This is a genomic window from Corynebacterium sp. CCUG 71335 (assembly GCF_024454075.1).
GTDB classification, from domain to species: Bacteria; Actinomycetota; Actinomycetes; order Mycobacteriales; family Mycobacteriaceae; genus Corynebacterium; species Corynebacterium genitalium.
Genome location: NZ_JAGPYY010000007.1, coordinates 56,574 through 112,737, shown reverse-complemented (window position 1 = coordinate 112,737; position 56,164 = coordinate 56,574). Strand labels below are relative to the sequence as shown.

The 56,164-nt window shown below is 62.4% G+C and carries 56 protein-coding genes and 1 pseudogene (2 of these 57 only partly in view); 36 read left to right on the top strand and 21 right to left on the bottom strand.

Features of this window, described 5'->3' with window-relative positions; genetic code table 11:
* Window positions 1-607, top strand: the end of a protein-coding gene (locus KBX19_RS06940) for a GTPase (RefSeq protein ID WP_255998035.1). The gene continues 704 nt to the left of window position 1, outside the view; 607 of the gene's 1,311 nt are visible here — the last part of the coding sequence; its start codon lies off the left edge, out of view; its stop codon occupies window positions 605-607.
* Window positions 608-643: 36 nt separating this feature from the next.
* Here KBX19_RS06940 and KBX19_RS06935 read toward each other — a convergent pair whose 3' ends face one another.
* From KBX19_RS06935 to KBX19_RS06915, 5 genes are all read right to left on the bottom strand, one after another.
* Window positions 644-1,594: a DUF3800 domain-containing protein gene (locus tag KBX19_RS06935; RefSeq protein ID WP_255998034.1), complete on the bottom strand. Its 951-nt coding sequence runs from the start codon at window positions 1,592-1,594 to the stop codon at window positions 644-646.
* Between the two features lie 452 nt (window positions 1,595-2,046).
* Entirely contained in the window at window positions 2,047-4,893 is a 2,847-nt protein-coding gene (locus KBX19_RS06930; RefSeq protein WP_255998033.1) for an exonuclease domain-containing protein, read from the bottom strand.
* 181 nt (window positions 4,894-5,074) lie between these two features.
* Window positions 5,075-5,341, bottom strand: a complete 267-nt coding sequence (locus KBX19_RS06925; protein WP_255998032.1) for a hypothetical protein — start codon at window positions 5,339-5,341, stop codon at window positions 5,075-5,077.
* 106 nt (window positions 5,342-5,447) lie between these two features.
* On the bottom strand, window positions 5,448-7,568 hold the full coding sequence (locus KBX19_RS06920) for a DUF262 domain-containing protein (RefSeq protein ID WP_255998030.1): 2,121 nt from the start codon (window positions 7,566-7,568) through the stop codon (window positions 5,448-5,450).
* A 446-nt stretch (window positions 7,569-8,014) separates the two neighbouring features.
* On the bottom strand, window positions 8,015-10,090 hold the full coding sequence (locus KBX19_RS06915; RefSeq protein ID WP_255998029.1) for an exonuclease domain-containing protein: 2,076 nt from the start codon (window positions 10,088-10,090) through the stop codon (window positions 8,015-8,017).
* Between the two features lie 515 nt (window positions 10,091-10,605).
* Here KBX19_RS06915 and KBX19_RS06910 point away from each other — a divergent pair.
* Window positions 10,606-12,432 carry a DNA/RNA helicase domain-containing protein gene (locus KBX19_RS06910; RefSeq protein ID WP_370687008.1) on the top strand — a complete coding sequence of 609 codons (1,827 nt, stop codon included), beginning with the start codon at window positions 10,606-10,608 and terminating at the stop codon, window positions 12,430-12,432.
* A gap of 86 nt (window positions 12,433-12,518) precedes the next feature.
* On the top strand, window positions 12,519-14,396 hold the full coding sequence (locus tag KBX19_RS06905) for a DUF2075 domain-containing protein (protein ID WP_255998028.1): 1,878 nt from the start codon (window positions 12,519-12,521) through the stop codon (window positions 14,394-14,396).
* 353 nt (window positions 14,397-14,749) lie between these two features.
* On the opposite strand, the gene KBX19_RS06900 is transcribed toward KBX19_RS06905, so the two are convergent.
* Window positions 14,750-15,091: a helix-turn-helix transcriptional regulator gene (locus tag KBX19_RS06900; RefSeq protein ID WP_255998027.1), complete on the bottom strand. Its 342-nt coding sequence runs from the start codon at window positions 15,089-15,091 to the stop codon at window positions 14,750-14,752.
* A gap of 82 nt (window positions 15,092-15,173) precedes the next feature.
* Here KBX19_RS06900 and arsB point away from each other — a divergent pair, with 82 nt between their 5' ends.
* Window positions 15,174-16,295 (top strand): ACR3 family arsenite efflux transporter, encoded by a 1,122-nt coding sequence (gene arsB / locus KBX19_RS06895; RefSeq protein WP_005286170.1) that lies wholly within the window; start codon window positions 15,174-15,176, stop codon window positions 16,293-16,295.
* Window positions 16,296-16,307: 12 nt separating this feature from the next.
* The gene (locus KBX19_RS06890; RefSeq protein ID WP_040423403.1) at window positions 16,308-16,727 is read left to right on the top strand and encodes a low molecular weight phosphatase family protein; all 420 of its coding nucleotides are present in this window, start codon (window positions 16,308-16,310) and stop codon (window positions 16,725-16,727) included.
* Between the two features lie 23 nt (window positions 16,728-16,750).
* On the opposite strand, the gene KBX19_RS06885 is transcribed toward KBX19_RS06890, so the two are convergent.
* Entirely contained in the window at window positions 16,751-17,185 is a 435-nt protein-coding gene (locus tag KBX19_RS06885; RefSeq protein WP_255998025.1) for a DUF488 family protein, read from the bottom strand.
* Window positions 17,186-17,343: 158 nt separating this feature from the next.
* On the opposite strand from KBX19_RS06885, the gene KBX19_RS06880 reads away from it, so the two are divergent.
* Window positions 17,344-18,075, top strand: coding sequence for a biotin--[acetyl-CoA-carboxylase] ligase (locus KBX19_RS06880; protein ID WP_255998024.1), 732 nt, complete (start codon window positions 17,344-17,346; stop codon window positions 18,073-18,075).
* A gap of 10 nt (window positions 18,076-18,085) precedes the next feature.
* A complete protein-coding gene (locus KBX19_RS06875) occupies window positions 18,086-18,523 on the top strand; it encodes a hypothetical protein (RefSeq protein WP_255998022.1) in 438 nt (145 codons plus the stop codon).
* Here KBX19_RS06875 and KBX19_RS06870 read toward each other — a convergent pair.
* Window positions 18,520-19,326: a hypothetical protein gene (locus KBX19_RS06870; protein ID WP_005286156.1), complete on the bottom strand. Its 807-nt coding sequence runs from the start codon at window positions 19,324-19,326 to the stop codon at window positions 18,520-18,522. The genes KBX19_RS06875 and KBX19_RS06870 overlap by 4 nt on opposite strands.
* Window positions 19,327-19,523: 197 nt before the next feature.
* The gene (gene budA, locus KBX19_RS06865) at window positions 19,524-20,249 is read right to left on the bottom strand and encodes an acetolactate decarboxylase (RefSeq protein ID WP_255994545.1); all 726 of its coding nucleotides are present in this window, start codon (window positions 20,247-20,249) and stop codon (window positions 19,524-19,526) included.
* Window positions 20,250-20,496: 247 nt separating this feature from the next.
* Here budA and KBX19_RS06860 point away from each other — a divergent pair, with 247 nt between their 5' ends.
* The 3 genes from KBX19_RS06860 to KBX19_RS06850 are packed head-to-tail and all read left to right on the top strand — an operon-like array spanning window position 20,497 to window position 22,660.
* Window positions 20,497-21,678, top strand: coding sequence for a 5-(carboxyamino)imidazole ribonucleotide synthase (locus KBX19_RS06860; RefSeq protein WP_255998020.1), 1,182 nt, complete (start codon window positions 20,497-20,499; stop codon window positions 21,676-21,678).
* Window positions 21,679-22,182, top strand: a complete 504-nt coding sequence (gene purE, locus KBX19_RS06855; protein WP_005286147.1) for a 5-(carboxyamino)imidazole ribonucleotide mutase — start codon at window positions 21,679-21,681, stop codon at window positions 22,180-22,182. It begins immediately after the preceding gene.
* Complete coding sequence (locus KBX19_RS06850; RefSeq protein WP_005286144.1) at window positions 22,175-22,660, top strand: YdcF family protein; 486 nt, start codon at window positions 22,175-22,177, stop codon at window positions 22,658-22,660. Before purE ends, KBX19_RS06850 begins: the two co-directional genes overlap by 8 nt.
* A gap of 10 nt (window positions 22,661-22,670) precedes the next feature.
* On the opposite strand, the gene KBX19_RS06845 is transcribed toward KBX19_RS06850, so the two are convergent.
* A complete protein-coding gene (locus tag KBX19_RS06845; protein WP_040423846.1) occupies window positions 22,671-23,363 on the bottom strand; it encodes a TIGR03089 family protein in 693 nt (230 codons plus the stop codon).
* A 179-nt stretch (window positions 23,364-23,542) separates the two neighbouring features.
* A complete protein-coding gene (locus KBX19_RS06840) occupies window positions 23,543-25,165 on the bottom strand; it encodes an LCP family protein (protein ID WP_255998018.1) in 1,623 nt (540 codons plus the stop codon).
* Between the two features lie 90 nt (window positions 25,166-25,255).
* Between KBX19_RS06840 and KBX19_RS06835 the strand changes: the two genes are divergently transcribed.
* The 3 genes from KBX19_RS06835 to KBX19_RS06825 all read left to right on the top strand — a co-directional run bounded on the left by KBX19_RS06835 (window position 25,256) and on the right by KBX19_RS06825 (window position 27,933).
* Window positions 25,256-26,134 carry a glycosyltransferase family 2 protein gene (locus KBX19_RS06835; RefSeq protein WP_255998017.1) on the top strand — a complete coding sequence of 293 codons (879 nt, stop codon included), beginning with the start codon at window positions 25,256-25,258 and terminating at the stop codon, window positions 26,132-26,134.
* Window positions 26,135-26,219: 85 nt separating this feature from the next.
* Window positions 26,220-27,308 carry a sugar phosphate nucleotidyltransferase gene (locus KBX19_RS06830; RefSeq protein WP_005286134.1) on the top strand — a complete coding sequence of 363 codons (1,089 nt, stop codon included), beginning with the start codon at window positions 26,220-26,222 and terminating at the stop codon, window positions 27,306-27,308.
* A 334-nt stretch (window positions 27,309-27,642) separates the two neighbouring features.
* Window positions 27,643-27,933, top strand: a complete 291-nt coding sequence (locus KBX19_RS06825; protein WP_370687010.1) for a WhiB family transcriptional regulator — start codon at window positions 27,643-27,645, stop codon at window positions 27,931-27,933.
* On the opposite strand, the gene KBX19_RS06820 is transcribed toward KBX19_RS06825, so the two are convergent.
* On the bottom strand, window positions 27,934-28,356 hold the full coding sequence (locus tag KBX19_RS06820; protein ID WP_083770338.1) for a metallopeptidase family protein: 423 nt from the start codon (window positions 28,354-28,356) through the stop codon (window positions 27,934-27,936).
* A 233-nt stretch (window positions 28,357-28,589) separates the two neighbouring features.
* Here KBX19_RS06820 and KBX19_RS06815 point away from each other — a divergent pair, with 233 nt between their 5' ends.
* From KBX19_RS06815 to manA, 6 genes are all read left to right on the top strand, one after another.
* Window positions 28,590-29,054 (top strand): DUF3499 domain-containing protein, encoded by a 465-nt coding sequence (locus KBX19_RS06815; RefSeq protein ID WP_083770202.1) that lies wholly within the window; start codon window positions 28,590-28,592, stop codon window positions 29,052-29,054.
* Between the two features lie 66 nt (window positions 29,055-29,120).
* Complete coding sequence (locus tag KBX19_RS06810; RefSeq protein ID WP_005286123.1) at window positions 29,121-29,360, top strand: type II toxin-antitoxin system Phd/YefM family antitoxin; 240 nt, start codon at window positions 29,121-29,123, stop codon at window positions 29,358-29,360.
* Entirely contained in the window at window positions 29,360-29,779 is a 420-nt protein-coding gene (locus tag KBX19_RS06805) for a type II toxin-antitoxin system VapC family toxin (RefSeq protein WP_255998015.1), read from the top strand. Before KBX19_RS06810 ends, KBX19_RS06805 begins: the two co-directional genes overlap by 1 nt.
* 22 nt (window positions 29,780-29,801) lie before the next feature.
* The gene (locus tag KBX19_RS06800; protein ID WP_255998013.1) at window positions 29,802-31,190 is read left to right on the top strand and encodes a phosphomannomutase/phosphoglucomutase; all 1,389 of its coding nucleotides are present in this window, start codon (window positions 29,802-29,804) and stop codon (window positions 31,188-31,190) included.
* Complete coding sequence (locus KBX19_RS06795) at window positions 31,187-32,188, top strand: hypothetical protein (RefSeq protein WP_005286114.1); 1,002 nt, start codon at window positions 31,187-31,189, stop codon at window positions 32,186-32,188. The genes KBX19_RS06800 and KBX19_RS06795 overlap by 4 nt, the downstream gene beginning before the upstream one ends.
* A gap of 67 nt (window positions 32,189-32,255) precedes the next feature.
* Window positions 32,256-33,515: a mannose-6-phosphate isomerase, class I gene (manA, locus tag KBX19_RS06790; RefSeq protein ID WP_255998011.1), complete on the top strand. Its 1,260-nt coding sequence runs from the start codon at window positions 32,256-32,258 to the stop codon at window positions 33,513-33,515.
* Window positions 33,516-33,769: 254 nt separating this feature from the next.
* On the opposite strand, the gene KBX19_RS06785 is transcribed toward manA, so the two are convergent.
* Window positions 33,770-34,705: a hypothetical protein gene (locus KBX19_RS06785; RefSeq protein WP_255998010.1), complete on the bottom strand. Its 936-nt coding sequence runs from the start codon at window positions 34,703-34,705 to the stop codon at window positions 33,770-33,772.
* A gap of 223 nt (window positions 34,706-34,928) precedes the next feature.
* On the opposite strand from KBX19_RS06785, the gene KBX19_RS06780 reads away from it, so the two are divergent.
* The 9 genes from KBX19_RS06780 (at window position 34,929) to secA (ending at window position 45,822) form a co-directional block, all read left to right on the top strand.
* On the top strand, window positions 34,929-35,291 hold the full coding sequence (locus tag KBX19_RS06780; protein ID WP_040423400.1) for a DUF4259 domain-containing protein: 363 nt from the start codon (window positions 34,929-34,931) through the stop codon (window positions 35,289-35,291).
* A gap of 96 nt (window positions 35,292-35,387) precedes the next feature.
* Window positions 35,388-36,836 carry an adenosylhomocysteinase gene (ahcY, locus tag KBX19_RS06775; protein WP_255998009.1) on the top strand — a complete coding sequence of 483 codons (1,449 nt, stop codon included), beginning with the start codon at window positions 35,388-35,390 and terminating at the stop codon, window positions 36,834-36,836.
* Window positions 36,836-37,462 (top strand): dTMP kinase, encoded by a 627-nt coding sequence (locus KBX19_RS06770; RefSeq protein WP_255998007.1) that lies wholly within the window; start codon window positions 36,836-36,838, stop codon window positions 37,460-37,462. Before ahcY ends, KBX19_RS06770 begins: the two co-directional genes overlap by 1 nt.
* 9 nt (window positions 37,463-37,471) lie before the next feature.
* On the top strand, window positions 37,472-38,146 hold the full coding sequence (gene mtrA, locus KBX19_RS06765) for an MtrAB system response regulator MtrA (protein WP_005286095.1): 675 nt from the start codon (window positions 37,472-37,474) through the stop codon (window positions 38,144-38,146).
* 63 nt (window positions 38,147-38,209) lie between these two features.
* Window positions 38,210-39,832 carry an MtrAB system histidine kinase MtrB gene (gene mtrB, locus KBX19_RS06760; RefSeq protein ID WP_370687009.1) on the top strand — a complete coding sequence of 541 codons (1,623 nt, stop codon included), beginning with the start codon at window positions 38,210-38,212 and terminating at the stop codon, window positions 39,830-39,832.
* A gap of 8 nt (window positions 39,833-39,840) precedes the next feature.
* On the top strand, window positions 39,841-41,631 hold the full coding sequence (locus tag KBX19_RS06755) for an LpqB family beta-propeller domain-containing protein (protein ID WP_255998006.1): 1,791 nt from the start codon (window positions 39,841-39,843) through the stop codon (window positions 41,629-41,631).
* Window positions 41,632-41,785: 154 nt separating this feature from the next.
* Window positions 41,786-42,277, top strand: a complete 492-nt coding sequence (locus KBX19_RS06750; protein WP_255998005.1) for a ComF family protein — start codon at window positions 41,786-41,788, stop codon at window positions 42,275-42,277.
* A 135-nt stretch (window positions 42,278-42,412) separates the two neighbouring features.
* On the top strand, window positions 42,413-43,087 hold the full coding sequence (gene hpf, locus KBX19_RS06745) for a ribosome hibernation-promoting factor, HPF/YfiA family (protein ID WP_255998003.1): 675 nt from the start codon (window positions 42,413-42,415) through the stop codon (window positions 43,085-43,087).
* Between the two features lie 164 nt (window positions 43,088-43,251).
* Complete coding sequence (gene secA, locus KBX19_RS06740; protein ID WP_255998001.1) at window positions 43,252-45,822, top strand: preprotein translocase subunit SecA; 2,571 nt, start codon at window positions 43,252-43,254, stop codon at window positions 45,820-45,822.
* Window positions 45,823-45,825: 3 nt separating this feature from the next.
* On the opposite strand, the gene KBX19_RS06735 is transcribed toward secA, so the two are convergent.
* Window positions 45,826-46,200: a hypothetical protein gene (locus KBX19_RS06735; RefSeq protein ID WP_255997999.1), complete on the bottom strand. Its 375-nt coding sequence runs from the start codon at window positions 46,198-46,200 to the stop codon at window positions 45,826-45,828.
* Window positions 46,201-46,330: 130 nt separating this feature from the next.
* Between KBX19_RS06735 and KBX19_RS06730 the strand changes: the two genes are divergently transcribed.
* Both KBX19_RS06730 and KBX19_RS06725 read left to right on the top strand, forming a co-directional pair.
* The gene (locus KBX19_RS06730) at window positions 46,331-46,741 is read left to right on the top strand and encodes an HAD-IA family hydrolase (protein WP_255994577.1); all 411 of its coding nucleotides are present in this window, start codon (window positions 46,331-46,333) and stop codon (window positions 46,739-46,741) included.
* Window position 46,742: 1 nt separating this feature from the next.
* Window positions 46,743-47,237, top strand: coding sequence for a hypothetical protein (locus KBX19_RS06725; protein ID WP_255997998.1), 495 nt, complete (start codon window positions 46,743-46,745; stop codon window positions 47,235-47,237).
* A gap of 181 nt (window positions 47,238-47,418) precedes the next feature.
* Here KBX19_RS06725 and KBX19_RS06720 read toward each other — a convergent pair whose 3' ends face one another.
* Together KBX19_RS06720 and aroA are read right to left on the bottom strand one after the other, a co-directional pair.
* Window positions 47,419-48,567 carry a ribosome small subunit-dependent GTPase A gene (locus KBX19_RS06720; protein ID WP_005286068.1) on the bottom strand — a complete coding sequence of 383 codons (1,149 nt, stop codon included), beginning with the start codon at window positions 48,565-48,567 and terminating at the stop codon, window positions 47,419-47,421.
* The gene (gene aroA, locus KBX19_RS06715; protein WP_255997996.1) at window positions 48,560-49,840 is read right to left on the bottom strand and encodes a 3-phosphoshikimate 1-carboxyvinyltransferase; all 1,281 of its coding nucleotides are present in this window, start codon (window positions 49,838-49,840) and stop codon (window positions 48,560-48,562) included. The genes KBX19_RS06720 and aroA overlap by 8 nt, the downstream gene beginning before the upstream one ends.
* Before the next feature lie 19 nt (window positions 49,841-49,859).
* Between aroA and KBX19_RS06710 the strand changes: the two are divergent.
* Window positions 49,860-50,165: pseudogene (locus tag KBX19_RS06710) on the top strand (SOS response-associated peptidase family protein); the annotation flags it as partial.
* A 2-nt stretch (window positions 50,166-50,167) separates the two neighbouring features.
* Here KBX19_RS06710 and ybaK read toward each other — a convergent pair.
* Window positions 50,168-50,638 (bottom strand): Cys-tRNA(Pro) deacylase, encoded by a 471-nt coding sequence (gene ybaK / locus KBX19_RS06705; protein ID WP_255997995.1) that lies wholly within the window; start codon window positions 50,636-50,638, stop codon window positions 50,168-50,170.
* A 28-nt stretch (window positions 50,639-50,666) separates the two neighbouring features.
* Here ybaK and KBX19_RS06700 point away from each other — a divergent pair, with 28 nt between their 5' ends.
* Together KBX19_RS06700 and KBX19_RS06695 are read left to right on the top strand one after the other, a co-directional pair.
* Window positions 50,667-51,242, top strand: coding sequence for a sigma-70 family RNA polymerase sigma factor (locus tag KBX19_RS06700; protein WP_005286057.1), 576 nt, complete (start codon window positions 50,667-50,669; stop codon window positions 51,240-51,242).
* Entirely contained in the window at window positions 51,242-51,517 is a 276-nt protein-coding gene (locus KBX19_RS06695; RefSeq protein WP_005286055.1) for a hypothetical protein, read from the top strand. The genes KBX19_RS06700 and KBX19_RS06695 overlap by 1 nt, the downstream gene beginning before the upstream one ends.
* 76 nt (window positions 51,518-51,593) lie before the next feature.
* Here KBX19_RS06695 and KBX19_RS11375 read toward each other — a convergent pair whose 3' ends face one another.
* A complete protein-coding gene (locus KBX19_RS11375; protein WP_095066802.1) occupies window positions 51,594-51,668 on the bottom strand; it encodes a 50S ribosomal protein bL37 in 75 nt (24 codons plus the stop codon).
* A gap of 108 nt (window positions 51,669-51,776) precedes the next feature.
* Window positions 51,777-52,034, bottom strand: a complete 258-nt coding sequence (locus tag KBX19_RS06690; protein WP_005286053.1) for a WhiB family transcriptional regulator — start codon at window positions 52,032-52,034, stop codon at window positions 51,777-51,779.
* Between the two features lie 527 nt (window positions 52,035-52,561).
* Here KBX19_RS06690 and KBX19_RS06685 point away from each other — a divergent pair.
* Entirely contained in the window at window positions 52,562-53,044 is a 483-nt protein-coding gene (locus tag KBX19_RS06685) for a hypothetical protein (RefSeq protein ID WP_255997994.1), read from the top strand.
* Here KBX19_RS06685 and KBX19_RS06680 read toward each other — a convergent pair.
* Both KBX19_RS06680 and KBX19_RS06675 read right to left on the bottom strand, forming a co-directional pair.
* Window positions 53,041-54,267, bottom strand: a complete 1,227-nt coding sequence (locus KBX19_RS06680; RefSeq protein ID WP_255997993.1) for a hypothetical protein — start codon at window positions 54,265-54,267, stop codon at window positions 53,041-53,043. The genes KBX19_RS06685 and KBX19_RS06680 overlap by 4 nt on opposite strands.
* Window positions 54,264-55,586, bottom strand: a complete 1,323-nt coding sequence (locus KBX19_RS06675; RefSeq protein ID WP_255997992.1) for a DEAD/DEAH box helicase — start codon at window positions 55,584-55,586, stop codon at window positions 54,264-54,266. Before KBX19_RS06675 ends, KBX19_RS06680 begins: the two co-directional genes overlap by 4 nt.
* A gap of 77 nt (window positions 55,587-55,663) precedes the next feature.
* Here KBX19_RS06675 and KBX19_RS06670 point away from each other — a divergent pair, with 77 nt between their 5' ends.
* Both KBX19_RS06670 and KBX19_RS06665 read left to right on the top strand, forming a co-directional pair.
* Window positions 55,664-55,888 (top strand): DUF3107 domain-containing protein, encoded by a 225-nt coding sequence (locus KBX19_RS06670; protein ID WP_005286043.1) that lies wholly within the window; start codon window positions 55,664-55,666, stop codon window positions 55,886-55,888.
* A 21-nt stretch (window positions 55,889-55,909) separates the two neighbouring features.
* Window positions 55,910-56,164 carry the start of a DUF3152 domain-containing protein gene (locus tag KBX19_RS06665; protein ID WP_255996080.1) on the top strand. The gene runs 642 nt beyond the window's last position, so the window shows 255 of its 897 coding nt (coding positions 1-255); the start codon lies at window positions 55,910-55,912; its stop codon lies beyond the right edge, outside the window.

The window sequence follows — 56,164 nt, the reverse complement described above, 5'->3', positions numbered from 1 at the left end:
CCACTCCCTTCAAGCGGCCCCGGACCCGAACCGGCACGCAGCCCACCGCATCGAGAACGTCGTCGACCTGATTGGTGAGTACGGCCTGTTCCGCGGCCACGAGGAAGCCGTCAAGGGCGGCGCGGCGTTCAACGACTGGCTGATCCGCGCCTCTGGCATCGGTGCGATCCGCGAGGCGCTGGAGCGCGACCTGTCCTGGTACGCCTACCTGCACCGCGCTGGTGAGATCCTCACTGACCTTGAGGGGCTGGTCTACCGCCACCCGGCCTTCACCGAGCCGATCCGCCACACGCTGCACACGCTGCGCAACCACCCCGTTGCCATCCCGGCGAAGTTGTTGATCACGCTGAAGTCGCTGCTGGCAGCGCATGCTTCCGAGGAGTTCATCCACGAAGCCGCGCGGCTCGCCCATGCTGGTCCGCCGCCGTCGCGCTTGGATCTGCCGCCGAATGCGAACCCGTGGACGGTTCTGGACCGCATCCGCGAGCGCCGTTCCCAAATGCAGATGCTCTCCTTCGGGCTGCTCGACCCTTCGGAGGAAGAAGCGTTGGTCGTGTTCAACCAGGCCTACGACCAGATGGAGCGCGACACCCAGGCGCTGACCTAAGCGGAGCCTAGCGCTGCTTTTGTTGCATCGAAGCACTTAGCAAGGTTCGCCGCTACGGATTTTGTAGAGTTTCTCCTGAAGGTCTGGTGAACCCGCATCGATCAAGCGTTGGAACATTCCATCATTTCGTAAGCGCTTCCTTTCCTGCTCCGCTTCACGTCGCTGCTCTACCTCCCAGAACCTAGTAGCCTTGGTGAGCTGATTTGGAAAACAAGTAGAATCCTTCGTCGGAGAATTGGACCATACAACAGAATTATCGGTCGGATGCGAGAGCTTAAAAATCTCTCGTCCTAGATCTACTGACCAAGCGAACTGGGACTCCTCCGCGAAGTGGTAGTCCGTCAACCTCCCCAAAAGAGCGCAAGTCCAGTCAGCGAGCTGAACGGTGTTGTAAAGATGGCTCTCGGTCTGTAATGGAGTTTCGACGATGCTGCGATTCGACTTGTTACTGCGCGAGTAAATCGTGGCGCTCAGAGTGGCCACTGCGCGTTCACGGTTGTCAGTTTCCGTAGCATCCATAACTACGAGTATTAGCTCTTCCTCGTCTGAGGCAAGGGATCCGAGCCTGTTGATGGCTTGAATAAGACAATGGTTCTCCCTGTCCTGGGATTTCTCTCTTGTTTTACTCACTGGACCAACGGGTTTCTGCTGTCCGTAGAAGAAGAGATGTCCGCCCAACTTTCCCAGCTTCCGGTAGATACGGGAGAGCGCCGGGGCTAGTTCGTCCCCGTAGCGCTTAATGTTTCGCGTCGTGAGTAATGCAGAACCTTTCTTTTCCCACTGGTCTGACGGCACTCCGGATAGTTCGATCTCCACAGCGAGTAGCTGCTCTTTAACGTACTTGAAATAGCCACTCATCTCGCGAACGTTCTCAGCAGGCAAGATGTAACCTGCGTAACCGAAACACGGATGCGTGTTGTATTTCGCGTGGTCGTGAGAGATGTACGGACCTTGGTGTCCAAACTCGTCAATATAAGCGATAAGCATTCGTGAAGCCCCCAGCAGATAGCTCAGTGGCCGAGTCGCTCAAAGCGACCCGGCCACCGGAAATAGCGCGGTACGTGTGTTTCAACGCCGCCACTGTGGTCCCAACTTTAGATGGTGCTTTGCGCGATCGCAAGCGGGATAAGACGATGCTTCACATTTCAAACCATGTTCTCAAGTCCAGCTGACACACCAAAACCCAGGAAAGCAAGGTCCATGTGGTGCGTCACTCTGTGCTAGTCGTTTCTGGCAGCGCATGCTTCCGAGGAGTTCATCCACGAAGCGGCACGGCTCGCCCATGCTGGGTTACCGCCGAACGCGAATCCCTGGCCGGTTCTGGACCGTATTCGCGAGCGCCGGTCCCTGATGCAGATGCTCTCCTTCGGCTTGCTCGAGCCGTTAAGTGATCACATGGTTCACCGATTGATAAATTGATAAAACCGGAGCGCTGAGCCTCACAGCCCTTGGATCAGGTCGCCGTATTCGTCCTGGCCGCGGTGACGGAACACGGCGACGGTGCGGCGACGCGGGGTAGTTGGTTCAAGGTGAAGAGCTTCATTGATGGCGGCAAGCGCTGATTCAGAGTTGCCGGCGAGAGCCGGATCGAGGCCCATCGAGTCCAGTAGGTGAGCCAGGTCTACCACTGCGTCATCTGCGGGAAATGCACGAGCGGGAGCGGGGAAAACCGCGAATTCCTCCGGAGCGAAGCGGAGCCACACCCGGTCGCCCACGGATACCTCGGCCTCGAGAAGGAAGCGGCGGATCGTGGATGTGTCGGACTGCTCCGCTGCGTTCACGCCCACGAACTGGTCACCCAGGCGGCTCGGCACAGCGACTTCACCGCCCGCCGGTACACCGTAGATACTGGCCACACCGAGCGGCAGGCTGAAGCCGGATCCTCCCAAGTGATCGTGGTTGACAGTGAGCAGCATGCACCACGCATCGTCGCGCCAGTAGAGGTCCGGGTCATCCTGCGGGGCAACCTCGGTCGTCTCACCCCGGCTGGTATCAGAATCGCTGGTGGCATCGGAGTGGTCGTGGAGCACGGAATCCGCCCCACCGGCATAGGCCTCCAGACCCCACTCGCGTAGCCCGTAGAGGTCAGATGCCACACGAATAATGCGCTCATCGACGTTCACGGCGTTGGTGATAAAGCGCTCATTGATGTCCATCGGCGTTGCCTGGGCGATCTCCGCGGTGCTCATCGGCTCTCCATTGAGCGACAGCACGCCCGCGGCGAAGTCTTGGTGGCTGGACGCGATGAGGACGTGCGCGTCGTCGGAAAGCACGACCAGCCCGTTGCGCTGCGACATCCATTCCGCGAGAAGATCGCGGTCGGTCCCTAAAGACTCGGCGGCTGCGCTGATAAGCGCCGCGTTATGCTCGTCGACAAGCTCTGCCAGCGCCGCGTCGACAGCGTTTGCGAAACCCGGCGCGGCGATCCACGTTTCGTCGGTGTCCCACAAGCCCCACATGCGGAAGTAGTGCTCGTACGTGCCAGTGAACGGCTCTGCATCCATTGCCAGAGCTGGAAGCTGCGCGTTCACCGAGGCGGTTGCTGACAGCGGCAGGAACCTCGCCGCGAGATGGTGTGCAACGTCAGTTGATAGGGCGGTGGTCCCCACGACGTCGTGTCTGATCTCCGCGTCGAGCTGCTGGATGCGCTTTTGCGAGATGTTGTAGAGTTCGCCCAGCTCTTCCAGTGTCGTGTCACCCATGTAGTGCATGGATATCATGGTCATCTTCATCGGATCGTCCGCGCACGCTGCGGCTAGTTCTTCGACGCACCGCGCGAACAGTCCCGCAATCGTGTCTCCCGCCATGCGCTTTTCGACGCCCAGTGCCAAGCCCCTCACCCCACGCGGCAATTCCGTCCCCGTTAGCGCGAGCCAGCCGGCGAGAATGTCCAGCTCTCTGTTGGTATCGGACTCTGTGTCCGACTCGGTTGCAGGCTCGGTGGCGGGGGAGGAGGCGGTGGACGTCGGCTGCTCTTCGGGAGCGTCTGTGGGCGCTGCCAGTCGGTCCTGCGGCTGTTCCGTCTCCATGCTGGCCAGTAACCGGGCAAAGTGCAGCTCACTGACAATCGGGATGTCCAGTTCGCGGGCGCGGCGGGCCTTCCCGCTCATGGTGTCCAGGTTCGCGGCAACCAGGAGCGCGGTATTCTTAGCTACCCCGCCGACCTCGAGGCCGTGGCTGAGTGCCCGGGTTTCCCACTCTGTGCGCGGCACGTCCATGGAACCGGTGAATGCAATGCGGTCGTGTGGGGAAAGCTCGACCCATTCCTCATCGTCAGCGCTGCGAATCTGGGGCGTGGCGATGAGATCATGGACCAAGGCGGGGTCAACGGCGAGCTGTTCGGCCAGTGTGCACAGTTCGGTTTTCTCGCGTTCGGTGATGACACCATCGACCCAGGCTCTGACGGCGATCTGGCGGATGAACTCCTCGTGGATCCTAGTGACATCATCGTCGGTAAGCCCTGTGTCGTGGGCGAAACGGGCTAGCCCGTAAAACTCTGCCGGGGTGAGGTGACGGTCGCCGAGGCAGACCCGCAACAACTCGCGGTACTGGTCCGTGTCGGTGTCGCCGCCCGCGGGAAGCGTTTGGATGAGACGCGCGAGCCAGTTCTCCTCACTGCCGGGCTCATGGGATTCCGCGGTCTCGGTGTGCTCGGTGTGCTCGGTGTGCGTGGCGGGTTCTGCGGTTTCTGCGGTCTCTGCGTTCTCCGCGGCGAGATCTTTCCGGGTGATCAAGGTGGCGTTGGTGGGGGTCGTGTTGCCGGTGAAAAGCAGAGGAACGCCAATGAGCGTGCCGGAGAGGGTGCGCAAGAGTTCCGCTGTCGCTGCCGCGTTAGGTAGTGCGGCGTGTGGCTCGCTATTGGTCAGACCTGCGGCCTCGAGTGCGTCGGCGAGGCTACCGCAGCCCAGCTGCGCCGTGGCCAAGTCCTTGGTATCTACCCAGTGGGCCTCACCGACGTTCGTGGGAATGCCCACGCGGCGGAACTCCTTCGAAAGGAACCGCTTCTCAAACGACGCGTTGTGCGCCACCCCGATCCTTCCCCTGATCACTTGAGCGAGTTCGGGCGCGACTTCTTCCCACGTCGGCGCGTTCTTCAAATGCGTTGCGGTGAGCTTGTGCACGTGGCAGGTGGCAATGTCCCGGTTCGGCTGCACCAATGTCTCCCACGTTCCCTGCTCCCGCAGCTGCTGGTCCAGCAGCACGACACCGACTTCGACGATGCGATCAGAACCACCAAAACCGGTTGTCACAACGTCGATGACAGCGAAGCCGGGGTGCGGGCTCATGGCAGAAAATTCTCCAGCAGGAAGGGGCTAGGACTCCCCCACGGTAGTTCACCCTCCAGTGGGGCGCACGGCGAAAGATCGGGCTGGAAGGGCTACTGCGGATATTCAACGGTGGTGTTCAGGAAGCATCAGTTATCTTCACCGGCGGCGTCCAGTGCCCGGTCCGTTTTACGCCCTTCAGTCAGTCTCTCCTGCCGGCCCATCTGAAGAAGGCGATGACACCGGAGACCACTGCCACGAACGTGGAGACCATCCATCCGAGCGCCAACGTGATGGACAGTCCCGACTCTGGGTCTAGGCCCATGTATCCACCGCCGATACCCAAGGCTAGGAACGTGGCCACTGAAACGGCTGCCGACCACTTGAACCAGGTGGCGGCACCATCGCCATCATCTGAGAGGATTGAGTCGACGCCGCCGGCAGGCGCGATCCAGCGCGCGGCAGCCACGTGCTCGGCGGGGGATCGTTCGGCCCGGGTTCTGGCTCGAACTGATTCCAGTGGGAACTGGCGGCGACATTTCTGGAGGAGGAATCGACCAGATGTTCTGGGATAGCTAACCCTCCTCGAGTAGCTCAGGTTCGCGCGGTCCGTCAGAAACCAGTTCAGCCATCGTCGCCAAGCCACCGTCTTTCTCGAGCACCCAGAACTCGAAACCGCTGAGGTTATCCACGCCGACGTGCTGGGCGGCTTCATCGAGGCTATCGAATTCAACCATGCCGTCAATGCGGATGGTTCGGTCCTCAGTGATCACGGCCTCAATCTCCCAGTCCGGGTCGATGGGGTCGAGCAGATCGCCTGGCAAGAGGTAATTGCCGTCGATAAGCGCTTCCAAGCTCAGCTCCTCCTCCGCGATTGAGTGGAACTGTGTGGCTAGCTGTGGCACGGACGCGGCGGTCCCCAGCTTTTCAAAGCCATCTCGGGTGACCCGGGCGATGAGGTGGCGGCGCTGCTCCAGAAAATCGTCGTAGGGGAGCTGGTGCCAGTGCTCGGGGAGAGCGTGCCAGTACATTTGCTGCTCGAGCCATTTATCCCCGTGCGAGCGTTTCGACACCAAGTCTGGCCAATACTCCGCAGGGTTGCGGTCGGAGATGATTCCGTTCGTCTGCCAGTCGGTGGGGGCGAAGTTCGCTGCCTGGTTAATCCGTTTGGTGTCAGTGATACCGAGTTCCTCCTGCTGGAAAGCCCGCGGGAAGAGGTGGTGGCCCTCGGTTCCTTTTTCCGCTGGGATGGACGGATCCATCCAGTGGCTCACCTTCATGGGAAGCATGAACATGTCGGCATCGAGTATGTTCAGCGCAGCAAGGTAGCAAAGGTAGGACGGCGACATCTTGTACTGGGACGAGACCAACTGCTGCGGGAGGTTCACCTCCCAGAAATCGTTTGTCAGAGCGAGGCGGATGGCGTTTTCGACGATGCCGCGGAACGAATCGGCATTCTTCACCTCCGGTGTCGCAAACAAATCCAGGTCGCGCTGCAGCTGAGATTCGGAGGAACCCGTATACCGGCCGGTGAGCTGAGCCATGAAGAACCAGCGAGCGATCAGCGTACGAAGTTCGGTCAACTCCACCTTGAATCGCTCGCGCCCGATGAGGAAGAGCGTGTAGCTCGCCAACTTGTTGAAGTCAGAGGTGATGTCAGATTCCGACCTAAAACCAGCTAACTGGATTGAGTGGATGAACTCGGTCCAGTTGACGTGGTTCGTCACCACAGGAAGCGCGTCTTTAAGCAATTGCAGCTCATGCTCCTGCTTTTCTGAATCGACTTGGCCGGTGCTTCGGTCCTTGGCCTGGAGGTTCGAGTAGGCGTCGAGAAGCTTCGCGCGATTCTGCCCGTAGGCGACCATGATGCGGACGATGTGGCCAGTCTCGACCTTCCAGAAAGGGTTCCACGGCGTCCACGACACCCGTTCGCCAGTGATTTCCGTAGCACCCTGCGGTGTGATTCGAGAAAACTGTGCGAATCGCTCGATTTCATCGCGACCCTCAGGCCAAAAGACACTGAGCCACGTGAGGATGTAGTCGTAAGCTTTCAGGCTGACACCTTCAGAGTTGATGCGCACGAAAATGTCCGCGACCAGGCGCTTTTCTACGTCTGCTTGAATGTGCACGACGTCGAACGTGTAGTTCTCGATGCCCTCGAGACGCTGGATGGTTTTCTTGAGCTTCTTTCGCTGGTCTTTCTGCAACTCGCGCCCAGCGGCTTCGAGCGGCTCGAAATAACCCTCATCTTCGTCGAAGTCTGCGGACCAGATTTTGGAAATATCGTCGATCCACTCCGGCGACTTAGCTATCGCGGCGGTACGCACCTCGAACCGCTCGGTAAACGGGTTGAAAGAGATCCTAATGCGGCGGTTTCTATAATTCTCGTCCCGGACATTGACACCCTTCATCGCAGCGAAGAGACTCGTCAGACGCTGCTGCCCATCGATGATCTGGTGTTGCGCGTTGACCCCGACGCCCGATGAGATCTTTCTGGTCGCACCGTCCTCGGGCACATCCCAGAACATCAGTGCGCCGACGGGGTATCCTTTGTACATCGAGTCGAAGAGGTCACGCACCTTCGTTGCCGGCCACACGAACGGCCTCTGCAAATCCGGCAGGCTAATGCTTCCCTGCTTCACGCCAGAAACGAGCTGATCGACTTGCCACGGAACGGTTTTGAAGATGGCGGGCATAAGTGTCCTTCGTTCGAACTTCGGCGAGCTGCCTACGGAATCCCAGTTCTAAAATAGTGATCATAACCCCACGGCATTTCGCTGCGCCCGCGACTCCGGCCACCTTCATACGGTAGACGCTCATTGTTCGGGACCCCTCAAGCGGAACGAAAGCCGAAAACCGAGATTCGGCAGACTATTGCGACGGTAAAGCTCAACAAGAAGGAACGTTCGCGCCGAATCGGGCGTGATGGGTGCGATAGGGCATCAAGCAAATATTACGGAACCGCTTCCTGCGCGAGCTGGAGCACGGCAAACCATCCTCTGAGTTTGGTAAAGTCATCGATGTGCTCGCGGTGCTTGGGTACGATCTCGAGTCTGTGGTGCACAGGGGTAGCGCATTGTGATCGCTGCGGACGTCTAGGCCCGTCCGATTAGGTGCGCGACACCACGGAGGGAGGGCCAATTTATTTCCTCGTTACCTTGGTGAACAGCGCTACGGGCCCTGAAACGAGTACGGACAAGGATGAGATCATCCAAATCAGTGCCATGAACATTGACAACCAAGACTCCCCGTCCGGATCGATGGAGAGAATTAGAAGGGTGAAGATCAAAAACGCGACGGCGCTGGACACCGCCGACCATTTGAACACCTTGGCCGCCCTGTTCGGCCGGGTTTTCAAGTCACTCGCGTGAGGATTCTCCAGCTCTTTCGGAGTCGGCTTTCCTGGAACTGGTGCCGTCCTGTGTGGTTCCGGAAGCCAGGTGCTGGGTTCCGGTTCGGACTTCTCCGTCACCGGTTTGGTGGGGGATGTCTTTCTGGGGATGATCGGCTCGCCCAGGTGGGAGCGGTCCGGCTCCGGCGGTACTGGACGGGGGGTGGGACGGGAAACTGGCTGCGGCGAGGAGATGGACTGCGCTGCTGCCTGTTTGGCAGGAGCTTCGAGTGCAGCGTTGACGGCGAGTTCAACTAGCTTGTAACGGCGCTTTTCGCCGACTCCAGGCAACGCGAGCAAGTCGGCTGCGCTGGCAGTAAGCGGAGCGGGGTAGTGATCCTGCCAGACGTCGATATAGCGGTCGATGCCGGTGCGTGTCTTCTCGATGGGCGTGGTGGCGCTCAGATCGGGGGAGAGATCAGACAGAGCGGCATGCGGATACATGGCGATCCATGCGGCTGCGATCGCCTCCTTGCTTATCCCGCCATGGTCGCGTTGCTCTTGGGTGAGCCAGGCGAAGCGGTTCGTGTCGGCGTCGGTCTGCGAAGGCGGCTGCGGGGCGGGGTGTGGCTGCGAAGCCGGGTCCGGCCGCCGCGCGGGGGTCATCTTCATGTCCGAGATGAGCTGGGCAAAGCGGGCCTCGCCGATGATAGGGACGCCTTTATCCCGGGCTTTCTGGGCCTTGCCGCTCATAGAGTCCGGGTTGGCGGAGACGAGGACCTTGGTTGTCTTGGTCACGTCGCCGACTTGGAGACCCATGACGAGGGCGCGGCGCTCCCAGGTTTCGCGCGGCATGTCGAAGACACCGGTGAAGGAGACGCGGTCCCCGGGCTCGAGGGCAAACTCCACACCTGTGTCACCGGTTTGGGGTTGGGCGAGGAGGTCCTCGATGGCAGCTTGGTCAACTTCAAGAGCATCCGAAATGGCGGTGATGGAGGAGCGTTCCTCATCGGTGATCACTCCGTCGGCCCACGCTTCAACAACGAGCTGGCGGAGGAATTCCTCGTTGATGGTGTTGACATCGTCGGCGCTCAAACCGGAGTCAACGGCGGCCTTCTCCAACTGCCGGATTTCAGACCGCGAGATGTGCCTGTCCACCAGCGTCCGGGTCAACTCGGCGCGGTAGGCGGCCTCGTCCTTGGGGGCAGACGTTTCGGGCAAAGTCTGCGCGAGGCGGCCGACCCACCGGCTGGAGTCCCTGCCATCAGCACCACCAGCTCCGCCGCGGGGCAGCGCGCGCACCGGGGGAGAGGGGCTGCAATTGGCAAACTCGGCTGTGGTGCAGCCGGCCAAGGAAGCGCGGTGGTTGAGGTGGAGGTAGCGGAGGAGGTCGGCGGTTGCGTAGGCGTCGGCAAGCGCTGAGTGCGCATTGGAATTCTTGATGTCCGCGATGGCGAGCGCCTCGCTAAGCTTCCGCACGCCGAGGTGCGAGCCTGACAACCGCATTGTGTCCAGCCACAGCCCCGGCAGCCCGGTGAAAACGCCCACGCGGTCGAACTCGCTGCGCAGGAAGCGCTGTTCGAATGGAGCGTTGTGCGCCACCGCAAAGCGGCCGTTAAGCAGGTGCGACAGATATGGCGCGATCTCGGCGAACGTTGGTGCATCGACCACATCCGTCGCCGTGATCTTGTGGATGAAGCTGTTGGGGATGTCGCGCTCTGGCTGCACGAGCGTTTCCCACGTCGACTCCACCGTAAGATCCGGGCGCAGCAGCACCACGCCGACTTCGATGATGCGGTCATGCTTGCCCACGCCCGTCGTCTCCAAGTCAATGACCGCGTAGCCAGGCCCGTCCGCTTGTCCTGTTCGCGCTGTTTGGGGGTTCATGCTGGCTTCTTTCCTCCGTCAACTGAATCGGCTTCTACGGTAGTAGATGGGGCGAACAGGTTCGGCGGTTTGTTCGCGCGGGTGTGCGAAAGGGGGAGCAGTGACACAACTTTTCGCCGAGAACTTGCGCGTGGCGCTCAGTTTCCGTGTTGCATTGGACCTGTCGGAAGTCTCAAAACCGACCAATCTCCTGTCAGTTAAAAGGTAGATAGGGTACGAGGGCGTCACAGGGGTGCGGCGTCCTCACTATCTTCTCGGAGGAAGAGTCCGCAAAACCGTAGCTTCGCCGACGGGAGTACGTACGTCGGCCAGTCCGTTTCAGTCGTCTCCCGGTACGTGATTGAAAGTTCGCGAAAAATCCAATAACTTCTCGGAGCTCACGGATAAGCTAATCAGTCAAGAGATAAGCGACCCCGACAGGCTTCTGTTCGCCCAGTAGATATGCCTCCAAGTCGCGCGATTTTTCGTGCACGGAGGACTTCTTGGGAGATCTAAGGATGAGTGGGGCTCGTTTGGTGCAGTTTGCCAACGATCCTCCCTCGCTCGTTGAAGAGATGCTCCGCCAGTTCGCAGCAACGAGGCTGCCAGACCCAAGCCTGTCGGAGAGAAACTCCTGGCGAAACAGCCTTCCGAAGTTAGCTACCGAGCTGCAGGAAGCTCAGCTGGAAGACGTTGATGTGTTCCTTGAGTACCGACTGCCTCTGACATCTCAACGCGCAGACGTTGTCCTAGCAGGAATCCACCCGAAGACCGGTGAGCCCTCCGTAGTAGTAATGGAACTGAAGCAGTGGACAGCTGCTGAAATTTTTGAGGATGATCCGAGTCTCGTCTCGGTGCCGGGGTATGTAGATCCACAGCTGCATCCGTCCCGCCAAGTCAATGGTTATCGCCGTTACCTTTCGAATTACCTGACGTATCTCCACAATCATGACGAGTGGGTGCACGCCGTTGCGTTCATGCATGGGTTGGACGACCCCAAGAGCACTGATGCGCTTCGATTCGGCAGCGAAGAAGCACCGATCTTCACGGGTGTAGATAGGAAGGCACTGCGTGAATTCCTCCAGAACAACCTCATTCCCGGTGGAGATACTGCGGAGCGCTTAATCAATTCCTCAGTTGCCCCATCCACCAAACTGATGGAGGTTGCGGCCGAGGAGGTCCGAGAGCGCGAGAAGTTCATTCTGCTCGGAGAACAACAACGAGCTGTTGACATCATCAATCACGAAGTGACGCGGGCCGCGAGTAGCTCCAAGAAGCGGGTCGTTGTGGTGTCGGGCGGTCCGGGAAGCGGGAAATCTGCGATAGCGCTGTCCGTGTTGGGTGAACTGGGCAGAGAGGGACGAACAGTTCTGCACGCGACCGGATCAAGATCCTTCACCACAACTATGCGAAAGGTTGCTGGGCACCGGAGCAAAGACACCCAGAGCCTATTCAAGTACTTCAATAGCTTTACGATGGCGCAACCGAACGGAATTGATGTCTTAATCGCCGATGAGGCTCACCGAATCCGTGCAACGTCCAATAACAGATACACGAAGGCCGAGCTACGGTCACACCGTCTTCAAATTGATGAGCTTGTCTCCGCTGCTAGGGCCCCTGTTTTTCTCCTGGATGATAACCAAGTGGTGAGGCACGGCGAACTCGGGTCAACGAGAGACATTCGGAACTTTGCCAAGTCACAAGGCTACGAAGTAACGGAAATTCAACTGGGTGAACAGTTTCGATGTGGCGGTTCCGCAGCCTACGTTGAATGGGTTGAGCAGATACTCGGTCTTACCAAATATGACCCTGCCGAAGCTGCTTTAGCAGACGACGAGTCGTTCGCTGTCGAGGTAGTGGATTCTCCGTGGGAAATGGAACGCGTTCTACGGGATAAGGACGCCGATGGATATACCGCCCGAATGACCGCCGGCTTCTGCTGGCCATGGTCTGACGCCGGAAAAGAGGGTCTAGTCAATGATGTAGTGATTGGGGACTGGGAGCGACCATGGAACAACAAGAGTGACCGACGTGTGGGAACTGCTCCTCCATCTGCCTTATGGGCGACGATGGAAGGCGGATTTGAACAAATCGGATGCGTCTACACCGCGCAAGGATTCGAGTTCGACTGGGCGGGTGTCATTTTAGGACCTGACCTCATCTGGAGAGACGGTCGATTCACCACCATCAGATCGTGCAACAAGGATCCGCATTTTCACCCGAGGAATAAAATTTCTGACGAGAATTTCGACATTCTGGTTCGGCATGTCTACAAAGTTCTACTCACCAGAGGAATGATTGGAACCGTCCTGTACTCCCCGGACAAAGAAACCCGTCAAGCGTTGCGGACGCTTCTATACTGAGAGGAAGCCAGTCCCACCGACAGGGCCCAACGGACTTCCGCATGGACATGTCCTCACCCCGCATTCACGCGAAACGAGGCATTTCCATGGACGATTTCCCTACCCCCTACATCCGACGAGTTCGATATTCGGACGACTTTAAAGAACTTTTAGAGAGCTCGTATGGTGATCTAAACGAGGAAGAACGAGCCGAATGGGTTACTCATCAGCTCAATTTTCCGACGGTGTACGTCGTTCGAAGCAGTAGGGAGACCCCGGGTGGGCTCCGCTTTAGCGTGTACGTTGGGGAAACGAACGACATCACGAAACGCACGCGACAGCATCTTTATCACGATTCAAAGAATCGTCCTGATTGGGCCGAATTCAAACAAGCAAACGAGGTAGAGATGTATGTAATTGGACATCCCTACTTCAATAAGTCGCTCACGCTCGACATTGAAAACCGTTTCTTGCACTACCTCGAAGCATGTAGAGGGGTAGAACGGCACAATAACCGCCGAACCAACGAGCAGCGTCAGTACTACACACTCGATCACTTGGATCCGGTCTTTAACGCCGTCTGGGACGAATTGCGTGAGATGGAACCGGAACTTTTTGACCCCCGTGATCAAATCGAACAATCCGCGATTTTCAAAGCCTCTCCATTTCACAAGCTCAATGAACAACAGTTGGCGGCTCAGAACGAAATCTTCGCCGCGGTTAACACAGCCCTGAACCGGAAAGACGAAGTTCAGGGCCCAGAAGAACACAAACTCATCATCGTTTCTGGCGAAGCTGGTTCCGGCAAGACTGTACTGATTAGCAGTGTCTTCAACGGTTTGATATCCGGTGTGCGCGATGAAGATGAACGTTTCGAGCACCTAACATCTGGTCCAGATGGGGAGGGAACCGGGATTGATGCCTACCTTGTTTCTGGGCATAAGAATGAAGGTGGGCAACTGCAGGTCTATGAGGAGATTCTAAAGAAGCTCAATATTCCGAAATCGCGCGCTGGAGATGAGACACGAGTACGGGTCTATGGTCCAACTAGCTTCATTAATAGCTTCAGTCCCGAAGATCCGGTTGATGTTGTTCTAATTGACGAAGCACATCTCCTCATTACGCAAAAGAGCATGTCTTATACCGAAACTGTGCCGCAGATCGAGGCTATCTTGAATCGCGCCAAGGTTGTGGTTGCGGTATATGACACGAAGCAGAGTCTGGAGAGAACTCAGTACTGGGAAACCCCTTTAAACGAGCACTTCGGTCATCGGGTAGCCGCGGAAATTGAAATGACAAATCAACTCCGCCTGAACGCGGATGATGCGATTTTAGATTGGATTCGAAACTTCATCGACAACCGCACAATTGGCGAGATTCCGAATGATAGCCGTGGCTACGAGCTAAAGATTTTTGAGAATCCTGCTGATCTTGCTAACGCGATTAGGCAGAAGGACTCAGCCGTGGAGAACAGTTTGGCCCGACTCCTTGCAACGTTTGACTGGCCATATAGCCAAAAAGGCGTTAACAAAGAAGAGGAAGACGGGAGGTGGTACGTAGATGTACACCATCCGGAACAAAGGCTGAAGCTCCCGTGGAACCTTCAAACTAAGGCAGAAACGCAGTCGCGTCGCCGTGCCTATCGGAGCGCATGGTCAGAGAGTCCTCATACCATTAACGAGGTGGGGTCTACTTACACAATCCAAGGTTTCGACCTCAACTTTGCGGGGGTGATCTTGGGGCCGTCCATCGTCTACCGAGATGGTTACGTCCAAATCAATCCTGACGGGTCGGCACATAAGAAGGCGACTGAGAACCGCACGCTGGCTGACGGTTCAAAAAAATCTTTCGGTGTGGAGTTCATCAACAACGAGCTAAATGTGTTGCTAACCCGCGGTGTCCAGGGCCTGTATATCTATGCTCAGGACGAAGCGTTACGTGAAGCTCTGTTGGACGCACAGCGAGAGCGCCCGTTGATACCGTAAACCGTAGAATAACCCCGTTGGTTTCTCCGGGAACCCTGGGATTGCCCACTAGTTGCAAGTTGAGTTTTCGGAATCGAACGGTTGAACCGATTCCTATCCCTGATGTCCGTTGCCGATCCTACGATGCTTCATAAATTGAGCCCATAAATGGAAAAAGATGACGAGTGCTGAAGCCACCAGAACGGAAATTTCAGAACCCGAGTTCGCGAAGGTGGGGGCGCCATCCCGGTCCATTGCGTCGGATCGGAGAGCCAGGGCGAGTTTGAGGTGGAGGAGATACTTCTAGTGGGATGAGGACGCGTGCGTCGTAAAGCAGCAGCCCCGCACTCCCAGAGACCCTGGGTACGCTTCTGCTAATCCATCTGCAACACCGTGCGCAGTTCTGCGAAGGGCTCGGGGAGAACTTGGTGCGTGACTGTGCGGCCGTGCCGGGTTTTGGTGAGTAAGCCGGCGTCGGTGAGCTTCTTCAGGTGGTGGGAGACTGTGGGCTGGCTCAGGCCGGATTGCGCGGCGAGCTCGGAGACGCTGATGGGCCCGCAGCCGTCTTCGGCGAGTTGGGAGAGGAGACGCAGGCGGGCGGGGTCGGCGAGCACTTTGAAGAGCTGGGCGTACCGGTCGGCTTCTGCGTGGGTGAGCAACCCGGCGCTTAGGGAGCAGCAGGTGGATGCTGTCGGAGGGGTATTCGGGGCGGCCATGATTCCCACTATTTCATATTGACAGGCATCTATAACAGTCTTAATGTTTTATATTGATAGTCGTCGATACGAAAGGTGATCTATGTCTGAGCCGGTCGCGGCGCAGGAACCCGCCCGCATGTCATTCCTCGACCGATTCCTGCCGGTCTGGATCCTTCTTGCCATGGCGCTGGGGCTGGGGCTGGGCAACTGGTTCCCAGGTTTGAGTGGAGCCTTACAAAGCATGGAAGTCGGTGGAATATCGCTTCCGATCGCGCTGGGGCTGCTGGTGATGATGTACCCGCCGTTGGCCAAGGTGCGGTACGACAAGACGAAGGAGATCGCCACCGATAAACGGTTGATGGCGGTCTCCATCGTCCTCAACTGGGTCGTCGGCCCTGCGGTCATGTTCGCCCTCGCGTGGATCTTCCTGCCCGATGAGCCCGCACTTCGCACCGGTTTGATCATCGTGGGCCTTGCCCGCTGCATCGCCATGGTGCTCGTGTGGTCGGACCTGTCGTGCGCGGACCGTGAAGCCACCGCTGTGCTGGTGGCCATCAACTCGGTCTTCCAGGTGCTCATGTTCGGTGTGCTGGGGTGGTTCTACCTGCAGATCCTGCCCAACTGGCTGGGACTGTCCACCACGTCGGTGAACTTCTCCTTCTGGGCGATCGTGACCTCCGTCTTAGTCTTCTTGGGCATACCGCTGCTCGCAGGCGTTGTCTCCCGGATCATCGGTGAGAAGGCCAAGGGCCGGGACTGGTACGAAGAGACATTCCTCCCGGCGATCTCCCCGCTCGCGCTGATCGGTCTGCTGTACACCATCGTGCTGCTGTTCTCCCTGCAAGGAGACCAGATCATCGCCCGTCCTTGGACGGTGGCCCGAGTGGCGGTGCCGTTGCTGATCTACTTCGTGGGCATGTTCACGCTGGGCCTCATCGTGTCCAAGATCTCAGGGATGGGGTACGCGCAGTCCGCGTCAGTGGCGTTCACCGCGGCGGGCAATAACTTCGAGCTGGCTATCGCGGTGGCCATCGGAACATTCGGCGCCGAGTCAGCCGAGGCGCTCGCCGGTACGATCGGGCCACTCATTGAGATCCCGATCTTGGTGGGCCTGGTCTACGTCATGCGGGGCATCGGCCCGAAGCTCTTCCCCGGTGACCCGACCCTGCCTGAGCGGCAGTTGTCGCCCGAACGTGCATCAGCAGTGAGTTCACCGGCATAGAAAGGAAGCATGATGTCACCTACTCCAAAGATCCTGTTCGTCTGCGTCCGCAATGGCGGGAAATCCCAAATGGCTGCTGCTTTGGCGGAAAAGCACGCGGGGAAGCGGCTTGAAATCCACTCGGCCGGCACCGAACCCGGAACGTCGATCAACGCGGAATCTGCCGCCTCGCTGGAAGAGGTCGGCGCGGACATGTCCGACGGGCACCCGAAGGCGGTTGACCCGGAGATCCTCCGCACTGCAGACCGTGTTGTGGTCATCGGTGAGGAAGCGCAGCTGGACCTGCCCGATGATGCCCGCGGGACGATGGAGCGGTGGGTGACGGATGAGCCGTCGACACGCGGAATTGAGGGCATGGAGCGAATGCGGCTGGTCCGCGACGACATCGACGCGAAGGTGCGTGGGCTGATTGCTGACGTGCTCGGCGAGTGACGGAGCTGCCCGTCAGCGGTCCGCTATAGGTGGATGACTTCCACCCCGGACCATTTCTCCGCCAGGTATTCCGCCGCAACGAGTCGGTGGCATGTGGACGGGTCCGCCTCCGAGCACAGCAGCGCCGCACAGTCGAACGTCGCCTTGGTGGGCATCTTGCGGTCGTCGAATTGCTTGCGGAGCTTCTCGGCGAACTCGTCGAAAGGCAGACCCTCCTTGCGGTAGGCGTGCATGAGCTCCTCACTCGGGGCGAGCTCCAAGACGTGCTCGTAGTCGATGCCCACAATGACATCGAGGAACCACGCGAGGTCGTCCTGTTTGGTGAAGCCAGCGAGCTGGTTCGTGTTGTGCCGGCGGATGTCCACCACCCGCTTCACGCCGTTGTCGCGCAACAAGTCGAAGAACTCCTCGGCGCTCTTTTTCGAACAACCGACAGTGAACAGCTTCATGTCCGACATGGCGCCCAGTGTAAGTTCAGCGGCGGGGTTGCGGAGCGGGTGCAAAACCGCAGGAACTCCGCAGTGCGGAGTCGGCGGAGCGTCTATCGCCGTTGAACTTCCCAGGTGCGGTGGTGATGCTGCGCGCGTTACCTCGATGTCCCGATACTCTGGACCCCATGACAGTTCAGGACATTGCCCGCATTGAATCCGAGGTCGCCGAGCACTGGACCGAGGTGCGCCACGTGGAGGAGTCCACCTCGACGAACACTGAGCTGCTGGCGTCGGGGGAGCCGGGCCACGTGCTCATCGCGGACCGGCAGACGGGCGGCAAGGGTCGGCTCGGCCGGGTATGGGAGGCGCCGGCGGGAGCGAGCCTCCTCATGTCGGTCACGGTGGAATTGAAGCACTTCGACGACGTCGGCCTTGCCAGCCTAGCCACCGGCCTGGCCGTGACGGATATCATCCCGAACGCCCAGCTCAAGTGGCCCAACGATGTCCTACTGAACGGCAAGAAGTTCTGTGGCATCCTCGGTGAGATTGATGTCAACGGCGACAACACCATGCTGGTCATGGGCCTTGGCCTCAACATCGCGTGGCGCGCTGAAGACCTGCCCACGGACTGGTCCACGGCGCTCAACCTCGAGGGCATCACTATTGAGTGGGATTCATTTGTCACCGACCTGCTCCGCGCGCTCGGCGAGCGCCTCACACAGTGGCAAGACCGCGACGCGGCGATCCTCGACGATTACAGGGCAGTCTCGGCCAGCATCGGCCAACGCGTTCGCTTGTCGACGGTGCAGGGCGACGTGGAGGGGGTCGTCGACGACATCGATAAGCATGGCGAAGTTGTCGTGGATGGGGTGAGTTACTCCACTGGCGACGTGACTCACCTGCGGCCCGCCAACTAAACTCCCTGACGTGTCCAAGATCAAGCTCGGTAGGGGAGAAGTCGTCCTGGCGGACATGGCGCCGCCGATGACGACGCTGGTGTTCCCCTTCCTCGAGCTGATCGTCATCACCGCCCTGTCGTGGATGGCCATCGGATGGATGGACGTCAACGGGGTGGATGTAGCTTTCCGCAACGGCGCCGTGGCGGTGTGGGCGGTGCTCGCCCTGTGGCGGTTCGTGTTTCCGCTTGTGCGCTCGCGCCGGCAACGCTTCGTGGTGACTAACAAGCGTGTCCTCTACATCGGCCGCGGCCGGACCGAGTCGATCCCGCTGGCGCAGATCCGCGGTGCCCGGCGCTACCGCGGAGGAATGAGCATCGGCGTGTTCGGCTACGGGCAGCCGGTCTACTTCCCCAACGTGGGGCGCACCAAACGGGTGGAGGAGCTCATCCACCGGCAGCTGCTTTAGCTGGAAGCTCTCCTTTTCCTTGGGTCGTCCCTCAAGATTCCGGGGATCGGGTCGTTGGAAGAGTAGTGCTCGAGCACGGCCGGATCAAGACAATTGAGAAGCTCAAAGATTTCCTTTCGCAATCTACCGCAGTCAATGTCAATTAGGGACTCTTGGTGGCCGATCCGGTTCCTAAGCAAGTTGATCCGGTGCATCAAGAAACTTGCTCGATCGGGATCAATCGGTCTGGGGCCCGCAGAAAGCGCCGGCTCAGTAATGGCCTCGTAGACCCTTGTGAGATCGTTGTATCGAGTCTCATCCGGAAAGAACTTGACTTCCCCGTCCGGCTGCGTTTCGGGGGAGCGGTAGAAGAAGTTTTCCTTCCACTGAGTCAGGGTCACCTGAGCAATCAGGTCATCCCGCGTAATTGGCTCCCCCATGCGGGGATGTTGCCCTCCAATTAGGCCTTCACCACTATCGCGTAGCTCCTTGGCTTTCGCTGCCTTGCCTTTAGCTGAGTTAGCAATGGACGCGCTCACTTTGGAAAGCGGCTCACGAACATTGTCCTTCGGCTCCTTGATCCACTGCTTATTGCTAGGGGGAGTGACTGAATCGCTCCAAGCATCAATTGCATCGCAAAGCTTGTTCCTTAAAACGACCTCGAAAAGCGAAATCAAACTCCACATCGCGGCAGATAGTCTCGAATCCCACTTGTACAAACTCAAAGCCCGATCAGCGTTGTTTCCCGTCTGAGCCAAATACTTCGCAGTGCGCTCTTCACTAAGCGCGCTCAGAACTAGCTTGCCGTGCTCACTGCCGTGCATCCGATTTCCCCCTTCGAACCGATGCGTCTCTTGATTTTCCTCGACTACCGATCTATTATCTTATGTTGAGAGAGCACAGGGGCCGTATTGGCCCTTTGGATAGCTCCAGCCGAAGGGGTCACGTCCGAATACCGGTCCTAGAACCGAAGCATCGGAAGGGATCCCTTCACTTATTTCCGCTCCCACCGGCAGCTGCTTTAGCTTTTCACCTCAGTGTCGTGGATCTGCTGGTCTAGATCCTCAGGCGAGAGGTTGCCCGCCGCGAAGTCAGCTGTCAGCGGCAGGTGGAGCTCAATGTCGGTGCCGGGGCAGAGCTCAATTACGGCCTCGTGAACGGTGTAGTCCAGCACGTGGCCGCCGGTGGTCCGGTCCTCATCGATGAAGTGCACGTGGCAGCCCGGCACACCAATGCCCTTCGCGTAGCCGGGGGTGCGGAAGCCGCCGATGATGCCGCAGACGTTTTCAAACTTGATTTCTTTGTCGTCGGCAACGGCGTCCTGCATCGGCGGGTAGGGCTTCTCCTGCTTGGTCACGGTGCGGGTGGTCACGGTGTCGAAGCTGCCGGTAATGCGCACAGCGTGCAGGTAATTCCCGGACGGCTGCAGCTCGTCGATGAATGCGGATAGCTCGCTGCGGCGCATCCCCTTCGGTGCGTCGGCGACGATCTTCGGCACGAAGTTGGTCACTTGCCCGAACGGGCTCTTCTGGTCAAGGTCGGCGATGGTGGCGGAGCCGTCGCCGCGCAGCTGGTAGCACGTGCCGTCCAGGATGATCATCTCCCCGTCGAGGGCGTCGAAGGTGCCCAGGCCGAAGTTGCCCCGCGACAGCATGTCGCCGATGGTGAGTTCGCCATCATAGATGCCGTCGAGCAGCGCGGACATGAGGGAGTTTTGGAAAATCGTGTGGCGGCCAATCGTGGTCATAGGCCCGATGGTAGCCATGCGAGGCGGTTGGGGGCGAGGGGTGCCGGACTGCGCCATGGAACTGCGTAGGACCCATCCCGAACTGAGTCACTCCTGTCACATAGATGGCATTGTGTCCCGCGCGCCTAGTTGTGGCTGCTGTGGCGCATGGGACTGAGTTCGGGATGGGGCCTACGCCGCCCTGGATGGCATACCGAAAGCAGGTCCAGCGCTCGTCGGGCGGGCAGGCTCACTAGAGTGGACAAGCGTGAGTGACGCAGCGAACAGAGACCCCCAGGGAATGCCCATTCTCGCCGTGATCGGCGATGGCCAGCTTGCCCGGATGATGCACACCGAAGCTATTGAGCTGGGCCTGAAACCCCGGGTGCTCGCCAGCTCCGCCGACGCGTCCGCCGCGCAGGTTTTCGGCGACGTGGTCATCGGCGATTACACAGTGCTTGACGACGTCAAAAGAGTCTGCTCCGGCGCCGCCGCCGCTACCTTTGACCACGAGCATGTTCCTAATGAATTCTTGAATGAGCTCATTGCCTCCGGGGTGAGCGTGCAGCCGCAACCCCAGGCACTCATTTACGCCCAAGACAAGCTGGAACAGCGCCGCAAGATGGCAGAGATCGGGGCGCCAGTCCCGGAGTTCGCCGCCATTGAGAGCGTCGAGGATGCGGAGACCTTCTTCGACTCGGTCGAAGGCGCGATGTGCCTCAAGGCCACCCGCGGTGGGTACGACGGCCACGGTGTGTGGTTCCCGAAGTCGCGGGAGGGGGCGGGTGAGCTCGTCGATAAGCTTTTGGCAGACGGCACCCCGCTGTACGCGGAGCGCAAGATCGACTTTGACCGCGAACTCTCCGCCATGGTCGCGCGCACCCCGTCCGGCGAGATCCGGGCGTGGCCGGTCGTGGAATCCCGCCAACGCGACGGCATTTGTGTGGAAGCGATCGCGCCTGCGCCGAACATGGCGCCGGAGATGGCCACCTACTGCCAAGAGCTAGCGATGAACGTGGCCGAAGAGCTCGGCGTGACCGGCGTGCTGGCCGTGGAGCTGTTCGCCGACGGTGACGAGGTGATCGTCAACGAGCTGGCCATGCGCCCGCACAACACTGGCCACTGGACACAGAATGGCTGTGTGACCAGCCAGTTCGAGCAGCACGTGCGCGCGGTGCTTGACTGGCCACTCGGTTCGGTGGAGATGACCGCGCCGTTCACCGTCATGGTGAACACCCTCGGCGGAGAGACCGAACCCGCGGAGCCGATGGAGGAGCGCGTCGCCGAAGTCATGCGCCGCTACCCGGAGGCCAAAGTTCACCTCTACGGCAAGGGCTACCGCCCGGGCCGCAAGATGGGCCACGTCAATGTCTCGGGCCATGAATTAGCCACAGTGTTGGAGACGGCGAAGGCGGCCGCAGAGATCATCGTGAAGGGAACAGGAGCGTAGATGGAACCGCAGGTAGGCATCATCATGGGGTCCGACTCTGACTGGGACACTGTCGCCCCGGCGGCGGAGGTCCTCGCGGAGTTTGAAATCCCGTTCGAGGTGGGTGTCGTCTCCGCCCACCGCACCCCAGAGCGAATGCTCGCCTACGCCAAGGATGCGCACACCCGTGGCCTGCAGGTCATCATTGCCTGCGCGGGCGGGGCAGCGCACCTGCCGGGCATGGTGGCGGCCGCGACGCCGCTGCCGGTCATCGGCATCCCGCGCGCTCTGGCGGACCTGGACGGTCTCGACTCTTTGCTGTCTATCGTGCAGATGCCCGGTGGTGTGCCCGTGGCGACTGTCTCCATCGGTGGGGCGAAGAACGCCGGGCTGCTCGCCGCGCGCATCCTTGGTGCCACCGACCCAGCGGTGCAGCGCAAAATGGTCAACTACCAGGAGAACATGGCCAAGGACGTCGAGCGCAAAGACCAGGCCCTGCGCGAGCGTCTCCTCGGCGGTGAGTAACACCTCGGGCCGCGACCCGTTAGTCGTACTTGGCGCCCGCATTATCGACGGCCGCCCCTCCCGCATGCTCGAAGCTCGCCTCCGCACAGCTACCGAGTACGTCGCGTCCCACGGCCGGCGGCCCGTCGTCGTATCCGGTCATGGGGAAGCTGCCGTCATGGCTGCGTGGCTGGCCGACAACGGTGTCGATGCCCGCGACATCATCGAAGAGCCTTTCGCCACCTCCACCAATGAGAACCTGGAACAGTCGTGGGCTCTGTTCCCGGACGCGCGGCGGCTGATCGTGGTCACCAACGGGTTCCACGTCGCCCGGGTACGCGTGTGGGCGGCGCACCTCGAGGTGCCCGTGACAGTGGTGGCTGCGCCGACGCCGGGAAAGTCCCGGTTGAAGAACTACGCCCGCGAGATTGTGGCCACGCCGCACTCGGCGGCGCGGGTGGTGTGGCGCAAGTACGTGCGGCGCCGCTACGGGCGCTAGCCGGTTTCGGTTAGCTGAGCGTCTCCGTGACCTTCTCTGCCTCCATGATCTGCTCTACGCGCTCGGCGGACGCCACGCCTGCAATGACCACGACGGACCCGCCGGCAGCCAGCGGGCACATGATCCGGCGCTCGAATTCCGGGCCCGTGGTCCAGCCGGGGACCAGGTAGCGCTCGGGGCCGTCCTCTGGGAGAACCCAGCTGTTCAGATCGTAAGGGTTGTCATAGAACTGGTCGCCGTAGAACCGCACCGTCGGGCCGAAGTCGACCAGCCCCGGTGGGAGAGTGCCGCCGGATTCGACCACGCCCCGGCCGAATGGGTCGTTGGAGACCACGACGACATCCGGTACGCCGTCCCAATCCTTCGCCCGCTCAACGGTGGTGAACACGAGTCTCGGACCCGCAGAGGACTGGTGCTTTTCACGGTTGACGTCCACATACGGGCTCAAGCCCGCGTTGTATATGCCTACCGGGATGACTGCCGCCTGCCACGACACTGGCAGGTCCACGATGATGGTCGGGGATTCCCCGAAGGGATCGTGGGGGTCGAGGTCGAATTCGTCGATAAGCATGTTGGCAATCTTGTTGGCCCAGTTGTCCAACGTCATCGCCGAGAACTCCATGCGGGTGCCTGCGACCTCGTCGTAGACGGTCAGCCTGGGGCTGGCGGGGTCGGCGGAGAGGAGGGGTGTGAGCAAGCTCATGCGCCCCATAGTAAGGATTTTCTCGGCGGGGAGTGGCCGCGGTCACGGTTGGGGCGCGTAACCCCGGGGAGCTGGAATACTGCTCGGGGTTTTCCGGAATACTGCTCAGATGAACTCGCTGGTCACAAGGTTGCAAAAAATTGCATAAGGCCGAGCAGTATTCCAGCCGGCAGACACGGTTAGTTCACGCAGCGGGGGCCGGTGCCGCCGGCGTTGAACTCTGGGGCGACCTCGGCGGCTCCGAAGTCCTCACCGGGCGTACCCACGGTCTCTTCCTGGGAGACCTCGGTGGGAGCGGCGGCGGCAGAGTCGGAGGTCGGGCCGGTGTAATCGTCGTGGATGACCACGACGACAGAGCCTGCCTCCACAGTCTCATGTGCCACGATGGGCAGGCCACCGAGTGCTTCCGCCAGCGTCGCTGCTGCCGGGTCACTCGGGTCGGCAGCGAGGATCTGGGACTCGAAGTACAGGCCGGGGCTCGCGTTGCTGACGCTTTCGACCGTCATGCCCTGTTCCGACAGGTAGGCACCCACGCCGCTGGCCTGGCCGGTGATCTCCCCGGCGTTGAGGACCGTCGCTGTGTAGTTCTGCACGGTATCCGGCAGGGCAGCAGCGGCGCCTCCGGAAGCGTCCTTATCTGACTCTGCAGCACCGGCACCTGCACCGGCACCTGGATCGTCTGCACCTGGCTCCGTGACACCCTCCTCGCGCGCCAGCTCATCCATGAAGTTGTGCACCTGGCCGGTATCGACGGTGACGATGGACTCGCCGTAGTCACCCACACCGTTGACGGAGGTGACAGGGATGGTCACGAAATGCACGTTGCCGGCAGCCAGGTCGGACATCTGGGTGGCCATGGACATGATGTTCCAGCCGGTGTCCACCGTCACGGAGCGTTCCACGGCGGTGGACAGCTCGCGCAGTTTCGCCGGGTTCGACAGCGTGCCGGCGGAGATAGCCTTGTTCACCAGGGAGGCCATGAACACCTGCTGGCGCACAATGCGGTCCAAGTCGCCGCGGGGTAGGTCGTGGCGCTGGCGCACGAACGCCAGGGCCTGGGTGCCGTTGAGGGTGGAGCGGCCAGCGGGGAACCTCGCACCGGATAGCGGCTCGTCCACGGCGGCGTTCAGGCAGACGTCGACACCGCCGACAGCGTCCGTGAGCAGCACGAAACCGAGCAGGCCCACCTCGGCGTAGTGGTCGACTTCGACACCGGTCAGGTCCGCCACGGCGTTGATCAGTCCCTGCTGGCCAGCGCGCGCGACCTGTTCCTCCATGGGTTTGCCTTCGTCCATGCCGTCTGCGGTGAGCTCCTCGCGCTTGTCCAGCGCGTGAAGGCCGTAGACACCGTTGATCTTCGTGTTGCCGAAGGTGTCGTCGTGGACGTACGTGTCGCGGGGGATGGATACGGCGGTGGCGCGGGAGCCGTCATTGGGCACGCGCACGACCATGATGGTGTCGGTGTTGAGCTCGCCCTCGGCCTCACCGGCGTTGAGGCGGGCGAGTTCCTCGTCAGAGAGGGGGTTGCCCTGAGCGTCCGTGCGCGAGTCTGATCCGACCAGGAGAATGTCCACGGCACCGTCGGCACCGTCGAGGTCGTTGTTGCCCAGGTCCAGTTCGGAGGCGGACAGGCTGTTGCCCAGGCGGCCGATGGAGTAGTAGCCCATTCCGGCGATAACGAGCAGCACAACAGACAACGTGGCCAGCAGGCCCTTGACGGCCGGGTGGCCTGCTTGGGAGATGTCCCGTGCACGCGACGGAGCCGCCTGAATGTCGCGCACAGGCCTCAAGTGCTCACTCACGAATCGTCTCGCCCCTTGTCTCGAATTAGCTCAGAAGTATACGGTACGGGCCCGCCAAAACTCTTCCCGCGCGCGGTAAGCTGCCCCACTGTGACCAACCCCGAAACTCCGCTGGCAGTGATCACCGTGACCTACTCGCCGGGCAGGCATTTGCCGGCGCTAGTGGAATCGCTTGCCGAGGCAACCGTGTTTCCCACCCGCCTCATCTGCGCGGACAACGGTTCCGCCGACGGGGTGCCGGAGGATGTCGCCTGCGCCAACGACAGCGTGGATTTCCTGCCCACAGGCGGCAACATCGGGTACGGCCCCGCGATCAATTTCGCAGCGCGCTCGCTTGTCGACGTCAAAAACGCCGGCCACATCAACCCCACCTACTTCCTCATCGTCAACCCCGACGTGGAGTTCCTGCCCGGTTCCATCGATGCGCTTATCGAGTGCGCACGGACGCACCCGGAAGCCGGGGCAGTAGGACCGAGGATTCTAGAGGCGGACGGGTCGGCGTATCCGTCGGCACGCGAAGTGCCCACGCTGGTCACCGGGATTGGCCATGCTGTGCTGTACCCGTTCTGGCCGGGCAATCCGTTCAGCCGCGCCTACAAGGCTGGGGAAGGTATGGACACGCTGCGCCGCGCTGGATGGCTGTCCGGGTCATGCCTGCTGGTCCGCTGGGATGCGTTTGAGGCGCTCGGTGGCTTCGACGAGCGCTACTTCATGTACTTCGAAGACATTGACTTTGGCGAGCGTTTGACCCGCGCCGGGTGGACGAACCTGTTCTGCCCCGATGCCCTCATCACTCACGACCAGGGCCACGCCGCGAAGAAGTACTCCGCGGTGACCACGCCGGCGCACCACGACTCCGCCTACCGGTTCCAGGCTGACCGCCATCCGCACTGGTGGGAGGCTCCGCTCCGGCTGGTGCTGTGGTCAGGGCTGAAGGCGCGCGCCCTGCTCGCCCGTGCTGTGGGGTAGCTGGGAGCTTGCTCCTATGAAGTTGCAACCGATCCGTGACAGGTTAATGCGCGGTTTTCTTGATCGATCGGGTTAGGTTGAACGCATGGTTTCTACGATTGATCCTGCGCAGACGGACGCCGTTGTTCTTGTCGGCGGCCAAGGCACGCGCCTTCGCCCGCTCACAGTCTCCACGCCGAAGCCGATGCTTCCTACTGCTGGCTACCCGTTCCTGGCGCACCTTCTTGCGCGGATCCAGGCCGCTGGCATCAAGCACGTGGTCATGGGTACCTCATATAAGGCAGAGGTGTTTGAGAAGCACTTCGGTGACGGCTCCGACCTCGGCCTAGAGATCGAATACGTTGTGGAGGAGGAAGCCTTGGGCACCGGCGGCGCGATCCGCAACGTCGAGTCCCGGCTGCGGTATGACACCGCGATGATCTTCAACGGCGATGTGCTCTCCGGCGCTGACTTGGGCCAGATCCTAACTACCCACGCCGAGCGCGAGGCGGATGTCACCCTTCACCTCGTGCGCGTGCCGGACCCGAGCCAGTTCGGTTCCGTGCCCACTGATGCCGACGGCCGCGTCCAGGCCTTCCTGGAGAAGACTGAGGCACCGCCGACCGACCAGATCAACGCCGGCTGCTACGTCTTCCAGCGCGACGTGATCCAGTCCATCCCGCAGGGCCGCGCAGTGTCCGTCGAGCGCGAGACCTTCCCCGGCCTGCTGAAGTCCGGCGCCCGCGTCTACGGCCACGTGGACACAACGTACTGGCGCGACATGGGTCGCCCGTCCGACTTTGTCCAGGGCTCGTCCGACCTTGTGCGCGGCATTGCTCCCTCGCCTCTCCTTGAGGGGCGCACGGGCGAATCGCTTGTCGACGATTCCGCCGGCGTCGCCGGCGGCGCCATCCTCGTCGGCGGAACCTTTGTCGGCCGCGGCTCTACCATCGGCGCGGGCTGCCGTCTAGACGACTGCGTGATTTTCGACGGAGTGACCGTCGAGCCAGGCGCCATGATTCGCGATTCCATCATCGCCTCCGGCGCGCGCATCGGTGCGAACGCGCGCATCCAGGACTGCGTGATCGGCGATGGCGTGCAGATCGGCGCACGGTGTGAACTGCAGGGAGGCATGCGCATCTGGCCGGGCGTGAATATTCCGGACTTGGGTGTGCGCTTCTCCCCGGACGCGTAGCGACACGCCAAATTAGTAGCGGAATAGTTGCTAACTCCTATTTCGGCTACTACATATAGTACCCCCGGGGTTTACCCCCGGAAAAAGCCCCGTGTTACTGGTGTGACTGGTGTGGTGCCTTACGCGGAAAATGAACAGCTTTCTCTGAGGAAACCCTCTTATTCGGCTGAGAAGAGTCAATCTCAGTTGACGCTATTTGGTGCCCGCCGTTTTAATCGCATTAGTGTAATTCCACACGGAAAGCACGGAACCCACGAACTTCCAGTCGGCGACTCCAGACGGTGTCTCCAACGGTGCGATCGAAACTAATCAGAAAGGGGATGGCGTGGAAGACATGGTTGACAACGCCATTCTTCGCGGTGCGGCCGCGGGCGGAATGACCCTCGACGAACTGTTCGGCACCGTCGAGCAGGAATGGCAAGACCAGGCGCTGTGCGCCCAGACGGACCCGGAAGCATTCTTCCCCGAGAAGGGCGGCTCCACCCGCGAGGCTAAGCGCATCTGCCAGGCTTGCGCGGTGCGTGATGAGTGCCTCGAGTATGCGCTCGAGCACGATGAGCGCTTCGGTATCTGGGGCGGACTCTCCGACCGTGAGCGCCGCCGCCTCCGCCGCCAGATCGGCTAGCTACCACTGGAAGTCCGGGTCAATATCCCGCGGATCCAGGTTGAGGTAGTTGGCCACTAAGGCGGTCAAAACAGTAGTCAACAGCTCGGCACGTTCCCGGGCTGTTTTTGCTCTGCGCTCAATGGGTGCGCGGAACACCACGAAACGCGCGCGGGTCGGATTGCCGTAGCGGTCCACGCCAGCTTGCAGGACGCGGCCGAGGGGGACCGGGCCGTCCGCGAAGATCTCATCCGGCAGAACTGCCGAAGCGCTCGCGTGCGCAGCATCCCGGCGCATCCGCATGCGCGGGATTGTGTCTACAGCCAGGTCCACGCCGGACAGCTGCGTAGAGTACGCGTTCTGCAACGGCGCGTAGGCCTCTAAGACGAGCTGGTCGAACGCCATTGAACGGGTCCGGTACCGGGGTACCGCCACCGGCAGCATAGGCCCGCGAACGCCGCGGCCATGCCGGTCCCGGCGCGGTGGCAGCCACGACGGGTCAGGCGGCGGGCCGGCTTGTGCGTCGTTGCGCTCGCCGCGCGGATCGCGCTCGCGGTCAGGGCCTGTCACGGTGGAGGACATGCCTTCAATCTAAGCCAGCCGGTCACGGGGGAGGATGGGGGCACGCCGCGTGGCGAGGGGCAAAAATCTGTCAGGCGCGCTTACACTAGTGAGCCGTGAGTACCTTTCGTCGTTGCTGCCGCCCGGGGTGCGGCCGGCCTGCCATCGCCACGCTGGTGTACGCGTACTCCGAGAAGACGGCCATTGTCAGTCCGTTGTCACCCAGCCCGGACCCGCACGCGTGGGATTTATGCCAGCGGCACTCGGAGCACATCACAGCGCCGGTGGGGTGGGACATGGTGCGCATCGACAACATTGAGCTGTCTGATGAAGAAGAGCTCACCGCGCTGGCCCAAGCTGTGTCTGAGGCAGGACGTGTGACCACCGGACTGGTGGACACCACGCGCGACCCGATCGAGTTCGACGGCCGCGACTTCACCAACCCGCAGACCTCCAACCACCCCGTCTACCGCACCAAGCGCATCGGGGAGCACCTCGAGGAACACAGGGCTGCCCGCCGTGCGCACTTGAGCATTGTGCCGGATCCGGAGGCGGAGGCTGCCGCCGAAGAGGGGAATTAGCGGCAGGCGTTGACCGCAGCCCCGACGCGGTGGACTATGTAACTACGTAACTACAAGGAGGGTGCGGTGACGACGATTTCTTCGCGCGATTTCAACCATGATGTTGGCGCCGCTAAGCGCGCCGCTCTCGACGGTCCTGTTGTCATCACCGAGCGGGGAAAACCTTCGCATGTCCTGCTCTCGATAGAGGCATACCGGAAACTGCAGGGGGATGGATCGAGCTTTGTAAGAAAGCTACGCATGAGCGATCCAGTCGACGCTGAGTTTGAAAGGGTAGATCTAGAGTTCAGGGTTCCGGAATTCTGATGTATCTCCTCGACACAAACATTCTCAGTGAGTTTCAACGGTCCCGCCCCAATGAAGGGGTGCTGAGTTGGGTAGAGTCTGTGGACCCTTTCAAACTCAACATTTCTGTTCTCACCGTGCTCGAGATCGAAGTGGGTATCTTGCGGCTATCGCGTCGAGATGAGGTCCAGGCCATGCGACTGCGTAACTGGCTGGATGAAGCCGTGTTGGATGGATTCGAGGGCCGTACACTACCGATTACGCTGGAGATCTCCCGTCGAGCAGCGCAAACGCACGTGCCTAATCCAAAGCCAGCGATAGATGCCTTGCTGGGTGCCACCGCCTCAGTGCACGGGCTCACGGTGGTGACGCGCAATGTCGAGGACTTTGCAGAGCTCGGTGTGCCTGTATTCAATCCCTGGCGCGCACCCGAGCGCTGACACCGGTCTAGGATCGTAAGGCATGAGCGAACCACTTAAGCGCAGCCGCGAGGCTGTCACGCAAGCAGTGAAGGCCTACGACATCCGCGGTTTGGTCGAGCCCGCCGATAAGGCCACTGTTGACCGCGACTTCGTCTTCGATGCCGGCGCCGCCTTCGCGTTCATCCTGCGCGAAGAAGGGGAGAAGACCGTCGCTGTCGGCCATGACATGCGTCCGTCCTCACCGGAGCTCGCTGCCGCGTTCGCTGACGGCGTGACCAGCCAGGGCCTCGATGTTGTCGCGCTCGGACTGACCTCCACAGACCAGCTCTACTTCGCCGCCGGCACGCTCGGTTGCGCAGGCGCAATGTTCACCGCCTCGCACAACCCCGCCCAGTACAACGGCATCAAGCTCTGCCGAGCCGGCGCGACACCGGTCAGCCAAGATAGCGGTTTGGCGGAGATCACCCAGATGCTTATCGACGGCACTCCCGCCTTCGACGGGCCCACCGGCACCGTCAAGGAAGACGACATCCTCGACGACTACGCCTCCTTCCTGCGCGAACTGGTGCCGCTTCCGGAAGATCGGAAGCTCGTCATCGCGGTCGACGCCGCCAACGGCATGGCCGGACACACCGTGCCCGCGGTGCTTGGAGACCAAGATGTTCGCCCCCTCTACTTCGAACTGGACGGCACCTTCCCCAACCATGAGGCGAACCCCTTGGAGCCGGGGAATTTGCGGGATCTGCAGAGGTTCGTCGTCAAGCAGAGCGCAGATATCGGCCTTGCCTTTGATGGTGACGCTGACCGCTGCTTTGTCGTCGATGAAAAGGGCGACCCGGTGAGCCCGTCTGCGATCACCGCGCTGGTGGCAGAGCGCACGCTGGAGGACAATCCCGGCGCGACGATCATCTACAACGCGATCACCTCGCAAGCCGTGCCCGAGCTGATTGAGGCGAAGGGCGGCCAGGGTGTGCGCACGCGTGTGGGCCACTCCTACATCAAGGCGCAGATGGCGGAGAAGGGCGCGCTGTTCGGCGGCGAGCACTCCGCGCACTACTACTTCGCCGACTTCTTCAACGCGGACTCGGGCATGGTGGCCGCCCTGCACGTGCTGGCGGCCCTGGCGGAGCACGACAAGCCGTTGAGCGAGCTGATGGCGCAGTACAACCGCTACGCCGCTTCCGGCGAGATCAACTCCGAGGTCGCCGACCAGCAGGCCAAAATGGACGCCGTCGTCGACGCGTTCGCCGACCGGACGGAATCGGTGGACACCCTCGACGGTGTGACCGTCTCTTTGGCGGGGTCGAAGACGTGGTTCAACGTCCGCGCGTCCAACACCGAACCGCTGCTGCGGTTGAACGTCGAAGCCGAAACGCAGGCTGAGGTCGACGCTGTGGTCGACGAAGTGCTGGGAATCATCCGGTCATGACCGACCCCTCCAACCGCTACTTCGAGGGCGCAGCGCACTACGACCGGGAAACCGTGCGGTTCTTCGACGTCGCCCATGAAGGTGCGCAGCTGCGCGCCGTGGCCGAGGCTGCGGGGCGGTTGGAGCACCTTGCCGGGGTGAACCCGCGCAGTGTGGTGGTGCTGGCCACCGACCAGATCGCGGCTGTAGCGGCGCGGTGTGCTCTCGCTCTGGCGGGGCAGGATAGTGAGGCTGGGGCCGGTGCTGGCCTGCGCTGGCCTGTTGTGGTGGCTGACGAGTTGCCGGGCTATGTTGGCCCGCTCGATGTCGTCGTGGTCGTCGGCGACGCGCCCGATGCACAGGCCGTGACCCGCGCCATGGCCACCGCGGCAGGCCGTGGTGCTGAGACCGTTTTGGCCGGGCCGCAGACGGGGCCCGTTGTCGAGGACGCGCCTGATTCCACCGTGGTCCTCCCCGCCCCGCCGACCACGCTCGGGGCGTCGCCGCTGCGCACCATCGCGGCTGTAACAGCTGTGCTGCAGACGCTGGAGGGGGCATTGCCGCATGAGGTGGCTGAACTCTCCGCAGCAGCCGACGACGTCGATGAGGAACTGCGCCAGCTCTCACCCGAACGCGACGCGACGACCAACCTGGCCCGCCAGCTGCGCGAGTTCGTGGCGGGCAAGCGGATCATGCACACCGGCTACACGCGTACCGGGGCAGTGGTGGCCGAGGTGGCTGCGGTGTTGTGGTCGGTGAAGGGGTTGGCGGGAGGATTCGTCGATAAGCATGAGCTTGCTGGCGCGCTGGAGGAGACCTCGAGCCCTGCGGACGACATCTTCCACGACCCCTACCTAGACGGCCCGGTGGTGTCCGTGGGCACGATCGTGTGGGGCGAGGACGATGCGCGGCTGGCCTGTGGGCGAGCAGAGAGGTCGGCTGCTGCTGGCTCGTTTGCGCAGGCACTGTGCTTGATTGTGCGCGCCCACGCCGCTGCGGCGCTCTCAGACGATTCCTAGCTGGACCGCCCGTGAACGGGCCGTGCGCGCTCTATCATTGAGCTGACAAGATAGTAGGGGAGCGACCGTGAAACTGATCACTCCAGCCCTGCAGACTTACCCCTGGGGCTCCAAAACAATGCTGGCCCAGCTGCGCGGCGAGCCGGCGCCAACGGCGCAACCCGAAGCAGAACTGTGGTTCGGTGCCCACCGCACAGCGCCGTCGCTCGTTGACGGCACCGGTCTTGACTCCCTCATCTCCACCGATCCAACATCCGCCCTGGGGGCTGTGGTGGAGTCCCGCTTCGGCGCCCAGCTGCCATTCCTTCTGAAGATCCTCGCGGCAGAAGCGCCCCTGTCCGTCCAAGCGCACCCGGACAGTGCGCAGGCGCAGGCCGGTTTCGACGCGGAGAACTCCGCCGGCATCCCGCTGAGCAGCGCCAAGCGGAACTACAAGGACCCCAACCACAAGCCTGAGCTCCTTGTCGCGCTGACCCCGTTCCGCGCGTTGGCTGGTCTGCGCCCCGTCGCTGACACCCTCGCGTTGATCGAGCACCTCGACTGCGCCCCGCTGAACCGCTACGCGCCCTTCCTCCACTCGGACAACGAGGAAGAGGGGCTGCGCGCCCTGTTCACCACGTGGATTTCGCTGCCGCGCGCAAAACGCCTCGAGCTTATCGACGCTATATACGCCTCCGCCCAATCCCCCTCACCTGAAGCGGAAGCGTGGATGGTTGAGGCGATGGCCTGCTTCATCGAGCTCAACGACCGCTATCCCGGTGACGTCGGCGTGCTGGCCTCCCTGCTGCTCAACTACATTGAGCTCGCCCCCGGTGAGGCCCTCTTTCTCGGCGCTGGGCGGCTCCACGCCTACATCAGCGGCATGGCCGTCGAGATCATGGCCAGCTCCGACAACGTCCTGCGCGGCGGGTTGACCTCCAAGCACGTCGACGTCCCTGAGCTCGTGCGGATCTGCGACTTCACCACCCAAGCCGACCCGCGCATCGCCACCACCACCTCAACCGCCCCCTACGGTGAGGCCACCGAGTATCCCGTCCCGATTGAGGATTTCGTGCTCACCCGGCACCGGCTCTACCCCAGCGCAGGAGCGTTGCAGGTGGGCGACGGCGGTGCCGGCTCTGATGCCGGTGCGGGTCCGGGTGCAGGTTCCGGTGCGGGTCCCGGCATTCTTCTGTGCACAAAGGGTGCTGTCACGTGCGGTTCTGGCGAGGCCATTGACCTCAAAGCTGGCTCAGCCGCATGGATCCCGGCCGATGACGGGCCTTTCTCTGTTCGCGCTGCCGGCCACGAGGTGGCTGAGGTCTTCTACGCGCGAGTGGCTCTGTGAGATACCGACTGTGAGACGCCACCCGACGGGGGCGCCGGGCTGGAAGGGGTGAGCATCTGCGCAAAAGTTGACATCCGCCAGATACTGGTAGAGCGATAGAAATTCACTACCTCCGTGTTTGAAACCATAAAGAATCACGCATGTAAAGTTTTGCGCACGCTTTGCGCGCAACGCCGCTGGAAGCGGGTTAGAGGGGTGGCAGCCGCGAGGGATCGCGCTTTAAGGCCAGGCTGATCCGAGCGCTAGGCCCCGAACTACTCCTGTACTTGGCTCTCGCTGCCTGCGCGCTCTTCGCGCGTGGCAGCGGAGAAGGGATCTTCGGAGCGCTGCTCGCTGACCTGGACGCTCTGCGGTGCAGCGTTACCACTCTGGACCGTGGAGTTACCGCCCTGCGGAGAAGCACTTCCGCTCTGGACCGTGGAGTTACCGCCCTGGGGTGCAGCATTACCGCCCTGGGGTGTGGCGTTGCCACCCTGAGGCGCAGGGTTGTCGCCTTGCGGTGTTGCGTTGCCACCTTGCGGTGTGGCGTTGTCGTCGGCAGGCGAAGCGGGCTGGTCCGCAGGCTGCGGAGTTTGGTCGTTGGCGGACTCCGGACGAGGTGCGGGTTCGTTGTTCTCGTTCGGAACAGTCGCCGGTGCGGTGCCGGGGCCCTGCGGGCGCTCCGGACGGGTGGTCTCGCCGTTGCCGCGGGTGGTTGGGCGTGTCTCGGGCTGGGAATCAGAGTTAGAACGGGACTGGTTGGCCTGGCCGGATCGCGGGGTCTGGCTCGGGGTGCGGGAACCGTTCTTTCCGTTCGTGCTCTCATCGGCGTTGCCGTTGTTTCGCGGGCTCGGGGCGGCGTTGGTGGGGCGGTAGTAGCTGGTTTCACTACCGTCCTCGCGCGCGCCGTCGAGCCGAGCGTTGGGCGGGGCGAGCGGGTCGGCTGCGTAGTTAGAATCTGCGCGATCTTCCGTGGCTGCACGTGAACCACTCTCGGAGGCTTGGAGGTCCTCGGTCATGGATATGGGGTCGGTGCTTGCTGCGGCTTCTTCATCGCCAGTTTTGGCGACGGGTTGGCCGGCGATCTCAGTGTCGTCGGAACGCATGTTCATGCTGGGGCTGGGGATCTTCCACACTGCGAGCCCGAGGAGCAGCGCCAAGGCAAGACCGGATGCCATGTAGACGGCGAAACGGCGTTTGGTCAGCTCCATGACATCCTCCTTCGCTCATTGTGTCGCGCAATGTCCCCGCGTTGTTGCTGATCAATAACAACTCGGTAACAAGTTACCATGGAAATGTAGGCTAGGCTAGACCCAATTTCCCGCGCGTTGCCTGGTTCTTGTAGACAGGCAGCCTGCCAAGCGCTAGTAGTAGATTCTGAAAAGCGCTGTATAGGGGCGAACTTGAGCAGATGTGAAGGGTAAGGAGCAAGGCATGAGCACGTGGGATACCGCGATCTTCAATAAGGATGTCAACGTCGACTTCCTCGACGAACTGGCCTCCCTTGATGCCGACGAGCGAATGGAGGCAGTGCGTGATGCTTGCCTGCTCGCCGTCGACCGCGACAACGCGTCTGAGGATGAGCTCCTCAACGGCCAGGCTGCAGCCACGGTCGCCGCGATTTGGGCGGGCGCGCCGTTCTCCGCAGGGGACATCGCGGATTCCTACCCGTTTTTGCGTACGACGTCCGCGGAGCTCGATGAAAAGCTTGTCGACGCTGCAGTTGCCATCCTCGAAGACCTCGCCGCGAGCGACACTGAGTACGACGTGGACCAGTTCATCGAAGCCCTCTCCTAAGGGGCTGGGGAATGACCCCGTATTCTCGTGCTGAGTCACTGAGACGCTGAGACGCTGAGACGCGAGACACTGCAGACAATAAGGAGAACCCCCACCATGGATCTGGACTTCAAGGTCGCTGATCTTTCCCTGCACGAGGCAGGCCGTAAGCAGATTGAGCTGGCTGAGCACGAGATGCCGGGGTTGATGCAGCTGCGGCGCGAGTACGAGGAGGAGCAGCCGCTCAAAGGCGCGCGCATTGCTGGTGCGATCCACATGACCACGCAAACGGCTGTGCTCATTGAGACGCTGACGCACCTGGGCGCGGAAGTCCGCTGGGCCTCCTGCAACATCTTCTCCACCGAAGATGCGGCTGCCGCGGCGATCGTCGTGGGCAAGGACGGCACCCCGGAGAACCCGCAGGGCGTGCCTGTGTTTGCCTGGAAGGGCGAGACCCTGGACGAGTACTGGTGGTGCATGAAGCAGATCTTCAGCTGGGGCGAACGCTACGGGGAGGCCATCTTCCCGAACATGATTCTGGATGACGGCGGCGACGCCACCTCCGCCGTGATCAAGGGCGCTGAGTTCGAGAACGCCGGCGCCGTGCCGTCTACTGATGAGACCGATTCGGACGAGCAGATCTCCTTCTTCAACATGCTGCGCGACACCCTGGCTGAAGAGCCGAACAAGTGGACCCGCACGGCAGAGCAAGTCAAGGGAGTCACCGAAGAGACCACCACCGGCGTTCACCGCCTGTACCACTTCGCCAATGAGGGCACGCTGCCGTTCCCGGCGATGAACGTCAACGACGCGGTGACCAAGTCGAAGTTCGACAACCGCTACGGCACCCGCCACTCCGTCATCGACGGCCTCAACCGCGGCACCGACATGCTCATCGGCGGCAAAAAGGCCCTTGTCTGCGGTTACGGCGACGTGGGCAAGGGTGTGACTGAAGCACTCGACGGCCAGGGTGCGATCGTGTCTGTCACGGAGATTGACCCGATCAACGCGCTCCAGGCGCTCATGGACGGCTTCAAGGTGGTCACGGTCGATGAGGCGATTGGTGATGCGGACATCGTCATCACCGCGACCGGCAACCTGGGCATCATCGGTTTCGACGACATGATGAAGATGAAGGATCACGCTGTCCTGGGCAACATCGGCCACTTCGACAACGAGATCGACATGGCATCCCTGCTGCACCGCGACGATGTCACCCGCGAGAACATTAAGCCCCAGGTGGACCTGTTCACGCTGCCGTCGGGCAACTCCATCATCGTCCTCTCCGAGGGTCGCCTGCTCAACCTGGGCAACGCGACCGGCCACCCGTCGTTTGTCATGTCCAACTCGTTCGCGGACCAGACCATCGCGCAGATTGAACTGTTCACCAACACCGACAACTACGAAAACCAGGTTTACCTGTTGCCGAAGATCCTCGACGAGAAGGTCGCGCGCATCCACGTCGAAGGCTTGGGTGGCCGCCTCACTGAGCTGACCAAGGAGCAGGCGGAGTACATCGGCGTCGACGTCGCCGGCCCGTTCAAGCCCGAGCACTACCGCTACTAATGATTGTCGCACTCGAGGGCATCGACGGCGCCGGCAAGAACACGCTGGTCCAAAAACTGATCCGCGAACTCGGGGCCACCGACAGGATCGACAGCGCAGCGACCATGGCGTTCCCGCGTTACAACGAGTCCCTCCACGCCCAGCTCGCGGCCGACGCACTGCACGGCAAGATGGGCGACCTCACCGACTCCGCTCACGGCATGGCCGTCATGTTCGCCCTCGACCGGTACGGGGTGGTCGAGGAGCTGCGGCAGTGGGCGTCGTCGCCAAGCGATGTGCTCCTGCTCGACCGCTACGTCGCCTCGAATGCGGCGTACACGTCGGCGCGTACGGGGCGTATCGACGACCGCGCGTGGGTCGCCGAGCTCGAATTCGATCGCCTCGGGCTGCCCCGGCCCGCCCTGCAGGTGCTCGTGGACACCGCGCCGGACACTGCGCGGGCGCGGGCACGATCCCGCGAACAGGCGGACGCTTCGCGGACCCGCGACCGTTACGAACGCGACGCCTCCCTGCAGGACGCGACGTACGCGGCGTATGTGGAGATGGCGGAGACGAACTGGGAGAGTCAGTGGGTCCGTGCCACTGACGCAGCGCCTATTATGGAAGTGATTGGGCACCTGCGCTAAGGAGTAACGATGCCACCGAAGATTCTGGTTGTTGATGACGACCCTGCCATCTCCGAGATGCTCACCATCGTCCTGGAAGCCGAGGGCTTTGAAGCCGTTCCGGTGACCGACGGCGGTGCCGCTGTCGGCGCATTCCGCGATCAGGACCCCGACCTGGTCCTGCTGGATCTGATGCTGCCGGGCATGAGCGGCGTGGACATCTGCAAGGAAATCCGCAAGGAATCCAACGTGCCGATCGTCATGCTCACCGCCAAGACCGACACTGTCGATGTCGTGCTCGGCCTGGAATCTGGCGCGGACGACTACATCACTAAGCCGTTCAAACCGCGCGAGCTCATCGCCCGCATCCGTGCGCGCCTGCGCCAGAACTCTGAGGAACCCAGCGAGATCCTGGAGATTGGCGATCTGCAGGTGGATGTGCCGCAGCACATTGTCACCCGGGACGGGAAGGAGATTTCTCTCACCCCGCTCGAATTCGATCTGCTTGTGGAACTAGCTCGCAAACCGCAGCAGGTGCACACCCGCGAAGAACTTTTGGAATCCGTGTGGGGCTACCGCAACGCCTCCGACACCCGTCTGGTGAACGTGCACGTGCAGCGGTTGCGCTCAAAGATCGAGCACGACCCGGAGAACCCGGAGATCATCCTCACCGTCCGCGGCGTGGGATACAAGACCGGTAAGTAGGGGATCGCTCTGGGTCGTTTTGGTCAGGCGAGGGACCGCTTCTCCCACAGGTGGCGCACCTCGCTGCAGGTCAGGTTCGTGGGCACGGTTCTCATCGTGTCCACGATTGTCATGGGCGTGCTCGTGTTAGCCCTGGCGTCTGTGGTGACGCAGCGCCTGGTCGACATGAAGGTCGATAACGCCCAATCCGACCTTGAACGCGTTCGTGTTGCCGTCGAAGAGCAGCTCCAGAACACCGCCACGACGACGTCCACGCAAGGCCGCCTGAACACTGCGCGTGCTGCGTTGGCGCAGCGGTCGCAGCAGGATCAGCCGTCGACAGGCGCGTACGAGCCGGTGCTCTTGGTGCCGTCCGAGGACGGCGCGATCAGCGCCCCAGAGAACTTCGTCATTCCGCAGCGCCTTGTGGATTTCGTGGGGCGTGGGCAAGTGGCGTACCAGTTCACGCCGGCGCAGCACGACGGTGAAGCGTACAACGCGATGATCATCGGCACGCCGACCAACTCCGACATTCCAGACCTGCAGCTCTACCTGGTCATGGACATGGAGAGCGAACGGCAGACCCTGGCCCTCATGCGCGGTCTGCTCACCTCTGCCGGCATCGTGGTGGTGGTGCTCCTGGTGGGTATTGCGTGGCTGTCTTCTCAACAGCTCATTTCCCCGGTCCGCTCTGCTTCCCGCATTGCAGAGCGCCTGGCCGGCGGTCACCTCAAGGAGCGCATGGCCGTCGAAGGCGAGGACGAAATGGCCCGCTTGGCGCTGTCCTTCAACAACATGGCCGACAAGCTGTCCAGCCAGATTAACCAGCTCGAGGAATACGGTGACCTGCAACGGCAGTTCACCTCCGACGTGTCCCATGAGCTACGCACGCCGCTGACCACCGTGCGTATGGCGGCGGACATGATCGCCGCCGACGAAGAAGCACTCGAGCCCCACGCCCGTCGCGCGTCCCAGCTGATGACCAAGGAGCTCGACCGCTTTGAGGCGCTGTTGGCGGACTTGCTGGAGATTTCGCGTCATGACGCTGGTGTCGCCGAACTCTCCGCCACCAGCATCGACGTTCGCAGCCCGATCGAATCCGCCTGGGCGCAGACCAGCCACCTCGCCGAAGAGCTCGATGTTGCAGTGGAGTTCGACATGCCGGACACACCGGTCACGATGATCGGCGATCCCCGCCGTATCGAGCGCATTGTGCGAAACCTGCTGGCCAATGCCATCGACCACTCCGAGGGCAACCCGGTCGTGCTGGAGCTCACCTCCAACGAGGATGCCGTGGCAATCACCGTCACCGACGGCGGCGTTGGCCTGAAACCTGGCCAGGAGGAGCTCGTGTTCAACCGCTTCTGGCGTGCGGACTCGTCCCGCAAGCGCCATTCGGGCGGCACCGGCCTGGGCCTGGCCATTTCGCGCGAGGACGCCCAGCTGCACCACGGGCTTCTCGACGCCGCCGGCACCCCCGGCGTGGGCTCCCAGTTCCGGCTCGTGCTGCCGCGCGATCCCGAGGTTCCCTACTCGGAGCCGCCAGTGAACTTGGTGGTGCCGCAGGAGCCCGGGGCTGCTGAAGCGACAGATGCTGTGGGCGGCCCTGGCGTGGCTCCCCGTGAGATCGGATGGGCATATGTGGACCCCGGTTTTGCCGGTGCGAAAGCGCAGCGGATGGTGCGCTCCAAGGAAGAGGGGCGATAATGCACTTCATGAACCCCAGCACTCACCGCCGCCGCACAGCTGTACTCGCGCTGGCTGGCGCGGGGCTGCTGTTCACTGCGACCGGCTGCGCCACGCTGCCGACAAGCACTGAGCCGCACGTGCTGCACCCGTTCAACGACCAGCGCGCTCCGATGCCCGTCGAAGAGCCCCGCGAAGGCATGGAGCCGGACCTACTCCTGCGCGAGTTCTTCGCTGCGTCCGCGAACCCGACCGGGGACTTCGAAGCTGCTCGCCGGTATATGACTGCGCCGATGGCGGAGATGTGGGCGCCGCGGGACATCACGTTCGTTCTCGATAGCTTCGACTTGACGTCGCGGGCCTCGACGGACCAGAACAAGCGCTCTTACTCTGTCGCCGGCCGCATCGTGGGCTACCTGCTGCCCGGTGGCGCGTTCCAGCCCGGTGACAACCGCCAGTACGAGGCGACAATGGAGCTGTCCCAGCAAGACGGCGAATGGCGCATTGGCGCCCTGCCAAATGAGGTGGTCATTGACCGCACTGACCTGCGCAGCCACTATGAACCGCGCAACCTCTACTACTACGACACCACCGGGCAGACGCTCGTGTCGGACCGCCGCTGGGTCTATGCGCGGGTCCCGTCGATAGAGACCCTGTTGATGAACATGCTCGTCGGCGGCCCTGAGGAGCGCATTGCTCCCGCTGTGCGCTCTGCCATCCCGGAGGACGTGGCGTTCACCGGGCTTAACGACGGCATCTACGAGTTCACTGGCCTCGCCGACGCCGACGAGCAAACCCGCGCCCGGTTCGCCGCCCAGGTGGTGTGGACCCTCAACGAAGCAGGGGTGCGCGGTCCGTACTCCATCAAGGCGGATGGTGCCGCGTTGCTCGATGAGTCCGTGGAGTTGACCACCGACGACTTCGCTGACCTCAACCCAGTCCCGCAGCCCGATGGTGGCCCCAGCTTGTATACGCTGTCTGACGGTTCCATCAAGGCTGTGAGCTATCCGGGCGGCGATGACAGTGAAGTCGAGTCCATCCCGGAGCTGGACAAGATCGGCGACATTTCCCACATCGACATCAGTGACGACGGCGCTTACGCCGCGGCGGTCAACGTCAGCGAGCGGGAGCAAGCCCTGGTCTTCGGCAGGCTCGGCTCTGACGGGAACAACGGCGACAGCGGCCGGGGCAACAGCAATAAGGCGAGTTCGCGGGAGGTTCTGCGCGCGGAGAGTCTCACCCGCCCCTCGCTGGAGCCGGACCACACTGCGGCGTGGACTGTTCTCGACGGCCAGCGCGTCGTGCGCCTGGACCGCTCATCGACGAACGGCGAGGTCACGGTCAACGACGTTGAGATGAACCTGCCGGAGTCCCTGGGCGGGGAGATTTCGGTGCTCCGGCTGTCCCAGACTGGCGCGCGCGTGGTGATGATCATTGATGGACATCTGGCGGTCGGTGTCGTCGAAAGGCGTGACGACGGCAGCCGCGCCGTCGTCAACGTGGTGAAATACGCCGCGACCGAACTCGGTGGGGCAGCCGTTGCTGTGGACTGGCAGCCGGACGGGTCCCTGCTGGTGGGAACGTCAATCATGAACACTCCGGTCTATCGGGTAGAGATGGATGGCTCCACGGCCACGGCACTGCCGTCAGGCAACATCAGCGGTCCGGTGGTGGCCCTCGGTGCGACTGACGACACGATGTACATCACGGACTCCAAGGTGCTCATGCAAATGCCAGTGCAGATCCGCGAGAACGTGAACTGGCGTGAGGTGCCCGGCCAGCAGGGCGTGCGCGCGGCGCCGGTGCTGCCGAGGCCCTAAGAGGTTCTCGGGGAGCGCGGGCATGGGGTTGCTGGGGGAGTTCGGTGAGCTGATCCTGCCGCGCCGCTGCGCCGGCTGCGGGGAATACGGCCACCTACTGTGCCCGGCCTGCCGGCGCCAGTTGGCCTCCCCGCCATTCCGACACTCACCGAACGTGAACCCGCATGTGCCGGTGTACGCCCTTGGGCCGTATGCGGACCCGCACCGGGGCGTGGTGTTGGCGATGAAGGAGCGCAACAACGTCGCGGTGCGCCGCCATGTCGGGGCGGTCGTCGCTGCCGCGTTGGACTATCTGGAAGCCGGCGGTGACCTCCCGGCCGGGACCCATCTCGTGCCTGCCCCGACACGCCCTCGGTCGGCGCGGGCGCGCGGCGGTGACCCCGTCACCGCGATCTGTGCGGTGAGCGGACGTCCCACCCATCCGGTGCTGGCGTTGCCTGACCGGCTGGCCGACCAAGCCGGTCTCGACGAAGCCGGCCGGCGCCGAAATCTGCAAGGAAACGTTGTCTTGACTGGGGTGCCGCGGCAGCCGGTCGTGGTGGTTGATGATGTGGTGACGACGGGGGCGACGTTGCAGTCGAGCGTCGAAAAGCTCATGGCTGCAGGCGCGACTGTGACTGCGTGCCTTGTGCTGTGCGCAGCGTAAAGACAGTTGCAGTGAACCAATGGATGAACAAGATGAACTAATGGCTGACAGATATTAGCGGGCGGTATAATTTAGGTGAAACGGTATATAGCGATTGTGTTAAAACGTTCGATCCGAAGCCGAAGGAGGCAGCAGATGACTTCTGCAGATGAGAACCGCCAAGAAACCTTGAGCCCGAACGCCCAGGTGACCATCACCGGCCGCAACGTCGAGGTTCCGGAGCACTTCCAGGAGCGCGTGAACACAAAACTGGCCAAGATTGAAAAGCTCGATCCGACGCTGAACTTCTTCCACGTCGAGCTGAAGCACGAGCCGAACCCGCGCCGTGAAGCGCAGGCCAACCGCATCCAGATCACCGCGACCGGCAAGGGCCACCTCGCCCGCGCGGAGGCGAAAGAGCACAGCTTCTACGCTGCGCTGGAATCCGCGATTGGCAAGATGGAGCGTTCCCTGCGCAAGGTGAAGGTCCGCCGCGAGATCTCCATGGGCGGCCACCGTGCACCGAAGTCCATCTATGAGGTCACCTCCGAGCTCGTCGCGGAGGCGGAGCAGGCACGCCAGGAGCAGGACGACCGTTATGCCGACAAATACGCGGAGTCCATCAACGAGAACCTACCGGGCCAGGTCGTGCGCACCAAGGAGCACCCGGCCACCCCGATGTCCGTCGATGAGGCACTGTCTGAGATGGAGCTTGTCGGCCATGACTTCTACCTGTTCATCAACGCCGAGAACCAGCGCCCGTCCGTGGTCTACCGCCGCCACGCCTACGACTACGGCCTGATCACGCTCGTTCCGGAGGAAGAGGCTTAAGCGTTCGCCGCTTGTCGACACTGCCTGCCCGGCCCCACGCCGCGGCAGGCAGTTTCGCAACTTCCGACACGCTTCCCAGCTGCCTGAAAGTAGGACTTGGGTGGGGCGTGCGTACAATTGTCCTTTGAATTTGAATTCTGACCCAGACACAAAGGAAGCACCACGTGTTCGGACTGTCCAAACTGCTGCGCGCCGGTGAAGGCCGCACGGTCAAGCGTTACGACAAAATTGCTGACCAGGTACTCGCCCTCGAGGACGAGTACGCAGCGCTGACCGATGAAGAGCTCAAGGCCAAAACCCACGAGTTCAAGGCGGCTCTGGCAGACGGCACGAGCATGGATGAGATCCTGCTCGACGCCTTTGCCACGGCCCGGGAGGCGTCCTGGCGCGTGCTGGGGCAGAAGCACTACAAGGTGCAGATCATGGGCGGTGCGGCCCTGCACTTCGGTTCCGTCGCCGAGATGAAGACCGGTGAGGGTAAGACTCTGACCTCGGTGCTGCCGGCCTACCTCAATGGCTTGGGCGGCGAGGGCGTGCACATCGTCACGGTCAACGACTACCTGGCTAAGCGTGACGCCGAGATGATGGGTCGTGTGCACCGCTTCCTCGGCCTGACCGTCGGAGTGATCCTGTCGGACCTGCGCCCGCCGGAGCGCAAGGAGGCCTACGCCTGCGACATCACCTACGGCACCAACAACGAGTTCGGCTTCGACTATCTGCGCGACAACATGACCAAGTCGGTGGATGACATGGTGCAGCGCGGCCATAACTTCGCCATCGTGGATGAGGTCGACTCGATCCTTATCGATGAGGCCCGTACTCCGCTGATCATCTCTGGCCCGACTGATTCGACGAGCCAGTTCTACACCGTCTTCGCTCAGCTGGCGCCGCGCATGAAGCCCGGCATCCACTACGACGTGGACCAGCGCAAGCGCACCGTCGGTGTTTCCGAGGTCGGTGTGGAGTACGTCGAAGACCAGCTCGGCATCGATAACCTCTACGCGCCGGAAAACTCCAGCCTGGTCAGCTACCTGAACAACGCCATCAAAGCGAAGGAGCTGTTCACCCGCGACAAGGACTACATCGTCCGTCAAGGCGAGGTCCTCATCGTCGACGCGTTCACTGGCCGCATCCTGCCGGGTCGCCGTTACAACGAGGGCATGCACCAGGCGATCGAGGCCAAAGAGGGCGTGGAGATCAAGAACGAGAACCAGACCCTGGCCACCGTCACCCTGCAGAACTACTTCCGTCTGTACAACAAGCTGGCCGGCATGACCGGTACGGCGGAGACGGAGGCCGCCGAGCTCAGCCAGATCTACAAGCTGGGTGTGGTGGCAATCCCGCCGAACAAGCCGAACATCCGCAAGGACCACGACGACCTGATCTACAAGACTCAGGAAGCGAAGTTCGCTGCGGTGGCCGAGGACATCGCGGAGCACGTGAACAAAGGCCAGCCGGTGCTGGTGGGTACCACCTCTGTCGAGCGTTCGGAGTACCTGTCCCAGCTGCTCACCCGCAAGGGTGTCAAGCACAACGTGCTCAACGCGAAGCACCACGAGGAAGAGGGCCGCATCATCGCTGAGGCCGGTCTGCCCGGCAACGTGACCGTGTCCACCAACATGGCCGGCCGCGGTACCGATATCGTGCTCGGCGGCAACCCGGAAGTCCTGCTCGACGCCCGCCTGCAGGAGCAGGGCCTGGACCCCTTCGAGGACGAAGAGGCGTACCAGGAAGCATGGGATGCCGGTTTGCCGCAGGCGAAAGAGAAGAGTGAGAAGCTTGGCGACGAGGTGCGCGACGCCGGCGGCCTGTACGTCATCGGCACTGAGCGGCACGAGTCCCGCCGCATCGACAACCAGCTGCGCGGCCGTTCTGGCCGTCAGGGTGACCCGGGTGAGACCCGCTTCTACCTCTCCATGCGCGATGAGCTGATGGTTCGCTTTGTCGGCGCGTCGATGGAGAACATGATGAACCGCCTCAACGTTCCCGACGATGTCCCGATCGAGGCCGGCATGGTGTCCCGCTCCATCAAGGGTGCGCAGTCCCAGGTGGAGAACCAGAACTTCGAGACCCGTAAGAACGTCCTGAAGTACGACGAGGTCCTCAATGAGCAGCGCAAGGTGGTCTACCGTGAGCGCCGCGAGATCCTTGACTCCAAGGACATCAAGGACCAGATCCGCCGCATGATCGACGACACTGTCGGCGCTTACGTCGACGGCGCCACGATGGATGGCTACGTCGAGGACTGGGACTTGGACCAGCTGTGGACCGCGCTCGACTCCCTCTACGGCCCGTCCATGACGCCCGACGAGCTTATCGACGGCTCCGAGTACGGCTCCCCAGGCGAGCTTTCCGCCTCCCAGCTGCGCCAGGCCGTCATCGACGATGCCAACGCTCAGTACGACCAGCTGGAGGACAACGTCGCCGAGATCGGTGGCGAAGAGCAGATGCGCAACGTCGAGCGCATGGTCATCCTCCCGATCATCGACACCAAGTGGCGTGAGCACCTCTACGAGATGGACTACCTCAAGGAAGGCATCGGCCTGCGCGCCATGGCGCAGCGCGACCCCCTGGTGGAGTACCAGAAGGAGGGCGGTGACATGTTCAACGCCATGAACGACGGCGTGAAGGAAGAGACCGTCCGCCAGCTGTTCATGCTGCGCAAGCAGTTCGAGCGCCAGCAGGACGGCGTTGACGGCAACGGTGCAGAGGGTCCTGGCACCGTCCAGGTCTGATCCTCATAGGATGCGGAAGGAGATCAGGCGGCCCTCGTCGATAAGCGCGACCCAGCCATACGTCCTCCCGTCAGACACAATGCTGCCGTAGAGCTCGGTGCCGTGGGGCGTGTCGCGGCCGTGGCACGACAGCACGCGCACAGTCGAGGGTGACTGCAACGCGCGACGCCGCGCCGCAACGTGTTTGCGCACACCGAAGCTATACGCGCGTTGTTGCAGAACGCGCAGTTCACGGACGCCGAACGCGGCGTCGAGAGCAATGCGCACAAGCGGCGACAACCGCGAACCGCTCGGCAACGGAGATTCCGGCTCCGGGCCGACCGCAGGCTCCGGAACAAGGACCTTCAAGTGGGTGTGACCGGGGACAGGATGGTACATGCGTGCCTCCATGAGGGCGGGTAAATGGCGGCAGCGGACGCGACGTGGGCTATGTATCATTGTGCCGGTAAAAGCAGTCCTGCGGGGCGCGGTGATGCGCACTACAGTGAGCAATGAAAGGACGTGGATGATGCAGGGTTTGATCGTGGACTACTGCGGTGTTCTGGACGTCGATGAGGAAGACACCCGCCGCTGGCGAGAGCTGCTGGCCGCGCTGCGCGAGCACGACATTGCCACCTCGATCCTCTCCAACGATCCGGGCGGGCCTGACGCGGACCACATCCGCGAGTGGGAGTTCCGCGGCCACGTCGACGCGGTGGTCCTGTCCGGTGAGATCGGCGCGGAAAAGCCCGAGGCCGCTGCATTCCAGGCTGCTGCCGACGCGATGGACGTGCCGCTGAACGAATGCGCGCTGATTGACGACAACATCCTCAACGTCCGCGGCGCCGTCGAAGCCGGTTTGATCGGCATCCTCCACACTGCCTTCGACCGCACCGTCGTGGAGATCCAGTCCCTGTTCGACATCGAGGGCGAGTTCTAGCGTGCGCGTGTACATTCCCGCCACGTTCGGCATGCTCAAACAGCTCGACAACGATGGGCTGATCCACGCCCGCAACGGCTGGGCATTCGCCGCGACGCCGGCGCTGACCGAGTTCTTCACCTCAGGTGACGAGGAAGAGATCGAACTCGTCGCGTTCGACGACGCCGCCCTGGCATCCTTGCGCCTGCTCGCCATCGGCGACGAAGAGGACTTCCCGTACCGCCGCGTGGTCATCTCCGCCGACGTCGATGCGAGCCTGGAGCCGGAGATGGGGGAGTCCACGGTCAAGCTCGCCGGTCCCGTCGCGCTTGAGGACGTCGCTGCCATCCACATCGACATCGCCGAAGCCGAGGACGCCACACGCCGCGCCACTTCGCTTATCGACGAAGCCGACCTCGGAGACCAAGACGCCGAACTCGCCGTCGGTGACGCCCAGGACAACTACCTGGCCTTTTACGACCCCACCGAGCTGCCCTTCCTCATCGAGCTGCTCTAGCCGCCCCGGCCCGCTGGGCCGGCGCCGCCGGCCTAGCCTGGCACCCCGATTTCCCGGTTAGCTAGTTCCAGGCAGCTAGTTCGTTCGATTTGGGGCCGATAAACCAACAAACTAGCTGTTTGGATCTAGTCATTCGCGGTGGGGAGGTCTGCCGGGACCCTGCTGGGGCGGCCGCGGGTACCTAGTCGTAAGTGGTTTCGTTGATGCGGAGGGCCGCAAGCAGGCTGCGGACCGCGTCGACCCGGCGGCGGATCACCGAATCCTCGCCGCCCGAGGCGGTCGCAGCGGTGTCAGCGGGCGCAGCGGTGTCAGCGGTGTCGGTGGTCTCGGTGGCGAGCTGGTCCCACGCACATTCCGGATCAGCTGGCGGACCCATGTGGGTGCAGCCGCGGGGGCAGGCCTCGGTCGCCTCGGCAAGATCCGGGAACGTCGCGATGACATCGTCTGGCGAGACGTGGGCGAGGCCGAAGGAGCGGATACCCGGGGTGTCGATGATCCAGCCGCCAGACTCGAAGCCGCCGGATTCAACCTCGGTCGCGCCATCCTGTGCGGTGTCCCCATCGGCGGGGAGCTCGAGCGCCACCGACTGAGTAGAGGTGTGGCGGCCTTTACCAACCCCGGAGACCTCCCCGGTTTCCCGGTTCGCGTCGGGGACGAGCCGGTTGACCAGGGTTGATTTTCCGACGCCGGAGTGGCCGATGAGGGCGGAGAGGCGGCCGTCGATAAGCGAGCGGAGATGCGCGAGGTCATCCTCGATGCCGGTGCGCAGGACGTCGACGTTCAAGTCGCGCAGCTCACGCTCGAACTCGCCGGGGTCGTCCAGGTCAGATTTGGTCAAGCACACGACAGGCGTGACGCCGCCGACGAACGCAGCGATGAGGGCGCGCTCGACGAAACCGGTGCGCGGCGGGGGATCAGCCACAGCGCAGACGATGAGGAGGATTTCGGCGTTGGCGACGACGATGCGCTCGTACGGGTCGGTGTCATCGGCAGTGCGCCGCAGCTCAGACGTGCGCTCCTGGCGTTTCACAATGCGCGCGAGGGTGTCCTTCTGGCCGGAGGTGTCGCCAACGACGCCGACGCGGTCGCCGACCTCGATGGAAGTGCGGCCGAGTTCGCGGGCGCGCATGCACACCACGCGCGTGCCGGCCTCCGGGCCTTCCTCCAGGACGACGCCCCACCGGCCGCGGTCCTTCGACACGACGAGGCCAACGACGGCATCTTCATGTTTCGGCCGGTCCTTTGTCCGCGGGCGCGAGCCTTTGCCGGGGCGGACGCGGACGTCGGATTCGTCGTAGCTGGAGAAGTCCCGCGAGGCGCGTCTAGCCATGGGCACCGCCGACCATGCCGGACCACATGTGCTCGAACCCGGGCAGCGTCTTCGCCGTCGTCCCGATGTCCTCGACGGAAACACCCTCAACGGTCAGACCGATGATCGCACCGGCGGTGGCCATGCGGTGGTCGGCATAGGAGTGCCAGGTGCCGGAGTGGAGGGGGGCGGGGGTGATGCGCAGGCCGTCGTCAAGCTCGTCGCACTGGCCGCCCAGCGCGTTGATCTCGGCGGAGAGCGCTGCGAGGCGGTCGGTTTCGTGGCCGCGCAGGTGCGCGATGCCGGTGAGTTCGGACGGGGTGGCGGCGTGGGCAGCAAGCGCGGCGACCGTCGGGGTGAGTTCGCCGATGTCACTCATGTCCAGCGAGATCCCGCGCAGTTTTCCGCCTTCCGGGCCGGTGACTTTCAGCGCGTGCGCCGGCCCGTTGGGGACCAGCGAGACGTCGCAGCCCATGCGTTGGAGAATGCCGCGGATCGCGTCCCCGGCCTGCGTGGTTTCCTGCGGCCAGAAAGGGACAGTCACTTCGCCGCCGGTCACGGCCGCTGCCGCGAGGAACGGGGTGGCGTTAGACAGGTCCGGTTCGATCATCCACGTCCGCCCGGCGATGGGGCCAGGCTGCACGGTCCACTCGTTGTCACCGGTCTCAACGGTCACGCCGGCGTCGCGCACCATGTCGACAGTCATCTGGATGTGCGGCATCGACGGCAGCTTGCCGCCGGTGTGCACCAGTTGCATGCCGCGCTCAAAGCGGGCACCAGCCAAAAGCAAGGCCGACACAAACTGCGAGCTTGACGACGCATCAATCTCCACCCGTCCCCCCAGCGCCGATCCCGATCCATTCACCGTGAACGGCAGGGAATCCCCCTCCACGTCAACGCCAAGGTCGCGAAGCGCGTTGAGGATGGTCGAGACGGGGCGGGAGCGGGCTTGTGGGTCGCCGTCGATAAGCACGGGCCCGGACGCGAACGCTGCGACGGCGGGCACGAACCGCATGACGGTGCCTGCGAGCCCACAGTCGACTTGGGCGCCTGTGAGCGCGCCTGGGGTGGCAGTGACCGCGTCCCCATCGCGCGTGAACTGCACGCCCATGCTCTCCAGCGCGGACTCCATGAGATCGGTGTCGCGGGAACGCAAAGCTCCGACCAGCGTCGATGGTCCGTCAGCGAGGGCGGCGAGCACGTAGGCTCGGTTCGTCAACGACTTCGACCCCGGAATCACCTGGGTGTGGATGATGGGGTCGGGGTGGTAGGGCGCGGGCCAGAGTTGCGTCATGCGGTTAATATTACCGAGCATGTGCGGACGCTTCGTTCTCTTCACCACCGGCCACGATCTCGTTGAGGCTGTCAGCCAGCTTCCCGGCGTGACCGATGTGGCCACACCCGACGGCACCCCGCCGCCGCGGTACAACATCGCGCCGACCAACCAGGTGCCGCTCATCCGGATTGCCGAGTCCGCTGCGCAGATCGACTCCGCGCGCTGGGGCCTGTTGCCCACTTGGAAGAAGGACGAGGACGGCCCGCCGCTGTTCAACGCGCGCGGGGAGACCGTGGCGGAGAAACCGTCCTTCCGGGCCGCGTTCAAGGAACGCCGGCGGCTTAACTAGCTGCTGGCGATGTCGGCGAACTCAGCCCCCGCTGCCGCCGCGAGGTCCTGCGGGCTCACCGCGAACGAGAGACCGCGTTGGCCGGCGGAGCAGGTGATGCGGTCGGTGTGGGCGACGGAGGCGTCGATAAGCGTGGGCAAGGCGCGGGAGGTGCCCAACGGCGAGATGCCGCCGACGACATAGCCCGTCATGCGCTGCGCGGCGGCAGGGTCTGCCATCTCGGCGTTCTTCCAGCCCAGAGCCTTGGCAGCTTTCTTCAGCGACAAGTGGCCTGAGACCGGCACGCAGCACACGGCGAAGTCGCGGCCGTGGGAAATCACGAGTGTCTTCAGCGTCAACGCGGGGTCCAGGCCGAGCTCCGCGACGGCGTGATCACCGAAGTGATCGCTGTGCGCGGCGTATTCGAGCAGCTCATAGTCGATACCGGCAGTTTCAAGCGCTTCCAGCGCGCGGGTACGGGCAGCCATGGCAGCAAGCCTAGCTATAGTGGCACCCATGCCCGATAAAGACCTCGAGCGCCGCTTCACCGAGGAGGCCATGCCGCTGCTGGACCAGCTCTACGGCGGCGCCCTGCGGATGACGCGCAACCCGCAAGACGCAGAGGACCTGGTGCAGGAGACCTACCTCAAGGCGTTCAACGCGTTCGATTCCTTCAAAGAGGGCACGAACTTGAAGGCGTGGATGTACCGCATCATGACGAACACGTACATCAACAGCTACCGCAAAAAGCAGCGCCGCCCGCTGGAGACGTCCGCCGAAGACGTCACGGACCGCCAGCTGTACACCACCAGCTCGCACGATTCGACCGGCCTGCAATCGGCTGAGGTTGAAGCGCTGGACAATCTTCCGGACCAGCAAATCGCCGACGCGATGAACTCGCTTAACGACGACTACCGCATGGTCGTCTACCTCTCCGACGTCGAAGGTTTGGCCTATAAGGAAATCGCCGAAGCGCTGGACATTCCCATCGGCACAGTGATGTCCCGGCTGCACCGTGGAAGAAAACAGCTGCGCGGGTTGTTGAAGGACGTAGCAAACGCGCAAGGAATCGGTTTGGAGGACGCGAACTAATGTCTCAAGACGACTGCCGCATCGAGCCCGCCCAGGCTCACGCGCTTTTGTGCGAATACTTCGACCCGGCCACACCTGCTGAACGTGCCGACGAGATCGAAGCCATCATCCAAGCCTGCCCCCAATCTTTCGCGTGGCTCGAGTCGGAGAAGCAAGTGCGCTCCATCGTCCGGCGGTGCAACTGCCAGGACCAAGCCCCGGAAGGACTCCGGCAGAAGATCGTGCAGTCAATCTCCATTTCCTCGGTGTCCTACACCCAGATCCGCTTCGACTAGCGCAATCTGCCGGGGCAGACTGGCAGCAAAATGTCCCCTCACCGATCACTCGGCGAGGGGACATTTCTGTTAGTGCTTAAGAGTTGGGACGCTTGCCGCGGTTTGCACTCTTTTTGCGGCGGTCCTTGCGCTTACGACCACGCTTGCTCATCACGACCTCCTTGGGCCATCGGTGTGTTAGGAACTATGCGTTCACTGTATCGGGGTGGAGCGGTGGGGCGATAATTGCCCCCGTTCACACCGCTGTGGCAGCGGGACTTTAAGCGGAAAGGCGCTGGCGGTTGCGCTGCTTGTTGCGGCGCTTCAGCGCGCGGCGCTCTTCCTCGGACATGCCGCCCCACACACCAGCATCCTGGCCGGTCTCAAGTGCCCACTTCAGGCACTGGGAGGTGACGGGGCAGCGGTTGCAGACCAGCTTGGCCTGGGCGATCTGGGACAGTGCGGGGCCGGAGTTACCGACCGGGAAGAACAGTTCGGGGTCTTCGTCGCGGCAAACAGCTTCGTGGCGCCAATCCATGATGGGGGTCTCCTTTATTCAGTGGGTTCTGTGTGATGTTGTTGCGTTCTTGGTCGAGCGTGCGCACCACTAACAAACCCCCGTGAAGCAGGCATGCGACTGGAAAGCACAACGCCTCAAAGCGAGTGCGGTACAGGCACACTGCGGTCACGGTGATCGTGGAGATCAGGGTTTGCGCAAAGTAGAAGAATCCGGCTTCCCTACGGGCGGTGTTCTCGGTGGCTCCGAGACCCGTCTTCCGTTTACCGGATGTTAACTCCGTGGTGGCTTGGAGTTAGTGGCTAGGTAACTAGCTCTTTGTTTTTGCTACCCGAGAATAATGGCATGTTTACATAGCGCGCGCTAGGGGTAAACGCCAAATTGTGACCTAATTCATATTCAGTGCTGCTTGCCGGCTGGGGTTTGGAGGGGAGGGGGACGAAGCGTCGATAAGCGAAAACCGAGTTGTGGTGCACAAACGTGGGCACCGCGGGAAAACCGCGCAAGGGGAGTTCGTCAAATCGCGGACGCCACATAGGATGAGATGCGTGAGTTCGACACCCAGCCCCCAAGAAACCCCGGACACCCTCGCGCCTACGTCTGCGCCTGCGCCGATGAAAATGTCTGCCGCGGTCGCAATCGCCGAAGGTGCCGCCGCGATCGGCTACGGCATCTACTTCGCCATCACGCAGGCACGCATGGGGGCAGATGAGGCTTTAGTGGAGTCGGACACCGCCGCTTTCGCCTTCGTGGGAGTGGGCACGGCACTGTTCATCCTGGCAGCCTTCGGGCCGATGGTCTACGGCGCCATCAACATCCTGCGCGGCGGCCAGTGGGGCCGGTCCATCATCGTGTTCATCAACGCGCTGCTGCTCGGCATCGCGTTCTTCATGTTCAGTGGGGGAGCAGTCGCACTCGGTGTGACCACGCTGATCGCGGCGTTGCTCGCACTCGGGTGCGCGCTTCACCCGGCGTCGACAGACTGGGCGACATCGAACTTTGACAAGCGCCGCGCGCGACAGCAGCGCTAGGACGCGTCCAGCACGACGACGTCAGCGCCTCGCTTTTCGACGATGGTCGGCCCCGCCGACGCCACCGCCACCTGCCCCGTGAAACCGCCACGGTCGACAGGGATGACTTTCTCCACGGTCTCGCTATCCCAATCCGCCACGGCGATGCCGTCTGAGCTGGCGTAGAGCAGCCGGCCACCAATGGCGGCACCGGTGCCGAGCGCGCCCTGGTAAATCGTGGTCACGGCCAAGGTAGCCGGGTCAAGCAGGAGCAGGTTGTTGCCGTCGAAGTAGCTCATGTGGTGCGGCAGATCCGCAGTCTGGACGTCGGCGACACCGATCGCGGAGTCCGCCAGCAGGTTCGACTCTGGGACGGATGCGCTGGCGAGTTCCGCGCCATCCTTGTCGTAGGAGGTGACCTTAGAGGTCGCCGGGTCGTGGATCGCCGCGGCGTCCTGGCTGATGCCCACAAGGTAGGCGCCCTCCGGGATGGCGACGGACCCGTCGTGCATCTCCGGTTTACGGGAATCCTCCGGAGTGGTCTTCTGGAAGCGCAGCCACGCCCCGTCTTCACAACGCTCCGTGATGGCCAACAGCTCGGTGCGGGTGAGCGCGGAGGTCAGGGTGCAACCGGGGTTAGGTTGCGTCTCCGGCTCCTGGCGTGCTTCCAGTTCGCCGTACTCGACGGTGCGGACCATGTCGGAGCGCCACAACTCGGCACGGGAGATGCCCGCATTACCGACGGTGCCCACGCGGTCATTCGACGCGATGACAGCCACTTGCTCGGGCGAGATTGCGGAACGGGTGTCCACGTACTGGCCGGTCGCTGCCTTAATAGACACAACATCGCCGCATCCGATCTTGGTGCGGTACACAGCAACGACGTTGCCCCATGCGCTGGCCATGCCGCACAGCTCAGGTCCGCGCTTGTAGGTCCACTCCGTCTCACCTGCCGGGTTCGTGGCGGTAATCGTGTTGTCTGCGTAAGTGACGACGAGACCATTGACCACGAGCGGCCTTGGCGAGGGGGAAGCATCCGGCAAGGCGTGACTCTCAGTGAGGCCGTTCGGCACGTTCGCCAAAATGCCGGCATCGGGGAACTCTTCGGCGGCAGGTGCGAGCTCGTCCTGGCGGATCGGCGCCGTGAAGTACGCAATGAGCAGGAGCAAAACGCACACGGCCGCGATCACGGCCGTGGCGATGAGGTCTCCACGGGTGCGCCGCAGGGGAGTGTTGGAGCTCATCGGCGCCTCCCGGAACGCGAGCGCGAACCGGAGCCAGAACGCGAGCGGGACCGCTGCTTCTGCCCCTCACCGCCGGAGCGCTTGGGGATGCCGTGCACCTCCCGGGCCGGTCCGACGGAGGACTTTGCGTCCTCGGGGATGCTCAACGCGTCGAAAAGCTCGGGCGACGTGGAGAACCACGACGGCGGCTCCGGCATGTCCAGGCCCAGCTCGTCGGAAATGATCTTCCACTTCCCGGTTTCATCGAACCCGACCAAGGTCACAGCCGTGCCTGTGCGGCCCGCGCGGCCGGTGCGGCCAATGCGGTGGACATAGGTCATCGGGTCATCCGGAGTTTGGTAGTTGATCACGTGAGTGACGTCGTCGACATCGATTCCTCGGGCGGCGACATCCGTGGCCACGAGGATTTCCACATCCCCCTTGCGGAACGCCTCCAGCGACCGCTCGCGGGCAGATTGCCCCAGGTCACCGTGCACGGAGCCGACGGCGAAACCGCGCCGCGCCACGTCCTCGGCGACCTCAGCGGCGGTGCGCTTCGTGCGGGTGAAAATAATGGTCCGGCCATGGCCGTCGGCCTGCAGCACGCGGGCGACAACCTCCGGCTTATCCATCTTGTGGGAGACGAACACGACCTGCTTGGTGGTGTCGTGCAGCTGGGAGGAATCAGCAGACTCGGCGCGGATGTGCACCGGCTTGTTCATCATCTCCCGCGCCAGCTTCAGAATCGGTGCTGGCATCGTGGCGGAGAACAGCATCGTCTGCAGCGGCTGACTCAACGCTCCCCACAGCCGCTGGATGTCGGGCAGGAAGCCCAGGTCGAGCATCTCGTCGGCCTCATCGAGCACGAGAATGGCCACGCGGTCCAAGACCAGGTCGCCGCGCTCATGCAGGTCCAGCAGACGGCCGGGCGTGCCCACCACGACATCGACACCGGCTTCCAGGGCGTTCAGTTGCTCGTCGTAGGGGCGGCCGCCATAAATCGTCGTCAAGCGGACGGGCGTTTTCGACGCTGCCAGCGTGAGATCCTCGCTGACCTGAACTGCGAGCTCGCGCGTGGGGGTGATCACCAGAGCGCGCGGGCTGCCGTCAAGTTCCTCAATTGCCGCATCGTCGAACACGCGGTCCAACAGGGGAACCCCAAAGGCGAACGTCTTACCCATGCCCGTGCGGGCCTGACCGATCAGATCGCGGCCCGCCAACGCGAGCGGCAACGTCAACTCCTGGATGGAGAAAACGCGCTCAATGCCGGACTCTCCGAGCGCCTCCACAATCTCTGCGGCGACACCGAGCTCGGCGAAGGTGGGTTGCTGATCGGACACGTGAACATCTTAACTGCCCACCGTTACAATGTGACCATTGCAGCAACGAGCAAGTAGCAACGAAGTTTAAGGACACAATGGAAATCAAGATTGGTTTGGCTGACAGCCACCGCGAACTGTCCATCACCTCCCCGCAGAACCAGGAGGACATCCAGGGGCAGATTACCCGTGCCATCGAATCCGGCGCACCGACGCTGACCCTGGAGGACGAGCGCGGCATGAAGTTCGTCGTGCGCACCGAGCGCATCCTGTATGTGGAATTGGGTAACTCCACCCCGCGTGCTGTTGGCTTCTCCGGTTAAGCCCGGGATAGATTAACCCCTATGAGCCACCACCCCGACACCGCCAGCGACGGCGCTCTGGCACGCTTCGCGCGCACTTACGGTTGGCGCGCGTATGCCATTCCCGTCTTGATTGTGGTGACGGCGCTGGTCATCTGGAGCATTGTCAACACCCCGTCCGGGGAGACCATCGGTGCATCAGACCGCGCTCCGGGACAGGTGGAGGAGCAGGAGCAGGAGACCCGCAAAACGGTGGCCCCGATGCCCGAGGGGGAGGTAGCCATCACGGAGTTGCCC

Excerpts from the sequence above, each read along its gene's own strand:
- KBX19_RS06935 (WP_255998034.1), bottom strand. The coding sequence starts at position 1,594 with ATGCTTATCGCTTATATTGACGAGTTTGGACACCAAGGTCCGTACATC.
- KBX19_RS06930 (WP_255998033.1), bottom strand. The coding sequence starts at position 4,893 with ATGAGCCCGCACCCCGGCTTCGCTGTCATCGACGTTGTGACAACCGGT.
- KBX19_RS06920 (WP_255998030.1), bottom strand. The coding sequence starts at position 7,568 with ATGCCCGCCATCTTCAAAACCGTTCCGTGGCAAGTCGATCAGCTCGTT.
- KBX19_RS06915 (WP_255998029.1), bottom strand. The coding sequence starts at position 10,090 with ATGAACCCCCAAACAGCGCGAACAGGACAAGCGGACGGGCCTGGCTAC.
- KBX19_RS06905 (WP_255998028.1), top strand. The coding sequence starts at position 12,519 with ATGGACGATTTCCCTACCCCCTACATCCGACGAGTTCGATATTCGGAC.
- KBX19_RS06900 (WP_255998027.1), bottom strand. The coding sequence starts at position 15,091 with ATGGCCGCCCCGAATACCCCTCCGACAGCATCCACCTGCTGCTCCCTA.
- arsB (WP_005286170.1), top strand. The coding sequence starts at position 15,174 with ATGTCTGAGCCGGTCGCGGCGCAGGAACCCGCCCGCATGTCATTCCTC.
- KBX19_RS06890 (WP_040423403.1), top strand. The coding sequence starts at position 16,308 with ATGTCACCTACTCCAAAGATCCTGTTCGTCTGCGTCCGCAATGGCGGG.
- KBX19_RS06885 (WP_255998025.1), bottom strand. The coding sequence starts at position 17,185 with ATGTCGGACATGAAGCTGTTCACTGTCGGTTGTTCGAAAAAGAGCGCC.
- KBX19_RS06880 (WP_255998024.1), top strand. The coding sequence starts at position 17,344 with ATGACAGTTCAGGACATTGCCCGCATTGAATCCGAGGTCGCCGAGCAC.
- KBX19_RS06870 (WP_005286156.1), bottom strand. The coding sequence starts at position 19,326 with ATGCACGGCAGTGAGCACGGCAAGCTAGTTCTGAGCGCGCTTAGTGAA.
- budA (WP_255994545.1), bottom strand. The coding sequence starts at position 20,249 with ATGACCACGATTGGCCGCCACACGATTTTCCAAAACTCCCTCATGTCC.
- purE (WP_005286147.1), top strand. The coding sequence starts at position 21,679 with ATGGAACCGCAGGTAGGCATCATCATGGGGTCCGACTCTGACTGGGAC.
- KBX19_RS06845 (WP_040423846.1), bottom strand. The coding sequence starts at position 23,363 with ATGAGCTTGCTCACACCCCTCCTCTCCGCCGACCCCGCCAGCCCCAGG.
- KBX19_RS06830 (WP_005286134.1), top strand. The coding sequence starts at position 26,220 with ATGGTTTCTACGATTGATCCTGCGCAGACGGACGCCGTTGTTCTTGTC.
- KBX19_RS06825 (WP_370687010.1), top strand. The coding sequence starts at position 27,643 with ATGGTTGACAACGCCATTCTTCGCGGTGCGGCCGCGGGCGGAATGACC.
- KBX19_RS06820 (WP_083770338.1), bottom strand. The coding sequence starts at position 28,356 with ATGCTGCCGGTGGCGGTACCCCGGTACCGGACCCGTTCAATGGCGTTC.
- KBX19_RS06805 (WP_255998015.1), top strand. The coding sequence starts at position 29,360 with ATGTATCTCCTCGACACAAACATTCTCAGTGAGTTTCAACGGTCCCGC.
- KBX19_RS06800 (WP_255998013.1), top strand. The coding sequence starts at position 29,802 with ATGAGCGAACCACTTAAGCGCAGCCGCGAGGCTGTCACGCAAGCAGTG.
- KBX19_RS06795 (WP_005286114.1), top strand. The coding sequence starts at position 31,187 with ATGACCGACCCCTCCAACCGCTACTTCGAGGGCGCAGCGCACTACGAC.
- KBX19_RS06785 (WP_255998010.1), bottom strand. The coding sequence starts at position 34,705 with ATGGAGCTGACCAAACGCCGTTTCGCCGTCTACATGGCATCCGGTCTT.
- KBX19_RS06780 (WP_040423400.1), top strand. The coding sequence starts at position 34,929 with ATGAGCACGTGGGATACCGCGATCTTCAATAAGGATGTCAACGTCGAC.
- ahcY (WP_255998009.1), top strand. The coding sequence starts at position 35,388 with ATGGATCTGGACTTCAAGGTCGCTGATCTTTCCCTGCACGAGGCAGGC.
- KBX19_RS06770 (WP_255998007.1), top strand. The coding sequence starts at position 36,836 with ATGATTGTCGCACTCGAGGGCATCGACGGCGCCGGCAAGAACACGCTG.
- mtrA (WP_005286095.1), top strand. The coding sequence starts at position 37,472 with ATGCCACCGAAGATTCTGGTTGTTGATGACGACCCTGCCATCTCCGAG.
- KBX19_RS06755 (WP_255998006.1), top strand. The coding sequence starts at position 39,841 with ATGAACCCCAGCACTCACCGCCGCCGCACAGCTGTACTCGCGCTGGCT.
- hpf (WP_255998003.1), top strand. The coding sequence starts at position 42,413 with ATGACTTCTGCAGATGAGAACCGCCAAGAAACCTTGAGCCCGAACGCC.
- KBX19_RS06735 (WP_255997999.1), bottom strand. The coding sequence starts at position 46,200 with ATGTACCATCCTGTCCCCGGTCACACCCACTTGAAGGTCCTTGTTCCG.
- KBX19_RS06730 (WP_255994577.1), top strand. The coding sequence starts at position 46,331 with ATGCAGGGTTTGATCGTGGACTACTGCGGTGTTCTGGACGTCGATGAG.
- KBX19_RS06720 (WP_005286068.1), bottom strand. The coding sequence starts at position 48,567 with ATGGCTAGACGCGCCTCGCGGGACTTCTCCAGCTACGACGAATCCGAC.
- aroA (WP_255997996.1), bottom strand. The coding sequence starts at position 49,840 with ATGACGCAACTCTGGCCCGCGCCCTACCACCCCGACCCCATCATCCAC.
- ybaK (WP_255997995.1), bottom strand. The coding sequence starts at position 50,638 with ATGGCTGCCCGTACCCGCGCGCTGGAAGCGCTTGAAACTGCCGGTATC.
- KBX19_RS06700 (WP_005286057.1), top strand. The coding sequence starts at position 50,667 with ATGCCCGATAAAGACCTCGAGCGCCGCTTCACCGAGGAGGCCATGCCG.
- KBX19_RS06695 (WP_005286055.1), top strand. The coding sequence starts at position 51,242 with ATGTCTCAAGACGACTGCCGCATCGAGCCCGCCCAGGCTCACGCGCTT.
- KBX19_RS06690 (WP_005286053.1), bottom strand. The coding sequence starts at position 52,034 with ATGGATTGGCGCCACGAAGCTGTTTGCCGCGACGAAGACCCCGAACTG.
- KBX19_RS06680 (WP_255997993.1), bottom strand. The coding sequence starts at position 54,267 with ATGAGCTCCAACACTCCCCTGCGGCGCACCCGTGGAGACCTCATCGCC.
- KBX19_RS06670 (WP_005286043.1), top strand. The coding sequence starts at position 55,664 with ATGGAAATCAAGATTGGTTTGGCTGACAGCCACCGCGAACTGTCCATC.